Origin of the sequence: Actinoallomurus vinaceus, assembly GCF_039542055.1 — a bacterium.
GTDB lineage: Bacteria > Actinomycetota > Actinomycetes > Streptosporangiales > Streptosporangiaceae > Actinoallomurus > Actinoallomurus vinaceus.
On the sequence record NZ_BAABHK010000018.1, the window covers coordinates 1 to 57,671 of the forward strand.

Annotated in this window: 45 protein-coding genes (1 of these 45 running past the window's edge); 24 read left to right on the plus strand and 21 right to left on the minus strand. The window is 70.8% G+C overall.

The annotated features are described in order from the left end of the window. Window positions 1-177: 177 nt before the first annotated feature. Window positions 178-1,158, minus strand: coding sequence for a hypothetical protein (locus ABEA24_RS43120; protein ID WP_345439641.1), 981 nt, complete (start codon window positions 1,156-1,158; stop codon window positions 178-180). Window positions 1,159-2,013: 855 nt separating this feature from the next. On the opposite strand from ABEA24_RS43120, the gene bglX reads away from it, so the two are divergent. Both bglX and ABEA24_RS43130 read left to right on the plus strand, forming a co-directional pair. After that, window positions 2,014-4,326, plus strand: a complete 2,313-nt coding sequence (bglX, locus tag ABEA24_RS43125) for a beta-glucosidase BglX (RefSeq protein WP_345439643.1) — start codon at window positions 2,014-2,016, stop codon at window positions 4,324-4,326. Between the two features lie 223 nt (window positions 4,327-4,549). Continuing rightward, window positions 4,550-4,750: a hypothetical protein gene (locus tag ABEA24_RS43130; protein ID WP_345439646.1), complete on the plus strand. Its 201-nt coding sequence runs from the start codon at window positions 4,550-4,552 to the stop codon at window positions 4,748-4,750. A gap of 57 nt (window positions 4,751-4,807) precedes the next feature. Here the strand turns inward: ABEA24_RS43130 and ABEA24_RS43135 are convergent, their stop codons facing one another. Beyond that, window positions 4,808-5,866, minus strand: coding sequence for a hypothetical protein (locus ABEA24_RS43135; protein WP_345439648.1), 1,059 nt, complete (start codon window positions 5,864-5,866; stop codon window positions 4,808-4,810). Window positions 5,867-6,364: 498 nt separating this feature from the next. On the opposite strand from ABEA24_RS43135, the gene ABEA24_RS43140 reads away from it, so the two are divergent. The 3 genes from ABEA24_RS43140 to ABEA24_RS43150 all read left to right on the plus strand — a co-directional run bounded on the left by ABEA24_RS43140 (window position 6,365) and on the right by ABEA24_RS43150 (window position 14,203). Further along, entirely contained in the window at window positions 6,365-10,504 is a 4,140-nt protein-coding gene (locus ABEA24_RS43140; RefSeq protein WP_345439650.1) for a beta-galactosidase, read from the plus strand. A 199-nt stretch (window positions 10,505-10,703) separates the two neighbouring features. Further along, entirely contained in the window at window positions 10,704-12,350 is a 1,647-nt protein-coding gene (locus tag ABEA24_RS43145; RefSeq protein WP_345439652.1) for a DUF2201 family putative metallopeptidase, read from the plus strand. A gap of 17 nt (window positions 12,351-12,367) precedes the next feature. After that, window positions 12,368-14,203: an ATP-binding protein gene (locus ABEA24_RS43150; protein ID WP_345439654.1), complete on the plus strand. Its 1,836-nt coding sequence runs from the start codon at window positions 12,368-12,370 to the stop codon at window positions 14,201-14,203. On the opposite strand, the gene ABEA24_RS43155 is transcribed toward ABEA24_RS43150, so the two are convergent. The 3 genes from ABEA24_RS43155 to ABEA24_RS43165 form a co-directional block, all read right to left on the minus strand. Next, window positions 14,204-16,120 (minus strand): hypothetical protein, encoded by a 1,917-nt coding sequence (locus tag ABEA24_RS43155; protein WP_345439657.1) that lies wholly within the window; start codon window positions 16,118-16,120, stop codon window positions 14,204-14,206. It lies immediately after the preceding gene. Continuing rightward, the gene (locus tag ABEA24_RS43160) at window positions 16,117-17,046 is read right to left on the minus strand and encodes a hypothetical protein (protein WP_345439659.1); all 930 of its coding nucleotides are present in this window, start codon (window positions 17,044-17,046) and stop codon (window positions 16,117-16,119) included. Before ABEA24_RS43160 ends, ABEA24_RS43155 begins: the two co-directional genes overlap by 4 nt. A gap of 282 nt (window positions 17,047-17,328) precedes the next feature. Then, window positions 17,329-18,312 carry an arabinan endo-1,5-alpha-L-arabinosidase gene (locus ABEA24_RS43165; RefSeq protein WP_345439661.1) on the minus strand — a complete coding sequence of 328 codons (984 nt, stop codon included), beginning with the start codon at window positions 18,310-18,312 and terminating at the stop codon, window positions 17,329-17,331. Between the two features lie 305 nt (window positions 18,313-18,617). Here ABEA24_RS43165 and ABEA24_RS43170 point away from each other — a divergent pair, with 305 nt between their 5' ends. Both ABEA24_RS43170 and ABEA24_RS43175 read left to right on the plus strand, forming a co-directional pair. Next, a complete protein-coding gene (locus tag ABEA24_RS43170; RefSeq protein WP_345439663.1) occupies window positions 18,618-19,439 on the plus strand; it encodes an SAM-dependent methyltransferase in 822 nt (273 codons plus the stop codon). Between the two features lie 110 nt (window positions 19,440-19,549). Beyond that, window positions 19,550-20,668, plus strand: coding sequence for a PrpF domain-containing protein (locus tag ABEA24_RS43175; RefSeq protein ID WP_345439665.1), 1,119 nt, complete (start codon window positions 19,550-19,552; stop codon window positions 20,666-20,668). 14 nt (window positions 20,669-20,682) lie between these two features. Here the strand turns inward: ABEA24_RS43175 and ABEA24_RS43180 are convergent, their stop codons facing one another. Then, window positions 20,683-21,114, minus strand: a complete 432-nt coding sequence (locus ABEA24_RS43180; RefSeq protein ID WP_345439667.1) for a cupin domain-containing protein — start codon at window positions 21,112-21,114, stop codon at window positions 20,683-20,685. 24 nt (window positions 21,115-21,138) lie between these two features. Beyond that, window positions 21,139-21,894, minus strand: coding sequence for an SDR family oxidoreductase (locus ABEA24_RS43185; RefSeq protein ID WP_345439669.1), 756 nt, complete (start codon window positions 21,892-21,894; stop codon window positions 21,139-21,141). A 179-nt stretch (window positions 21,895-22,073) separates the two neighbouring features. On the opposite strand from ABEA24_RS43185, the gene ABEA24_RS43190 reads away from it, so the two are divergent. Together ABEA24_RS43190 and ABEA24_RS43195 are read left to right on the plus strand one after the other, a co-directional pair. Next, window positions 22,074-22,973 carry an RNA polymerase sigma-70 factor gene (locus tag ABEA24_RS43190; RefSeq protein ID WP_345439671.1) on the plus strand — a complete coding sequence of 300 codons (900 nt, stop codon included), beginning with the start codon at window positions 22,074-22,076 and terminating at the stop codon, window positions 22,971-22,973. Between the two features lie 120 nt (window positions 22,974-23,093). After that, window positions 23,094-24,074, plus strand: coding sequence for an MBL fold metallo-hydrolase (locus tag ABEA24_RS43195; RefSeq protein ID WP_345439673.1), 981 nt, complete (start codon window positions 23,094-23,096; stop codon window positions 24,072-24,074). Window positions 24,075-24,123: 49 nt separating this feature from the next. Here the strand turns inward: ABEA24_RS43195 and ABEA24_RS43200 are convergent, their stop codons facing one another. Genes ABEA24_RS43200 through ABEA24_RS43210 form a run of 3 tightly spaced genes read right to left on the minus strand, consistent with a single transcriptional unit; the run spans window position 24,124 to window position 29,111 of the window. Then, the gene (locus ABEA24_RS43200) at window positions 24,124-26,016 is read right to left on the minus strand and encodes a glycoside hydrolase family 127 protein (protein WP_345439675.1); all 1,893 of its coding nucleotides are present in this window, start codon (window positions 26,014-26,016) and stop codon (window positions 24,124-24,126) included. Next, window positions 26,013-28,094 (minus strand): golvesin C-terminal-like domain-containing protein, encoded by a 2,082-nt coding sequence (locus ABEA24_RS43205; protein WP_345439677.1) that lies wholly within the window; start codon window positions 28,092-28,094, stop codon window positions 26,013-26,015. The genes ABEA24_RS43200 and ABEA24_RS43205 overlap by 4 nt, the downstream gene beginning before the upstream one ends. 24 nt (window positions 28,095-28,118) lie before the next feature. Further along, window positions 28,119-29,111: a dihydrodipicolinate synthase family protein gene (locus tag ABEA24_RS43210; RefSeq protein ID WP_345439679.1), complete on the minus strand. Its 993-nt coding sequence runs from the start codon at window positions 29,109-29,111 to the stop codon at window positions 28,119-28,121. Between the two features lie 188 nt (window positions 29,112-29,299). On the opposite strand from ABEA24_RS43210, the gene ABEA24_RS43215 reads away from it, so the two are divergent. The 8 genes from ABEA24_RS43215 (at window position 29,300) to ABEA24_RS43250 (ending at window position 39,667) form a co-directional block, all read left to right on the plus strand. After that, the gene (locus tag ABEA24_RS43215) at window positions 29,300-30,367 is read left to right on the plus strand and encodes a LacI family DNA-binding transcriptional regulator (protein WP_345439681.1); all 1,068 of its coding nucleotides are present in this window, start codon (window positions 29,300-29,302) and stop codon (window positions 30,365-30,367) included. A gap of 26 nt (window positions 30,368-30,393) precedes the next feature. Beyond that, entirely contained in the window at window positions 30,394-32,586 is a 2,193-nt protein-coding gene (locus tag ABEA24_RS43220; RefSeq protein WP_345439683.1) for an amylo-alpha-1,6-glucosidase, read from the plus strand. After that, window positions 32,583-33,512 (plus strand): ABC transporter permease, encoded by a 930-nt coding sequence (locus ABEA24_RS43225; RefSeq protein ID WP_345439685.1) that lies wholly within the window; start codon window positions 32,583-32,585, stop codon window positions 33,510-33,512. The genes ABEA24_RS43220 and ABEA24_RS43225 overlap by 4 nt, the downstream gene beginning before the upstream one ends. Beyond that, a complete protein-coding gene (locus ABEA24_RS43230) occupies window positions 33,509-34,390 on the plus strand; it encodes an ABC transporter permease (RefSeq protein WP_345439687.1) in 882 nt (293 codons plus the stop codon). The genes ABEA24_RS43225 and ABEA24_RS43230 overlap by 4 nt, the downstream gene beginning before the upstream one ends. 79 nt (window positions 34,391-34,469) lie before the next feature. Beyond that, window positions 34,470-35,993 (plus strand): ABC transporter substrate-binding protein, encoded by a 1,524-nt coding sequence (locus ABEA24_RS43235; RefSeq protein WP_345439689.1) that lies wholly within the window; start codon window positions 34,470-34,472, stop codon window positions 35,991-35,993. Beyond that, a complete protein-coding gene (locus tag ABEA24_RS43240; protein ID WP_345439691.1) occupies window positions 35,990-37,009 on the plus strand; it encodes an ABC transporter ATP-binding protein in 1,020 nt (339 codons plus the stop codon). The genes ABEA24_RS43235 and ABEA24_RS43240 overlap by 4 nt, the downstream gene beginning before the upstream one ends. A 154-nt stretch (window positions 37,010-37,163) precedes the next feature. After that, window positions 37,164-38,009, plus strand: a complete 846-nt coding sequence (locus tag ABEA24_RS43245) for an ABC transporter ATP-binding protein (protein WP_345439693.1) — start codon at window positions 37,164-37,166, stop codon at window positions 38,007-38,009. A 44-nt stretch (window positions 38,010-38,053) separates the two neighbouring features. After that, entirely contained in the window at window positions 38,054-39,667 is a 1,614-nt protein-coding gene (locus tag ABEA24_RS43250; RefSeq protein WP_345439695.1) for an FAD-dependent oxidoreductase, read from the plus strand. Between the two features lie 224 nt (window positions 39,668-39,891). Here the strand turns inward: ABEA24_RS43250 and ABEA24_RS43255 are convergent, their stop codons facing one another. Further along, window positions 39,892-40,542, minus strand: a complete 651-nt coding sequence (locus ABEA24_RS43255; RefSeq protein WP_345439697.1) for a TetR/AcrR family transcriptional regulator — start codon at window positions 40,540-40,542, stop codon at window positions 39,892-39,894. Window positions 40,543-40,678: 136 nt separating this feature from the next. Here ABEA24_RS43255 and ABEA24_RS43260 point away from each other — a divergent pair, with 136 nt between their 5' ends. Genes ABEA24_RS43260 through mhpA form a run of 3 tightly spaced genes read left to right on the plus strand, consistent with a single transcriptional unit; the run spans window position 40,679 to window position 44,261 of the window. Next, window positions 40,679-41,812 (plus strand): VOC family protein, encoded by a 1,134-nt coding sequence (locus ABEA24_RS43260; RefSeq protein ID WP_345439699.1) that lies wholly within the window; start codon window positions 40,679-40,681, stop codon window positions 41,810-41,812. After that, complete coding sequence (locus ABEA24_RS43265) at window positions 41,809-42,744, plus strand: fumarylacetoacetate hydrolase family protein (RefSeq protein WP_345439701.1); 936 nt, start codon at window positions 41,809-41,811, stop codon at window positions 42,742-42,744. Before ABEA24_RS43260 ends, ABEA24_RS43265 begins: the two co-directional genes overlap by 4 nt. Then, on the plus strand, window positions 42,741-44,261 hold the full coding sequence (mhpA, locus tag ABEA24_RS43270) for a bifunctional 3-(3-hydroxy-phenyl)propionate/3-hydroxycinnamic acid hydroxylase MhpA (RefSeq protein WP_345439703.1): 1,521 nt from the start codon (window positions 42,741-42,743) through the stop codon (window positions 44,259-44,261). The genes ABEA24_RS43265 and mhpA overlap by 4 nt, the downstream gene beginning before the upstream one ends. Here the strand turns inward: mhpA and ABEA24_RS43275 are convergent. After that, window positions 44,254-45,045, minus strand: a complete 792-nt coding sequence (locus ABEA24_RS43275) for a TrmB family transcriptional regulator (protein ID WP_345439994.1) — start codon at window positions 45,043-45,045, stop codon at window positions 44,254-44,256. The genes mhpA and ABEA24_RS43275 overlap by 8 nt on opposite strands. Before the next feature lie 216 nt (window positions 45,046-45,261). Here ABEA24_RS43275 and ABEA24_RS43280 point away from each other — a divergent pair, with 216 nt between their 5' ends. Then, a complete protein-coding gene (locus ABEA24_RS43280) occupies window positions 45,262-47,256 on the plus strand; it encodes a putative Ig domain-containing protein (protein WP_345439705.1) in 1,995 nt (664 codons plus the stop codon). A gap of 52 nt (window positions 47,257-47,308) precedes the next feature. Here the strand turns inward: ABEA24_RS43280 and ABEA24_RS43285 are convergent, their stop codons facing one another. Further along, window positions 47,309-48,178, minus strand: coding sequence for a helix-turn-helix transcriptional regulator (locus ABEA24_RS43285; RefSeq protein ID WP_345439707.1), 870 nt, complete (start codon window positions 48,176-48,178; stop codon window positions 47,309-47,311). A gap of 141 nt (window positions 48,179-48,319) precedes the next feature. Here ABEA24_RS43285 and ABEA24_RS43290 point away from each other — a divergent pair, with 141 nt between their 5' ends. Then, a complete protein-coding gene (locus ABEA24_RS43290; protein ID WP_345439709.1) occupies window positions 48,320-49,243 on the plus strand; it encodes an SDR family NAD(P)-dependent oxidoreductase in 924 nt (307 codons plus the stop codon). Between the two features lie 69 nt (window positions 49,244-49,312). Here ABEA24_RS43290 and ABEA24_RS43295 read toward each other — a convergent pair whose 3' ends face one another. The 3 genes from ABEA24_RS43295 to ABEA24_RS43305 all read right to left on the minus strand — a co-directional run bounded on the left by ABEA24_RS43295 (window position 49,313) and on the right by ABEA24_RS43305 (window position 53,423). Then, a complete protein-coding gene (locus ABEA24_RS43295) occupies window positions 49,313-50,182 on the minus strand; it encodes an LLM class F420-dependent oxidoreductase (protein ID WP_345439711.1) in 870 nt (289 codons plus the stop codon). A 287-nt stretch (window positions 50,183-50,469) separates the two neighbouring features. Beyond that, window positions 50,470-52,281 carry an arabinofuranosidase catalytic domain-containing protein gene (locus ABEA24_RS43300; protein WP_345439713.1) on the minus strand — a complete coding sequence of 604 codons (1,812 nt, stop codon included), beginning with the start codon at window positions 52,279-52,281 and terminating at the stop codon, window positions 50,470-50,472. Between the two features lie 290 nt (window positions 52,282-52,571). Further along, window positions 52,572-53,423: a helix-turn-helix transcriptional regulator gene (locus ABEA24_RS43305; protein WP_345439715.1), complete on the minus strand. Its 852-nt coding sequence runs from the start codon at window positions 53,421-53,423 to the stop codon at window positions 52,572-52,574. Between the two features lie 100 nt (window positions 53,424-53,523). Between ABEA24_RS43305 and ABEA24_RS43310 the strand changes: the two genes are divergently transcribed. Both ABEA24_RS43310 and ABEA24_RS43315 read left to right on the plus strand, forming a co-directional pair. Continuing rightward, on the plus strand, window positions 53,524-54,288 hold the full coding sequence (locus ABEA24_RS43310) for an SDR family oxidoreductase (protein WP_345439717.1): 765 nt from the start codon (window positions 53,524-53,526) through the stop codon (window positions 54,286-54,288). Between the two features lie 121 nt (window positions 54,289-54,409). Next, window positions 54,410-55,609 (plus strand): alpha/beta hydrolase, encoded by a 1,200-nt coding sequence (locus tag ABEA24_RS43315; RefSeq protein WP_345439719.1) that lies wholly within the window; start codon window positions 54,410-54,412, stop codon window positions 55,607-55,609. A 22-nt stretch (window positions 55,610-55,631) separates the two neighbouring features. On the opposite strand, the gene ABEA24_RS43320 is transcribed toward ABEA24_RS43315, so the two are convergent. The 5 genes from ABEA24_RS43320 to ABEA24_RS43340 form a co-directional block, all read right to left on the minus strand. After that, window positions 55,632-56,174 (minus strand): GAF domain-containing protein, encoded by a 543-nt coding sequence (locus ABEA24_RS43320; protein ID WP_345439721.1) that lies wholly within the window; start codon window positions 56,172-56,174, stop codon window positions 55,632-55,634. Window positions 56,175-56,240: 66 nt separating this feature from the next. Next, window positions 56,241-56,822 (minus strand): GTP-binding protein, encoded by a 582-nt coding sequence (locus tag ABEA24_RS43325; RefSeq protein WP_345439723.1) that lies wholly within the window; start codon window positions 56,820-56,822, stop codon window positions 56,241-56,243. Next, the gene (locus tag ABEA24_RS43330; protein WP_345439725.1) at window positions 56,803-57,168 is read right to left on the minus strand and encodes a DUF742 domain-containing protein; all 366 of its coding nucleotides are present in this window, start codon (window positions 57,166-57,168) and stop codon (window positions 56,803-56,805) included. The genes ABEA24_RS43325 and ABEA24_RS43330 overlap by 20 nt, the downstream gene beginning before the upstream one ends. 2 nt (window positions 57,169-57,170) lie before the next feature. Then, window positions 57,171-57,599: a roadblock/LC7 domain-containing protein gene (locus tag ABEA24_RS43335; RefSeq protein ID WP_345439727.1), complete on the minus strand. Its 429-nt coding sequence runs from the start codon at window positions 57,597-57,599 to the stop codon at window positions 57,171-57,173. Window positions 57,600-57,629: 30 nt separating this feature from the next. Beyond that, window positions 57,630-57,671, minus strand: the final stretch of a protein-coding gene (locus ABEA24_RS43340; protein WP_345439729.1) for a sensor histidine kinase. Its footprint extends 1,467 nt past the window's final position; the window shows 42 of its 1,509 coding nt (coding positions 1,468-1,509); its start codon lies off the right edge, out of view; it ends in the stop codon at window positions 57,630-57,632.

Consider the following 57,671-nt stretch of genomic DNA (forward strand, 5'->3'; position numbering starts at 1 on the left):
GCTAACGTGACCGGCAAGACCCCGGGGTGGAAGGCGGCGCTGAACGCGCTGTCGCTCTACTACGGCGACCGCATCACCCTCAACTAGAAGCGATCACCGGCCCGCCCACAAAGATCCGGACAGTCCCCTCGTCAGCGCGGCCCTCAGATCCATGAAGATGCCCGTGGCTGTCCGAGGTCAGTCGTGGTCCGTGTCTTCGGCCTTTTCGTGTTCAGGGGTGGCCGTGGAGTCGTGAGCGGATTTGTCGTGTACGGATCCGGGCTGCCGGCGCGTCGTGAGGGTGCCGGCGGTGTGGTGGTCTCCGGTGGGTTCGGCGTGCGCCGACGCGGTGCGGCACTGATCGGTGTCGGTGTCGGTGTCGGTCGCAGGGGCGATGGCCGGCTTGGTGTGGGTCGCGTCGGTGAGGGGCCGACGGATGTGTCGGTTGAGAGGCGCCGGTGCGGTCGCCGTGTGCCGTGCCGGCGGCTGCGTTGTGAATGTGGTGGCCGGCTCGGGCTGGGGATGCCTGGGCAGGATGAGGGGCGCGGACAGGTGCCGTCGCTTGAGTGGGGCGGTGGGGACGACTGGAACGTGGGGATGGGTCGGCAGCCGGAGCTTGCGTGGAAGTCCCGGCTGCATGACAGGAGGCCGATGGGGCGGTGTGCGGGGGGTGGGCGGCGGCTCGGTCGCCGCGGTGATGACGCGGCCGGCGAGGCGGGTGGCCGCTGGTGCGGGGACCGGGAGCGGGAGTTTGAGCGCTTGCCGCAACCCGGAGGACCACGCGCGGACCTGCTGGGCGAGGGCGGACCGCTGCTGGGTGAGTGTGGTGGTCAGCTGCGGCACCTGTGGGTTGGTGCCGGCGGCGGATGGGGAGGTCTGATGCAGGCGGGCCAGTGCGGTGTTGAGGGCTGCGAGCTGACCGCTCGAACTCTGGTAGAGATCATGAACGGTCAGTGCGGTCTGCAGATTGGTCTCCTCGTGCCGCAACATGGTGATCTGCGCGGCCAGGCGGTGCAGTAGCGCCCGTAGTCGCGGTGTGCGGCGTTCCGGTGGTACGGCGCGACCGGCTCGTTGAGCACGGGACAAGACGGTCAGCTGGCGATTGATGGCGCCCAGGCTGGTGGTGGCCTGGTGGAACCAGGTGGCGCTTTCGGCCAGCAGCGGGTTGCCGGCCGGCATCGCCGGCGATGGTGGTGCCTGGCGTGTCGCCATGGCCGTCCGGTGACGTGCCTGGCTGGTTCCCGTGTTGGAGGCGCCGTTGGCCAACAGCGCGGCGGATGCCAGGACGGCGGAGGCGGCCAGGCCGCGAGACAGGAGCCGCTTGCGGCCGCCTGGGGGGCGCGCCGTACGGACGGTGTGACGCCGGGCGGGCGATGCCCCGTGATCGCTGGGGCTGCTGCGATCTGTGGCCGAGGGCGTGTGCGGAGACGCCTTCGGTGGTGTGGCCGACGGCTGCTGCTCTGTTCTCTCCTGGTGGCGGTGGCGGCGGGCTTCGGCTCGGTGGGCCGGGGTGCAGTACTTACGCGGAGGGCCGCCCTGCGGCGGCTGCGTAATGACCTCGTCACACCACGGCAGCGCGCATTTGGTAGGTCGAGGGTCGATCATGGCCCGATTGTCGGGCAGCGCCCGGATGATTCCCCAGATCAGACCATGTGTCTGAACAAAGTCAGATCAATTAATCAACTGATCCCCCGCCCTGGCCGACGGGTTGCGAACCCGATCAGCCGGAGAACCGGTCGATGAGCGGCCGGACCGGGTGGTCGTTGTCCACTTACATCGGCCAATAGATAAAGGCAAATTCACCGCCGCCCCATCTCGACTGGAACGAGCGTGCGGATGGCCATCACGTTCGACGATCATCCTTACTCACAGTAATGCTTCCCTGCTCGTCGCATATACGAGGCTCTTGACGACGCGATATCGCCATGATTCCATTCGCAGCGCGTCCGTGATCTTGCCAGGCCCCGAAATGACTCCAGGAGAGCGGTCGCGGGCACGGTTTCGTCCATCCTCCTCTACGAGCCCCAGGGAGCGATGAAATTGCACCGAGCACGACGGATGGCCGCGATCGCCACGGCGATCGCGGCACTGATCCCCCTCACCTCCGGCGGGTCGCTCGCCGGGACGCGGACCGACGACGCCGCGGCGATGGCCCCCGTACGCTCCGCCACGAACGTCGAGGCGCGCGTGAACGCCCTGCTGTCCCGGATGACGCTCGATGAGAAGCTGCAGCAGATAGAACTGCTGGGCGGCTCGCAGGCGACCGACGAAGACGCCCGGAAGGGCGTGGGCACCGTGTACGGCGTGACCGATCCCAATCAGATCGATCACCTCCAGCACGTGGCGGTCGAGCGGTCGCGGCTGCACATCCCGCTGCTGTTCTCCTTCGACACCATCCACGGATTCCGCACGGTCTTCCCCATCCCGCTGGGCGCGGCGAGCAGCTTCGACCCGAACGTCGCCGCCGCCGACAACCGTTTCAGCGCCCGCGAGACGGCGGCGGTCGGCATCAAGCAGATCTACGGCCCGATGGTGGACATCTCGCGCGAGCTGCGGTGGGGACGGATCGCCGAGGGCGCCGGCGAAGACCCGTACCTCGGCTCGGTGTTCGCCGCCGCTCGGGTCAAGGCGGCCCAGGGCCGCGACTACAGCGCGCCGGACAAGGTCGTCACCAGTCCGAAGCACTTCGTCGCGTACGGTCAGCCGGAGGGCGGCCGGGACTACAACACCACCGACATGTCCGAGCAGCGGCTGCGCAACGTCTACCTGCCGCCGTTCAAGGCGGCCGTCGAGGCCGGCGCGGGCACCGTCATGTGCTCGTTCAACGACCTGGGCGGGTCCCCGGGATGCGCCAACGCGCACACCGAGACCGACATCCTCAAGCACGAGTGGGGATTCGACGGCTTCGTCGAGAGCGACTACACCGCGATCTCCGAACTGCGCGCCTGCCCGCCCAAGACGCCGGACGAGGGCCCCTGCGGCCACGGCGTCGCCGCCGACGGTCCCGACGCCGCCGCGCTGGCCCTGAACGCGGGCACCGACTCGGAGATGGTCAGCACCAACATCCGCGACTACGGCAAGCAGCTCCTGTCCCAGCACCGGATCTCGATGAGCCGGATCGACGACGCCGTACGCCGGATCCTGCGCGTCAAGTTCCGCGCCGGCCTGTTCGACCACCCGTACATCGACCCGTCCAAGGCGGAGGCGGCGCAGTTGCGGCCCGACGCCGTCGCGGCGGCGCGCGACGCGGCCGCCCGGTCGATGGTGCTGCTGAAGAACGACGGCGGCACGCTGCCGCTCGACCCGGCCAAGAGCACCGCCGTGATCGGCCCGCTCGGCGACGACAAGCACGACGTGCTCGGCCCCTGGGCCGGGGCGGGCCGCGACGAGGACGCCGTCTCGGTCTACGAGGGCATCAAGGCCCAGAATCCGAAGACGACCTTCACCCAGGGCTGCCAGATCTTCGACCGCTACCCGCCGGACAACACCCCCGACGACGTGTGCGGATCCGACGCCGACTTCGACAAGGCCGTCACGGCGGCCAAGGCCGCCGACCAGGTCGTCGTGGCCGTCGGAGAGGCCCGCGGCCAGAGCGGGGAGGCCGGCTCCCGCAGCGACCTCGACCTGCCCGGCAGGCAGCAGCAACTCATCGACGCGATCAAGGCGACCGGCAAGCCCTTCGTCGTCGTGCTGTTCAACGGCCGCCCGCTCACGCTGTCCAAGGTCGCGGCCGCCGCCCCGGCGATCCTCGAGGCATGGTTCCCCGGCGTGCAGGCCGGCAACGCCGTCGCCGACGTGCTGTTCGGCAAGGTCGACCCCGGCGGCAAGCTGCCGGTGTCGTTCCCGCGCTCTCTCGGCCAGGTGCCGATCTACTACGACCACGAGCCGACCGGACGTCCCTGCGATCCGAAGGCGATGTGGAACTCCCGCTACCGCGACCTGCCGTACTGCGACCCGCTCTACGCCTTCGGATACGGCCTCAGCTACACCACGTTCGACGTCTCCGCACCGCGTCTCAGCGCCACGACGATGCGGGCAGGCGGCAGCATCAGCGCCACGGTCGAGGTGAGGAACACCGGCAAGGTCCGCGGCGACGACGTCGTCCAGCTCTACCTCCACGACCCGGTCGCGAGCATCTCCCAGCCGGTCCGGCGCCTGCGCGGCTTCCAGCGCGTCACGCTCGCACCCGGCGAGACCAGGACCCTGACGTTCCGGCTCGACAAGCAGGACGTCGGGTTCTACGACAACAGCGGCCGGTTCGTCGTCGAGCCCGGAACCATCGACGTCTACACCGGTGACAGCTCCACCGCCGACCGGTCGGCCTCCTTCCAGGTCACGAAGGGCTGACCACACCGGTCCGCGCCGAGAAAGTGAGCGGAGTGGACATGGGTCCCCATGCTCGTGCTCGTGCCGTGGATCAGGGAATTCCCGTCGTTCCACGTACTGGCAGAACACCCCAGGCCCGTCGAGGCTGCCATGGCCTCGAGGACCGTGCTTTCATGGATGCGTTCGACAGCGCAAATGAGTCCCGGTACCCCGCTCCCCGCCGGAGCCATAGGAGGGCACCGACATGAAGCGAAGAACACTCGTCGTGGTCGCGTCCGCGGCGGTCGCGGCAGGGCTCGCGGCCGCGCTCGCCACCGGGCTCGCCGCGAACGCCGCTCAGCGCTCGCCCGGCGACGCCGGAACCGGAGTGCGCTCCACTCAGAACCCGGACGACGTCGCGCGCTACTGGACCGAGGAACGCAAGGAGCGCGCCACCGGCGGCTGACAGAACGGAACCGGTGCGGGTGGCGTATGCCGCCCGCACCGGTCGTCGGGTCAGGGATCAGTGCGTGGAGACGTCGTTGTAGACGTTGATCGCGCCGTCGCCGTGGTTGGCGGAGCGGGCTTCGATGTTGGTCGGAACGCCGCTGGAGTTGACGTCACGGTGACTGTAGGCGCCGATGATGTAGCCGCCGCCCCACGAGGCCAGGTCCGTCAGCCATGGTCCGCCGCTGGCGCCGTGGTGCATGTCGCAGCTCAGACCGATCAGATCGTTGCTGCTGCTCTTCCGGTAGGTCTGCCCCGTGCAGTAGTACAGCTTGCTGCCGTTGGCCGGGAAGTCGGTGCGGTTGTAGCCGGACTGCGGGTAGCCGAAGGTGGTCACCGAGAACGACTGTCCGTAGTTGAAGCGGTAGCCCTGGGCGCCGAGCCGGCTCTGCAGATTGGTGCCGTTCAGCGGATAGAAGGCGATCGCGGCGACGTCGTAATGCAGATCTCCGCTGTTCGCCCACCCGTTCGTGGTGTTGGTGTACTTCCACGACCAGCTGCCCCATGGGGCGCTTCCATTGTCGGTGTCCGGAACGAAGAGGAAGTTGGAGAACCAACCGCCGCCGTTGCCGGCGTTGACGCAGTGCCCGGCCGTCCAGACCGTGTTGAGGTTCGACGCGGTGATGACGCTGCCGGTGCAGTATCCGCCGCTGCCGTCCGTGCGGGTGAAGTAGATCTTGCCGGTCGTGATCGCGGGCATCTGCCCGTGCGGGCTCCACAGCGCCGCCGTCGATCCGATCAGCGGGTGCACGTCGCCGCCCGCGCTGGGGCTGACGGCGTTCTGCGGACGTGCCGGCGCCGCCGACTTGGCGGGCAGCCGGTCCGGAACCGGCGTCGCCTTGGCCGCGGCGGCGGTGAGCCTCGGAGCCGGCTCCGGCGTCGCGGCGGCCATCCGCGCCTTCGTCCAGTACGTCGCCGCCGACCGCGCGCCGGCGGTCGTGTTGGCGATGCCCGTGGTCGCTCGTGGCGCGGCGTCGGCCGGTGAGACCGGCTTGGCGGCGGCCGCGTTCACGCCGGCGAAGATCAGCGAAATCGCCGTCCCCGTGATCGCCAGCGCTTTGGTGAATTGCCTCATGAAATGAAACCCCCGGTCTTCTCGGTCCCCTTTACCGAGAAGTCGACAACGAGGACAACTCAGTCAGAGCGCAGCCTCTCGGTCAACGAAAAACAACTGGCCTGATACGGCCAGTCCGGATGCGGACAGATGATCAGAAGATTGTGCTGACCGAATTGCGAAAAAGCGCCACCTTGACCGTGATCGATAAATGTCATTCGCCACCGCGGTCAGGATGGCGAGGCGGGGAACGAGGCGATCTCGGCGATCCGTCGCCGCACCGACCGCAGCCACGCCCGAGGCGGAGCGCAACCACTCCAGAACAAACATTTTCCAACATCTCAAGGTGTCGGTTTTGCGGCTGGCTCGGGGTACGACATGCCTGGTCGCGCACGAGCGCTCGCGAAGGTTACGCAAACACACCCTTGACGGTCCCTTTTGGAAGGCCTCACACTGCACGCACGAAACATCGCGTTTACACAAGCTCAAACGCGTCCCGCCTGTAAGCGAGGCCCCATCATGCCCCCCAGCATCCTGAGACCCCTGCCCCGCTCGCGCGCGGCCCTGACCGCGATCCTGATCCTGGCGATGCTGGCGTTCGGCGCCGGCATCGGGTCAGCGGCGAGCGCCGCGCCCGTCCCGTCGGCGGCCCCCGCCTCCGCCGACGGGACGGCACACTCCGTGACGTACGACGACTACTCGTTCAAGATCGACGGCAAGCGCACGTACCTGTGGTCCGGCGAGTTCCACTACTTCCGGCTGCCCAACCAGGACCTGTGGCGCGACGTGCTGCAGAAAATGAAGGCCGCCGGGTTCAACGCGGTCTCCCTCTACTTCGACTGGGGCTACCACTCCCCCGCGCCCGGCGTGTACGACTTCACCGGCGTGCGCGACGTGGACAAACTGCTCGACATCGCCGACCAGGTGGGGCTGTACGTGATCGCGCGCCCCGGCCCGTACATCAACGCCGAGGTCGACGGCGGCGGCTTCCCCGGCTGGCTCTCCACCAAGGCCGGCAACACCCGTACCGGCGACCCGAAGTACCTGAAGTACAGCGACGAGTGGCAGGCGCAGATCGACCGCATCCTGGCCCGTCACCAGTTCACCGACGGCAGGGGATCGGTGATCGAGTACCAGGTGGAGAACGAGTACTACAACGGCAGCGCGGCCGGCCGGACGTACATGAAGCACCTGGAGAACCAGGCGACGGCCGACGGCATCACGGTCCCGCTGGTCGGCAACAACAACGGCACGTTCAACGCCGGTGACGGCGCTCTCGACGTGGACGCCGCGGATTCCTACCCGCAGGGCTTCAACTGCTCCAACCCCACCAAGTGGCGCGGCGTGCCGGACATCGGCTACGACCATGTGGCGGGCAAGCCGCTGGCGACCGCCGAGTTCCAGGGCGGCGCCTTCGACCCGTGGGGCGGCCCCGGCTACGACAAGTGCGCCCAGCTGATCAACGACCAGTTCGCCGACGTGTTCTACAAGCAGAACATCGCGGTCGGCGCGACCTCGCAGAGCTTCTACATGACCTACGGCGGCACCAACTGGGGCTGGCTGGGCATGCCGCAGAACTACACCTCCTACGACTACGGCGCCGCGATCCGCGAGAACCGTCAGCTCGATCCCAAGTACGACCAGGACAAGCTGATCGGCTACTTCACCCAGGCCGTCGCCCCCCTCACCAAGACCGACGCGATCGCCTCGACCACCGACAACGCCAAGGTCACCGACACCGCCCGGCTGAACCCCGACACCGGGACCCAGTTCCACGTCCTGCGGCACTCCGACTCCACCGCCACCACCAAAGACTCCGCGCACGTGACGATCGACTTCGGCGCCCACCCCGGATACACCTACGACGACCCCGACGCGGCCCTCCACTACACCGGTACGTGGTCGCACGTCGGCGCCGAGCAGAACTACACCGGCGGCGACTACCGGCACACCGAGTCCTTCTCCAACACCAAGGACGACGGCGCCTCGGTCGACTTCACCGGCACCGGTGTGAAGTGGATCAGCAACCTCGACGGCAACCACGGCATCGCCGACGTCTACCTCGACGGCACCAAGGTCAAGACCGTCGACCTGTACGGGGCCGCCAAGCAGAACCAGTACGTCGCCTTCCAGGCCACCGGCCTCACTTACGGGCCGCACAGCCTCAAGATCGTCGTGACCGGCGACAAGAACGCGGCGGCGTCCGGCACGTTCGTGACGGTCGACGCGATCGACGTGCTCACCGGCTCAGCCTCGACGGCGCCGGTGTACACGATCCCGCAGCAGTCGGGTACCGCCATCGCCCTCGACGGCCGGGAGTCCTCGATCATCGTCGCGGGCTACGACCTGGGCGGGAACCAGCTGCGGTACTCCACCTCGCAGATCATGACCAACGCCACCATCGGCGGGCGGGACGTCGCCGTGCTCTACGGCGACCACGGCTCGGACGGCGAGACCGTCCTGCACTACCCGGCCAAGCCCACCGTCACGGCCACCGGCGGCACCGTCAACTCCACCTGGGACCCGGCAACCGGTGACCTGCGGCTGAACTACCAGCACACCGGCCTGACCCGGGTGAGCATCACCGGCGGCGCCCACCCGCTGCTCCTGCTGCTCGCCGACACCGGCACCGCCAAGACCTTCTGGCGGCAGGACACCACGGCCGGCCCGGTGCTGGTCCGCGGCACCCACCTCCTGCGCGGCGCGGTCTCCGACAGCACGGCCCTCGCCCTGACCGGCGACACCGGCACCGACGGCGCCGTCGAAGTGTTCTCCACCGCCGACTCCCTGACCTGGAACGGCCGGAGCGTGAGGACCCAGCGCGGCGCCGACGGCGGCCTCACCGGCACCCTGCCCACCGCCGCCCCCATCACCCTGCCCGCGCTGACCGACTGGCGGCACGTGCAGGAATCCCCCGAGTCCCAGCTCGGGTTCGACGACTCCGGCTGGCAGACCGCCGACAAGACCACCACGAACAGCACCACCTCCCCGGGCACGCTCCCGGTGCTGTTCGCCGACGACTACGGCTTCCACACCGGAAGCACCTGGTACCGCGGCCGGTTCACCGGCACCGGCAAGGAGACCGGCATCACCCTGAGCGCCCAAAGCGGCGGCGGGGCCGCGGCCTCCTCGGTGTGGCTCAACGGCACCTTCCTCGGCAGCTCCACCTCCGACGGGCAGAAGACGTACACCTTCCCGGCCGGGACGGTGCACACCGGCGGCGACAACGTCGCCTCCGTGCTCACCGTGAACATGGGCCACGAGGAGGACTACAACGCCGCCAACGGCAACAAGGCCGCCCGCGGCCTGACCGGCGCCACCCTCACCGGCGACCCGCTGAACACCGTCACCTGGCGGCTCCAGGGCGTACGCGGCGGCGAGACCCCCGTCGACACCGTACGCGGCCCGCTGGCCACCGGCGGCCTGTACGGCGAACGGGCCGGCTGGATGCTGCCCGGCTACCCGACCGACAGCTGGTCGCCCGTGCGGCTTCCCGCCACCGACACCACGCCCGGCGTCTCCTGGTACGCCACCGACGTCGACCTGAACCTGCCCAAGGGACAGGACACCTCGCTCGGCCTGACCTTCACCGACAACCCGTCCCGCAAGTACCGAGCCGAGATCTACGTCAACGGCTGGCACATGGGCAACTACGTCAACTACCTGGGGCCACAGCACAGCTTCCCGGTTCCGGGCGGCGTACTGAACCCGCGTGGGACGAACCGCATCGCCATCGCCGTGTGGAACCTCGACGGCTCCACCGGCGGCCTCGGCACGGTCGCCCTCACCAACTACGGCAGCTACGCCTCCTCGCTGACCGTCGCGCAGAACGACAGCCCCCGGTACCGCAGGGCGCGCTACGCCGTGCCCGCCGCGCCGGGTGCGGGGGTCGCCCTGCGGGTGCCCGGATCGGCCGAAGCCGGGCAGCGCTTCACCGCGACCACGACGGTCTCCGTACCGGCCGACCGGCCCACCGCCTTCGGCGTGACGGCCAAGCTCGCCGCGCCGGACGGCTGGGCGGTCAGCCCACGGCCCGCTCCGCCCGGCGCCGCGCGGATCGAACCCGGCACGTCGACGACGTTCAGCTGGGACGTCACCGCGCCCGCGACCATGGACAAGGTCAGCGCCCTCAAGGCCACCGCGACCATGGTCCAGCGCGGCCGGTCCGCCACCGTCACCGACGAACGGGTCATCGCCGCCGTCCCGCCCGCCCCGCCGGCAGGGAAGGACCAGGTGAGCGACCTGCCGTTCATGTCGGCCACCAACGGCTGGGGGCCGGTCGAACGCGACCAGAGCGTCGGCAACACCGCGGCGGGCGACGGCACCCCGCTCAAGCTCGGCGGCACGGTGTACGCCAAGGGCCTGGGTACCAACTCACCCAGCGACGTCCAGGTGTACCTCGCCGGCCGGTGCAGCCGGTTCACCGCCACCGTGGGTGTGGACAACGGCGACCCGGGCACGGTCACCTTCTCCGTCATCGTCGACGGCAAGGTGCTCACCACGACGCCGGTGCTGGGCGGGAAGTCGACGCCCGTCGACATCGACGTCCCCGTCACCGGGGGCCAGGTCCTCGACCTGTCCGTCGGCGACGGCGGCGACGGGAACGGCAACGACCACGGGGACTGGGTGAACCCGGTACTGACCTGCGGCGGCGCCTGACGGTCAGGGGTGATCCGTCCCCCTCGTGCCCTGGAGTGCCCCGCTCTGTCGACTTCGGCGACAGAGCGGGGCACTCCGCTTTGGCGCTTGCCGGCACCCCTGAGCTCGAGGTTGACCGACGGCGTCTTTGTCGCATCAGCCCGCTATCGTGCCTGCGGGCGGTACAAGATTGATCATTCCATCATCGAAGGACGCTCCGATGCGCCGTGGCACTGCCGGAAACCTCGGTCATGCCGATCATCATCCGGTCGGCGCCGGCCGCACCCGGCCGGACGATCGGCGCCGGGTCGAGCCCCGCCTGTCGGACCTGCGTCGGCTGATGGCGGACGAGCCGGGCGACCCGGAGGTGGTCGAGGAGGCCCGGCGACGCAAGGAGTCCGCGCTGCTGGACTTCGGGGTCGGGCAGAGCGTGGTGGCGTCCTGGCTGTACGCCAAGTGCCACCACCACATTCCCACCACCGCGATCCCCACCGCCGCGGTCGTGGCCACCGGCGACGGCGGCTGCGCCCTGCTCTACAACCCGTACTTCTTCCTGGAGCTGGACCACGACGGGGTCAAGTTCGTGCTGTTCCACGAGGCCCGGCACCTGATGCACCGGCACCTCTACGTGGACGAGGATCTGCGCACCGACCCGGCGTTCACGCTGGCCGCCGAGGTCGCCATCAACCACGTCGCCCTGCTCCGGTTGGAACGGGCCGGCCTGCCCACGATTCCGGCACGCGGACGGTCCGGTGAGGGGGACGCCGATCCGGCCGGCGGCGGAAACGGCAACGGGTCGCGAGAGCAGGTCGGCGTCGACCCGGGACTGGTCTACCGGGCGTACCAGGAGGATCTGCGGCGGCAAGGGCTGTCCCCCCTGCCGTACGACGAGTTCAGTTACACCGACCTCACGGTGTACGGCGAGTTGCGCCGGATGAAGGCGCTCAGCGAGCCCGCGCCGGCGTACTGCATCCACCTGCAGGGTGACCCGGGCGAAGGTGTCCACGGCTCGGGCGACGACACCGGCGGAGACGGCGACCAAGGCGGCCGCCTCGCGCGGGACGGCGACCAGAGCAGCGGCCTCGGGCGGGGCGGCGGACGGGGCGGTCGGTGGGGTGTCCCGAGGGACGACGAGACCGTGGAGCACCTCGGGAACGAGGTGCTCCACGAGGTGATGCAGGCCGCGCTGCGCGGTAATCCCGCGGCGCGCGGCGAGCTGCTCGACCTGGCCGACCGTACGGCCGACGGCGGCGAACGGCTGGAGCGGCTGTGGGGCGGCCTGGGCCTGGACAAACTGCGCGGCACCACCCCGAAGACCCGCCGGATCGACTGGTGGCAGCGGTGGTTGACCGACGTGCTCGCCTCGAAGCTGGAGGAGAGCGACCGGCTGGTCTACCCGAAGAAGCAGGGCGCGATCATGCTGGCGCTGGGCCACGACCCGATGCTGGCCCGACGCGGACCGGAGCGGCTGAAGGTCGTGCTCATCGCGTTCGACACGTCGGGATCCATGCCCGACTCCGTGGTCGAGTGGCTGACCACCCTGGTCGGGCAGACCGACGGGGTGGAGAGCCACTGGCTCAGCTTCGACGGCGTCGTGGTGCCGTTCGTCCCCGGGGAACGGGTGTCGGGCGGAGGCGGGACCGACTTCCAGAACGTCGTCGACTACGCCGAGGGACGGCTCGCGGTGAACGGCAAGCGGTTCGAGGCCGAACCCGACGCGATCATCATGGTGACCGATGGGTACGCGCCCCACGTCACCCCCGCCGACCCCGACAAGTGGATCTGGCTGATCACCGACAACGGAGACGACTGGCCTGAACGGCACCATCCCCCGATGGCCTGCCACCGGGTCACACCCGGACGATGACCGAGGAGAGTTCAGTAGTGCCCGCTGGGAGAGCCACCGCCACGTATCCGGACCCGCCGAAGGACGGCCCCACCGCGAAGCTCGAGAAGTTCATCGACGCGATGATCGCCATGGGCCAGACCGGGCAGATCTTCGGCGAGCACGGCATCGGCAAGACGTCCACGTTCGTGACGTACATTCCGAAGCGTTTTCCCGGCACCACCCTCGTGGTCCTGCCCGCGGCCAACCTCGCCCCGGACGACCTGCTGGTCAACGCCCCGGTACGCGACGACCGCAGCGGAGAGTTGGTGCTCCGCCAGCTCATCATGCGGCAGCTCGTCCCGGGCAGGCCGTTCGTCCTGCTCATCGACGACGCGTTGCAGGCCGGCAACACCGTGCAGTCGCAGCTTATGCAGCTCGCCTGCAACTGGACCCTGGGCGAGTACGACCTGCGCGGGCTGGGCTGCGTCGGGGTGTTCCTCACCGACAACGAGTCACTGGCCGAGACCAGCGTACGCCGGTCGGACCTGGCGATTCTCGACCGGATGGTCACCATCCGGCTGACCGCGAACGACACCGCGTGGCGGCAGGCGCTGGCCGAGCGGTATCCCGACTGGGATCTGCGTGAGGTGTTCCGGCAGTGGGCGGCCCTCAGCCCGCACCTGCGCCATCTGCTCTCGCCGCGCACCCTGCAGCACGTCCTCGACTGCGCCCGCGCCGGGTTCCCGCTGTCCTGGGGACTGCCGCTGCTGAACGGCGCCCGGCTGGCGCTGACCGAGGAGACGAAGGACGGTAAGCCGAGCCGGGACCGCACCACGGAAGTGCTCGACGGCATCGCCGCGGTGGTCGGGGCGCGCAACCCGGCCACCGTGGCCGACCCGGTGCGCCGCATCCTCCGGGCCGCGATGACCCACCGCTGGGCGGTTCTGCTGCAAGGGCCGCCGGGGTGCGGGAAGACGGAGATCACCAAGCAGATCGCCCGGGAGGAGACCGGCGACGAACCGGTCTACTTCTCCCTGCCGGTGACCAACGTCGAGGACCTGTGCGTGCCCGTGCCCACCCCGGACGGGTCGCTGGACGCCATGCTCGCCCGGTCGCTGCTCGACCCGAAGCCCAAGGTCCTGGTCTGGGACGAGTACAACCGGCCGAAGGACAAGGCGACCTTCGCCAAGCTGATGGAGATCACCCAGGAGTGGACGCTCGCCGGACGCCCGATCCCGAACCTGCGGGCGCAGGTGGCGTTGCAGAACCCGCCCTACCACCTGGGCCGCAAGTTGCTGGTGACGAGCAACAACGTGGCCCAGGCCAGCCGGTTCACCATCAGCTACGAGGTGCTCCCGGAGGACATCCCGGCCAACGAGTGGCTGATCTCGACGTACGGTGAGACGGCCGAGACGGTCCTGGAGTGGTGGAAGAACGACATCGACGACGAGGGCCGGGGCTGGATCACCAAGCGCACCCTGGAGCGGCTGATCAAACTGCACCAGGCGGACATGCCGTTGCAGTCGGGGCTGATCTACCTCGGTGACGGCGAGTACGCCCCGGTGCCGCTGTCGGGGCTGGAGGCCCGCCTGGCCGACCGACCGCACATCGGCCTGGCAGAGCTCGCCGAGAACCGCACACGCTGGGAGGCCCGGCTGTCGGCCGCGACGGAGATGAGCGAGGAGGGCACCGACGACACCGACCTGGTCCACCAGGTGTTCTCCAACGCCGAGGTGTCCCAGTTGGAGAGGCATCTCGACGTGGTGGCCCGGCTGCTGCCGTACCTGCCGCCGAAGCTGCGGGCCACCTACCTGGTCGGGCAGACCCCGGAACGACAACGCTTCTGGATAACCGCCCTGGCCCGGATGGGCGAGCTGTCCGCGTCCAGGTAGTCAGTTCGCCTGGGCCGTCGACGTTTCCGAGACGGTGGAGTCCTCGTCGTCCTCGTCCTCGTCCTCGTCCTCCCAGTCCTCGTCTTCGTCGTCGTAGTCCTCCCAGTACTCGTTGATGTCGTCGTCCTCGAACGGGCGGATCATCGGGACGGACACGGTGGACTGCTCGTGGTTCACCATCCACGAGTTACGGAAGAAGTCGAACGTCAGGTGATAGCAGTCGGCGGACTCGGCGAACAGGATCGGCGGGACGAGGAAGTGCGCCACGTCGACGGTGGCCGCGGTGGTGACGAAGTCCTCGGCCGGGGGAACGGGCGGACCGCCCTGGCAGGAGGCGAAGTTCACCGGCGTCAGCGACTCCTTGCCGAGAACGTGGATGCGGTTGCCCTCAACGACGAACATGTCCGGATCAAGAAGGACGTCCTCGCCGAGCATCAGAATCGGCGCCGGCATGATGTCCGCCTTCGCGGAGTCCTGCGCTCGCGTGTAGTGCTCGATGATGTCGGCGTTGCGCGTGGTGTCGAGATTGAGGCTGAGCATGCCTCCGCTGCAGATCCCACAAGCACAGTCGGGCAGCTCCCGGGTGTTGGGCTTCTCCGGCTCGGGGAACAGCATGGACTTGTCGAACGGCACGATCGGCGACTCGCCGCGCTTGTCCTCGAGGAAGGCCGGGATCCAGTCCGTGCCGTCGGCCTCGATCACCTCCGACTCGCACAGGGCGCGGAACGCGGCGTCGCCGACCTTGCAGTTGAAGTAGTCGAGCAGCGTGATCGCGGCGCACTGGGCGGGCGAGAGTTCGTCGCTCTTGGCGAACCAGAAGTCATAGCCGTTCGCGACGAACTGCACGCCGCGGAACCGCTTGTGAACGAAGGGCTCGCGGGTGGCACCGGAAGCGAGACCGCTCCAGTGCGCCGCGGCGACCTGGTTGTAGTAGGCGTCGGCGTGGCGGGCGAGTTCGGGGGCGAAGACACTCTCGCCGGTCAGGTAGCAGGCCTTGCTGAACAGCGCGGCGATCTCGGGGTCGTGCGCGACGTCCGGATCGGTGAAGACGAGTTCGGTCCGCAGGAAGACCTTGCGGCCGTCGCGGTAGGGCGCGCCCTCGTGCTCGTACCGCTGGTCGAAGATCACAAAGGTGAAGGGCTCGATCTCCTCGAGCGCGCCGCCGTCGGTGAGGTCGAGGACGGGCGCGCCGGACCCGCCGGTGAGGTAGAGCAGGACCGTGTAGCGGGAGACGTGCTTACGAGCGGCGTCGTAGTACGGCGTGTCGCGGTGGCGGTGGAAGTTGGCGTCGCCCGGCTCGAAGCGGTTGCAGCGGAACACGGGGTTCACGTGCGAGAAGCCCTCGAGCGACGACTGCGGCATCGCCTTGGCCACCGCCGCGGTGAGCGCCTCGGCGAGCAGTGCCGAGTGGAAGATGAAGCGGTCGCCGCCCCGCGAGGCGGCGTTGAGCGGCGGGACGTAGAGGTCGAGCGAGTCAAGGTGCTCAAGACGGGCGCGGGCGGCGGCCGGAAGCCGCAGTGCGAACGAGTACGCGTCCTTCGCGAACTCCGCGCGCTCGGTGAGTTCGATGAGCTTCAGGTCCGGCCCGGCGTCCGCGAACAGGCGGTCGAGCGGAAGGATGTTCTCGAACGTGCGGAACGACAGCTCGCGCGGATCGACGAAGACGGCGGCCAGGTACGGCGCGGTCTCACTGGGCCGGGCGAACAGGTCGCGTACGTCGGCGTCGAGGCGCTCGGCGTCGACGAAGCGCACCGCCTTGAACCGTGCCGTCGGGTGCCAGCAGACCGCCAGCCCGTCGAGCGCCGTGGTGGGCCCGGTGTCGGTCGCGTCCACCTGGGCGCGGTACCGGGCGACCTCGTCGGCGGGGGCCCGACCGGTCGACAGGGCGAAGAACCGATCGCGGAGCTCGGTGCTCACACGCTCCTCCAATAGCTGCGCAGCGCGGGTGGGAGTTCCTGGGCGGACGCGAGCATCTTCGCGCCGTCGTCACCGACGTCGGCGCGGTACAGCTGCAGCCGCCTGAGCGAGCCGATGAACGGCGCCTCGAGCAGGGCCTGCGCCCCCTCCGCGCCGATGTCGTTGTAGCGCAGGTCGAGCTCGGCCAGCCCCTCGAAACGATGCAGCGCGCGCATGCCCTCCGCGGTCAGCAGGTTTCGCTGGAGGTGCAGGCGGCGGACGCCGCTGAAGAACGGGGGCGCCGCGAGGGCCGCCAGGCCGGCGTCGCCGATGCGGGCGTACCGCAGGTCGAGCGCCTCAAGCCGCCGCGTCGCCGTCGAGGCGGTGTCGGACGCCTCCAGGCGGAAGTACGTCGAGACGGCGAGGGCCTCGGCGCCGATCGCGCCGATGCGGAGGTAGGAGAGATCGAGTTCGACGAGTCGGCCGATGTTGAGCGTCGCGAGGGCGCCGGTGTCGAGGTCCGGGGCCGGGGTCGGCTCAGGTTCCTCGTCGACGTCCTCCTCCCAGTACTCCTCTGACTCATCGGCGGCCGGTGCGATCCGCAGCGCGGTCACGAAGGGGGCCCGCATGACCTGCTCGATCAGCACGGGCGCGCTGTCGGACCATTCGACGGCGACCTTCGTGGCGAATCCGTGCCGGCGTGCCAGGACGGTCGCCCCCGGCGGCAGCGCCGCGTCCCAGCTCCGCCGATGCTCCTTCACGAGCGCGCCCATCTCGTGTTCCAGGGCATCGCGATCGGCGGGGCGGGCCTGCGCGTGGCGCTGCGCAAGCTTGATCAGCTCACCGCGGGCGTCGCCCTGTTCGAGGAACCCGTCGGCATAGGCGCGCCACGAGGCGAGATCGTCGGGGTGATCGCGCAGCGTCTGTTCGAGAGCCGCAGCCTTCATCCGGGGGATGGTAGCAAGATCACCCTCTGCGCTACAGCTTGGCGGCGATGATCGGGGCCAGGTCGTTGGCGACCTTGAGGTGACCGGCGTCGTTGGGGTGGCCGTTGCCGTCGGCGTAGTCGACGTTGTCCGTTGGCGTCGCCCGGACCACCGTCGCCGAGCGCCGCGACCGCGGCCGGGGTGACGGCCGCCGTCGTCGTGCCCCATCCCAGTGCGATGGCCGCCGCCATTCCGGCCGTCCGCCTGCGTATCGTCCCCATGGAACCTCCTCAGGACTCGAGGTCAGTAGGCGTACGGCCAGCCGGCGGAGTCGAAGCCGAGGTAGTTGATGCCGAGCTTTGAAGCGCCGTTCGCGTTGGCGTCGTAGTAGTGGTAGACGAGCAGGTCGTGGTCGGCGTCGTGGTAGACCGTCTGGCCGCCCGGGCCGATGTAGCTCCCGTGCGAGGCGAGCACCGTGGTGCCGCCACCGCTCATCAGCGACGTCCCGTTCCGGTCGTAGTACGGGCCGGTGATGCCGGTCGAACGGCCGACCGCGATCCAGTACGTGCTGTCCACGCCGCGGCAGCACAGGCCGCGCGAGGTGAACAGGTAGTAGTAGCCGCCGTGGTAGAAGATGGTGGAACCCTCGATGCCGCCGGACGCGCCGGCCAGGTTGTAGCGGGTGGTGTTCCAGGACGCCTGCTTGCCGGTGCTCGGGTCGATCTGGATGAGCTTGATCCCCGTCCACCAGGAGCCGAACGCCAGCCACCAGTTGCCGGAGGCGTCCACCGTGAGGTTCGGGTCGATGGCGTTGTAGTCGTTGCCGCTGGAGGAGGCGTAGACCTTCCCGTAGTCGGTGTACGTACCTGGGGCACCCGACGTGCTCGCAGCCAGGCCGATCGCCGAGGTGTTGGAGCCGAACGTGGAGGCGGCGTAGTACAGCAGATACTTGCCGCCGTGGTAGGAGACGTCGGGCGCCCACAGCGCGGCCGGGTCGCCGCCGGTGTAGGCGGCGGCCCAGGAGGCGCCGCCGGGCAGCGCCTGCCCGGCGCTGGAGAAGGCGATCCGGTCGGTCGAGGTGGTCATCGGCAGCCCGGTGCCGGTGGAGAACACGTAGTACCGGCCGGCCGAGGTCCTGGTCAGCGACGGATCGTGCACGCCGGTCGCGCCGGTGACCGTACCCGGGTTCGGATAGGCGAGCGCGGTTCCGGTCATGGCGGTGAAGGCGGCGACGGCGGCCGCCACGGCCAGCCCGGCGCGCCGCAGGCGTGTGGTGCCTCTGTGCATCGTCGCCTCCTCAGCAGGGGCCGGCGCACGGCATTCCTCGTTCGATATCTCGAACAAGCTCCGAGACGCCGCATCCGCGAAGCTAAGTCGGCTCCTGGGCCCGGTCAACGGCGCTTTCATCGGCTTTCACGCTCGACTTCGTTTCGACGCCGCTCGACACGATCGGTTAACTCAATCGGAAAAAGGTGTCATATCCGTACGAAGTGGCGCGGCATGGCGATATGAGGGCAGGAGGGCACTCGCCCGACCCAGTAGGGTGTTCGGTCAGGGGACGTATCAGACTGATACTGATAGAAGAGGCGTCAATGGGAGAAGCGGATTTCGGCCACGGCCGGAAGCTGTCGGCCAACATCGACGTCAGCGTCCCGCACCCGTCGCGAGTCTGGAACTACCTGCTGGGCGGCAAGGACAACTTCGCCGTCGACCGCGAGGTGGCCGACCAGATTCGCGTGCTTCTCCCTGGTGTCATCGCGATGGCACAAGCCGACGAGGCGTTCCGCGGCAGGGCCGTCCAGTACCTCGTCGGCGAGGCCGGCATGCGTCAGTTCGTCGACATCGGCAGCGGCCTGCCCGCTTCCAACAACACGCACCGAGTCGCGCAGGCCGTCGCCCCGGAGTCACGCATCGTCTACGGGGACAACGATCACATGGTGCTGACCCACGCTCGCGCCCTGATGACCGGTGATGCCCCCGGTGTCACCGACTACATCTACGCCGACCTCCACGAACCGGATGAGATCCTGCGTTCCATCGACGGCACGCTCGACCTCAGCCGGCCTGTCGCGCTCATGCTGATGGGCAGATCCCTGATCTTCCTGGACGACGATGCGGCGTTCACCGCGGTCAAGCGGCTGCTGGACGCGGTTCCCGCCGGCAGCCATCTGATGCTCACCCACTCCACCAACGAGGGCAGCGGCGAGGCGATGGACGACGCCGTACGCCACTGGAACGAGTCCGCCCCGAGTCAGGTCACGATGCGCTCCCCGCAGCGGCTCGCCGAGTTCTTCGACGGTCTGGACCTCGTGCCGCCGGGTGTCGTGGCGTGCAGCCGCTGGCGTCCTGTTCTCGGCGAGGTCTCTTCGTCGAGCGACGGTGACCAGTTCTGTGGGATCGGTCGTAAGCCCTGACCAGCTAGAACCTTTTAACACCCCCGCAGATTTCCAGGACCTCACAGCAGGTAACCCACTGTGGAACGCACCCCCCGACGGAGGCCGCCGGGTTCCACGAGGAGTCAGCTGTGTTGCGTCTGCAGGGGGAGATGGTCCGCGGAGGAACCAGCAAGTGCTGGATTTTTGATCATCAGGATGTCGTGGCGACCGGTGTGGACATCGACACCCTGCTACTCGCCGCCTTCAACGCCGCCGATCCCCGTCAGATCGACGGCGTCGGCGGCGCCTCCTCCACCACGTCCAAGGCCGCGATCGTACGGGCGTCCGCCGAGCCCGGTGTCGATGTCGAGTACACGTTCGCCCAGGTCGGCGTGGGCGACGAGCGGGTCGAGTGGACCAGTAACTGCGGTAACTGCGCGACCGCGGTGGCGCTCTACGCCCTCCACCGCGGCCTCGTGCCGATCACCTCGGAGACCACCACAGTCCGCATGATCAACGCCAACACCGGGGCCCGGCTCACCGGCACGATCCCCACTCCGGGCCTCGTGCCTCCGGACGAGGGCACGGCCGTGGTTCCCGGTACCTCGGCGCTCGGCGTGCCGGTCCTGCTCGGGTTCCAGGACCCGGCGGGCTCGACCACCGGCCGTGCCCTGCCCACCGGCCGCCCCCTGGACACCCTGGCCGGACGGGACGGTCCCGTCGAGGCGTCCCTTGTCGACTCGGGCGCTCCCGTCGCGCTCTTCGACGCCAAGGCGTTCGGTCTCGACGGCAACGAATCCGTCGCCGAGTTCGCCGCCGTGGTCCCCGTGCTCACCGCGCTGCGCCGTCAGGCCGCCCTCGCGATGGGTCTGGCCGGGCCGGACGACCCGGTCGGCCACGCCGTGCCGAAGGTCGGCATCGTCGGCCCTCCCGCCGGGTACCGCACCACACACGGCATGCCGGTCGACCAGGACGAGTACGACCTGGCCGTTCGCATGGTCTCCATGCACGCACCGCACCCGGCGATCGGCCTCACCTCCGCCATCGCCCTGGCCACCGCCGTCGCCATGCCCGGCACCCTCGCCCACCGCGTCGCCCGGCCGACCGCCGACGGCACGCTGCGTCTGGGCACTCCCGCAGGTGTGATCAGCGCTCGAGCCGTCCCCGCGCCGGATGGCGCATCCCCCACGGTGCTGTTGCACCGCGCCGCCCGGCGCATCGCACGGGCCGAACTCCTCGTTCCGGCTCCGGAAGGACATCCCGAATGAGCCGCAACGTCACCTCATGAGCGTCCTGCCGGACGGGGGGCGCGGCGGTCCGCGCGCTGGGCGAGTTCGTCCTCATCCACCAGGGTGAGCATCGGCTTGCCCGGTTCGCACAGCATCGTGACGGTGAAGCGGAGCGGGATGTCGTCGCGGTTGTTGCCGTCCTGGTAGTGGATGACGTCGCCGCCCTGCTCCCAGAACGCCTCACCCGCGCGTACGACCCGCTCCGGCTCGCCTTCGAGCTCGAACAGCATCTCGCCCTCCACCACGTACCCGAAGGCCGGGCCGGAGTGGCGGTGCGGCGGCGTTCCGGGATCACCGGGCGGGTACTCGATGACCACGGTCATCGCGTGCGCTCCGGCGGGGATGAAGGGCGGCTCCGCCTCCTGCAGCGTGGTGAGCGCCGTCTGCCACGCGGTCGATCTCGTCTTCTGTGCTCTGTCCGACATGACAAGTGCCTCCGTACGTGATCGTTACTCGCCGGTGGGGATGCGGCCGGGCCAGTCGCTGTAGTGGATCTTGCCGAGAATCGCCTCATCGCCCGGCACCAGGGACCGGTCGCTCAGCTCGGTGCCGAAGTAGCGCGCGTGCGGGTCGGTGACCACGACCCGCGGATCGTTCCAGGCGGCCAGGGCGTCCCGGAAGAAGTGATCCATCCGGAACCGGTCCGGCCCGCCGATCTCCATCGTGCGGTTCGCCGGCGCCCCCACCGCGACCTCGGCGACCACCCGGGCCACGTCCTCGCCCGCGATCGGCTGGAAGGACACCGGCGCCATCCGGACCTCATTGCCCTCGGTGCCACCGTCGGCGATGCCGCGTACGAACTCGAAGAACTGCGTCGCGTGCACGATCGAGAACGGGATCGAGGAGTCCGCGATCAGCTTCTCCTGCGCGAGCTTCGCCCGCAGGTAGCCGCTGTCGGGCAGCCGCTCGGTCCCCACCACCGACAGCGCGACGTGGTGCCCGACGCCCGCCGCCGCCTCGGCGGCCAGCAGGTTACGGGTGGAGGTCGTGAAGAACTCCAGTACGGCCGCGTCCTCCCACACGGGGGCGTTCGACACGTCGATCACCACGGACGCTCCGGCCAGGGCCTCGGCGAGCCCCTCACCGGTGAGGGTGTTGACGCCGGTGCTCGGCGCCGCCGCCACCGCCTCATGGCCCCGCTCGCTCAGATCCGCGACGACCTTGGACCCGATGAAGCCGGTACCGCCGATGACCACGATCTTCATGACATGCCTTCCTGTACGCCGGGGCATCGTTGGGCACCCGGTCGCCAGCTAAGACCGGACAGCCCCGCCGCCTGTGACAGCCCCCATGGAAGTCCTTCCCCGGCCCGGCTCGAATCCGACCAGGTGAGGTGGCCTAGGCTGAGGACGAAAAGGACGAGCGGTACTCAGGCAGGCGGTGTATGCGCGCGGAACAGCCGGGAGCGGACGACGGTCTCGACCAGGCCGCCTGTGCCTTCCTGGAATTGCGCCCACGCCTGTTCGGCATCGCCTACCGCATGCTCGGGAGCGTGGCGGAGGCCGAGGACATCCTCCAGGAGGTCTGGCTACGCTGGCAGCGGACCGACCGCACCGTCGTGCTCGATCCGCCGGCGTTCCTCGCGCAGACCACCACCCGCCTGGCGATCAACGTCGCCCAGTCCGCCCGGGCACGGCGCGAGGCGTACGTCGGCCCCTGGCTTCCCGAACCCGTCGACACCAGCGCCGACCCGGCGGTGGGGGCCGAACGCGGAGAGGCCGTGGAGTTGGCCGTCCTGCTCCTGCTGGAGAAGCTCAGCCCCACCGAACGCGCGGCGTACGTCCTGCGGGAGGCCTTCGACTACCCGTACGGCCAGATCGCCGACATCCTGCAGCTCAGTGCCGTCAACACCCGCCAGATCGTCAGCCGCGCCCGCAAACGCCTGTCCGCCGAGCGGCGCGAACGCGTCGACGCGGCCGAGCACCGGCGGCTCGTGGAAGTGTTCCTCGCCGCCGCCCGCGCAGGCGACGTCTCCGCTCTCGAAGAGCTCTTCGCCGCGAACGTCGTCAGCTACACCGACGGCAACGGCATGAGGGGTGCCGCCAGGATCCCCGTCGTCGGCCAAACCCGGGTGGCGAAGTTCATCGTCGCCTTCGGACCACGCTTCTGGCCGGGCGCGGACCTGGAATGGGTGGAGGCGAACGGACGCCCCGGTGTTCTCATCTCCCACAACGGCACCGATACCGCGCTGCTGAACATCGAGGCCATGCCCCAGGGCATCCACACGCTCATGTGGGTGATGAACCCGGTGAAGCTCGAGGCGTTCGCACGCTCCCGGGAGTGACGGAAAGAGGACTCCTTCGGTAAACCGAGGATGATCTTGGAGCGTCAACCACTGACCGGTCCACTTGATCGCGGCGGCAGGGAAGCGCCGCCCACGACCGCTCACGGAAAGGCGCTCCCGATGACGCGGGTTACGGAACAACGGCCCGACCACCCCGAACTGCTGGAGCAGGGGCATCCCTTCCGGCAGTGGAAGACGTGGCGGATTCCCGGTGCCGAGCTGACCCTCACCGGCTATTCCCGCGCGAACGACAAGACCTTCTTTCACATCCCCGAGCTACGGTGCAGCCTCGACGCGGGACTGTGCGAAGGGCGGCAGGTGGACACGGTCTTCCTGACCCACACCCACCACGACCATTCCAAGGACCTCGACTACCTGGCGTCCAAGGCCTCCGGCACGGATATCTACCTGCCCGCCGAGGCCGTGCCGTACGTGGAGTCCTACCTGCGCGCGTCCGCCGAGCTGAACCACGGAGCGGGATTCGATCCGGCCCTGGCGGGCGGCCACCGCCTGCACGGCGTGCGCCGAGGCGACGAATTCGTTTTCGGGCGCCGCGGACACCACGTACGGGTGGTGGAGTGCGAACACAAGGTGCCCTGCGTGGGATATGCCTTCTCGGAGCGGCGCAAGGCGCTGCGGCCGGAGTTCGAGGAACTGCGGCGGTCCCTGGTGAAGGAGGGCCGGGGCGGGGAATTCGGCCGGATCATGGCCCAGCGGCGCAAGGACGGAGCCGAGGTCGACACCGAGGTCGACCGGCCGCTGTTCGCCTTTCTCGGCGACACGCATGTGAACGTGTTCGAGCGGAACCCATGGCTTTTCGAGTATCCGGTCGTCATCACGGAGTGCACCTTCATCGACGACGCCGAGATGGACCGCGCGAATCGGGTCGGGCACACGGTGTGGAGCCGGCTCCGGCCCGTGGTCGAGGCTCACCCGGAGACCTTGTTCGTCCTGACCCACTTCAGCCTGCGCTACTCGGACCGGGAGATCCTCGCGTTCTTCCGGCGGGAGTGGGCGAAGGACTCGCGGCCGGACAACGTCCTGTTGTGGGTGCACCCGGACAGCCGCCTGCCCGAGCAGCACCAGCACAGCGGATCCTGAGCGACCGCGACGCCGCGTCTCCGAGATCGGCCTGCCGGAAGGTCTCCTGTCACGGTGTCGGGATCCATACCCGCATTGCGTGCGGGCCGCGGTTGGCCCAGGCGTAGTACGGGATGAGGGTGATCGGGACAGGCCGCGTCGGCGCGGCCGGGCCGCCGTACGGCCGGTAGGGCGCGCCGGCCGGTCCTGCCGCCACCGCCCCCGTCGCGCGCAGCACGGTCACCCCGTCGAGCAGGTCCGGCCGGTGCTCGGGTCGCAGCGGTGCCACCGGGTCGATGCGGAGGTCCTCCAGAGTGACGCCGGCCGGCTGGTCGGGCTGCTCGATCGCGTAGACCAGCGGGCCGCGGGCGGCCGCGACGCAGCCACGGGTGGCGTCCAGCCTCTCGTCGGCCACCAGCAGGCGCGCCGGCATGGGCAGCTCCAGCACCACCCGATCGCCGGCCTGGAACATCCGCCGCAGCCGGGCGTACCCGCCGGCCGCCACCGGCCTCCCGTCCACCGTGGCCCCGTCGGCCCACTCCGGTACCCGCAGCGCCAGCTCCACGTCCCGCGACGGCGCCTCCCGTACGGAAACGGTCACTCGGCCGTCCCACGGGTAGTCCGTCTCGACGTCCACGGTGAGATCGCCGGTGCGCAGCGTGCTCGGGGCGTACAGGTGCACCTGCAGGCCGTTGTCGGTCCCGGTCGCCAGGTACGCGGGGAGGCTCGCGAGGGTGCGCATCACGTTGGGCGGGCAGCAGGCACAGTTGAACCAGGGACGCCGGCCGTGCGCCGGGGATCGCTGGACGTCGGCCCGCGCGCCGGTACGCCGGTGCAGCGTGTTCACGTAGAAGTAGTCCGCGCCGTCCAGTGACACCCCGGGCAGCACCGCGTTGTACAGCAGCAGCTCCACCTGGTCGGCGTATCCGGCGTCGCCGGTGGCCAGCAGCAGCCGCCATGCCCACTGCAGCGTCCCGATCGCGGCGCACGTCTCCGCGTACGCCCGGTCGGGCGGCAGCTCGTGCGCGTCGCCGAACGCCTCGCCGTCCCACCGGGAGCCGACGGCACCGGTGACGTGCTGCTTCTGCCGGCGCAACGCCTCGTACTGCCGGCGTACCGCGGCGAGCAGGTCGGCGTCGCCGGTCTCGATGGCGACGTCGGTGGCGCCCGCGGCGAAGTAGACGGCGCGTACCGCGTGCCCCTCCGGCGCCACCGCCTCGCGTACCGGCACCCGGTCGGCGTAGTGGGCCGGGTCGGCGTAGTGGGACGGATCGAAGCCGGGTTTGGTCGCGTTCCCGTGCCCGCGCGCGTCCACGAAGTGCCGGGCCAGGTCCAGGTACCGCCGCGCACCGGTCTGCCGGTACAGCTCGACGAGGCCCATCTCGACCACCGGGTGCCCGTCCAGCTCGCCGCGCCTGCCGGGTCCGAACGTCTCGGCGAGGTGGTCGGCGAACCGGACGGCGACCTCCAGCAACCCGGTCTCGCCGGTCGCGCGGGCCGCCGCCACGGCCGCCTGGAACAGGTGGCCGGCGCAGTAGTGCTCGTGGCTCATCCAGAGCCGCGCGTACCGTTCCTCGCCGCGCACCTGGATGCCGGAGTTGAGGTAGCCGTCCGCGCACTGCGCGGCGGCGACCGTACGGGTGAGCTCGGCCGGCAGCCCGCCGTCCGGGCTGCGCGCGTGCTCCCAGGCCACCGCCTCCAGCCACTTGTACACGTCGGAGTCACGGAAGGTGCCGCCCAGCGCGTCGCCCGTCTCCTCTCCGGCCGCGATCCGCAGGTTGCCGATGTTGCCGGCGGTGACGAGACGCTCATGGCCGAGCGGGATCGCGGCCCGGTTGGCGGCGACCCGCCGCGCCCAGAACCCACCGGTCAGGCGGCTCGCGGAGAGCGGCAGCGGGCGCAGTGCGACCGTCGCCGTCGCGCTGGGAACGACGGGGCCGCCGTCCGCCGGGGTCGACGTCATCGCGGGGCCTGGCGGCGGAACCGGACGGCGTCGGCGATCACCGCGCCGTCGGCCTTGTCGCTGAGCTCGACGTATCCGTCGATGCCTCCGCGGAACGGGAAGACGCCGAGCGACACCCATTCACCGGTCCGGACATCCGGTACGCCGTGCGCCTTCTGGTCGACGGCGACCGAGGTGGTGCCGTCGGCGTGGTGCACGACGTACGTGGCGTTGGTCGCCCGGTTCTTGTCGGCCGAATAGGAGGCCAGGACCTCGTAGCGGTCGTCGCCGGGGATCGCCGGCCGGAACCGCGCGACGCTGGTGCCGTCGCCGGGATCGTGCGCCAGGTAGTTGTAGCCGTAGTACCCGGCGCTCCCCCTGCTGCTCTTCCACGTCCCGGTGGTGTCGAAGCCGAGTCCGCCGTTGTCGACCGTGACCTCCTCGCGGACGTCCGCCGGATGGGGCGCCTCGATGAGGCCGAGCTCGTCGAGCGATATCGCCGTACCGCCGCCCCGGCCGGGGCCGGCCAGCGTGAAGCGGATGGTGTGCCGGCCGGGTCGCAGGCGCAGCCGGTCCAGCAGGACGACGTCGTAGCCGTCGCCCCGGAACGCCGTGAGGTCGATCGCGTGGGTGCGCGGCGTCTTCCCGTCCACGGTCACCGCGACGACGCCGCCGTCCGCCGACCGGTAGTGGCGCAGCCAGAGCTCGTACTCGCCGGCCCGGCCGCAGACGAACGGGTACTCGATGAAGTCGCCCGCCTTGCCGGGGGTGAAGGCGGCGCGGGCGCCGCCGTGGGCGGACGGGTCCCGGACCACGGTCACCGTGCCGCCGGAGCGCCGGGCGCGGGCCGCGGTGTGGCCGAGGTCGTGGGTCTTCGCGGTGAGCCGGGGACCGGTGGCGAGACTGTCCCGGCCCTGCGTGAGCCACTCCAGGTTGAACAGGGCGACGGCCACCCGCTGCGGGCTGCCGTCGAGGTCGCCGTCGCAGCCGTACAGCAGCACGATGGTGCCGTCGGACAGGCGTGCGAGGTCGGAGTAGAAGGCCCGCAGCGGGCTGATGGAGCGGCTGTACCGGAACGAGTCGCCGTCGTCGTAGCTCACCGAGACGGTCATGTTCCACCGCATCGGCGCGTCGGGTCGGCTGAACAGCAGCCGGTTCACTCCCCGGCTGTGCGGGCCGCCGGTGTACCGGGTGAGGCTCTGGTCGACGCCGTTGAAGAGCCCCGCGCTGAAGTCCATCGTCGGCGGTGACCAGGTCAGGCCGCCGTCCGCGCTGACCGCGATGCCGCGCGGCCAGTCGTTCCCCGAACCCGGCCGGCTGTTGATGAGGACCGTTCCGTCCGCGCGCTGGACCAGCCTGGCCTCCCCCAGCGTGGGGTAGCCCGGGTCGTCCATCGGCACCTCGCCGCCGGCGTGCCAGGTGCGGCCGTGGTCGTCGCTGTAGATGGTGGAGACGCCGTAATGGCGGTCGGTCGTGGGAACGCCGGTGATGACGGTCCGGTGCGAACAGCTGAGCAGCAGCCGCCCCGAGTCGAGCTGGATGCCGTGGCCCGGCCCCGGCCCGTGCATCTTCCAGTTGTACGGGAAGTGGTCGAAGAGCCCGTCCAGGCTGCGCCGCTCGCTCCAGGTGGCGCCGCCGTCCTTGCTGGAGATGACGTACACCGTGCTCGAGTCGGCGGAGCAGCTGGTGTTCCCCGGCAGCTGTGCACAGAGGTTGTGGAACAGGAACACCTCTCCGGTGACGCGGTCGACGACGAACGTCGGGTTGGCCCAGATCTGGCCGTCCGTCGAGACCTCCACGGCCTGCGAGGGGTTCCAGGTCCGTCCGCGGTCGGTGCTGCGGCGGATGAGCAGGTCGTGCGGGCCGGCGTCGCACACCTCGTGGCGGCCTTCGGTGCAGGCGATGACGGTGTCGTCGGGCAGCACGGCCAGGGCGTGCACGTGGTAGCTGGCCAGCGGCCCGACGGCCGAGTCCCACAGCGTGGTCTCGGTGAAGAACGGCGCGGCTGCCCGGCCCTTGTCGGCGGCCCGCGCGGGGGTGGGCAGGGCGAGCGCGGCGGCACCGGCCGCGAGCCCGAAGGTGAACTGCCGTCGCTTCATACGACTCTCCTTGCCGGGGGTGGGTCAGCTCGACTGCGGGACGGGTCGGTGCACCAGGTCGTCGACGCCGGCCAGCGCGGTGCGCAGCGCGGTCAGCTCGGTCTCGGTACAGGGCAGGAACGGCTCCCCCGCGTGCGGCGGGCACAGGCCCAGCAGGTGCAGCGCGGTCTTCATCACGACGATGCCGCTGGCCCCCGGACGGACCGAGAAGAGATCGGCGAGCCGGCCGACGTCGTGCTGCAGCCGGTCCGCTTCGGCGTGGTCGACGTCGCGCTGGAGCCGGTCCGCCTCGGTGTGGTCGCCGGCGCGGGCCAGCCGGAACAGGTCGGTGCAGAGGGCCGGCGCGAGCATGCCGACGCCCGGCACCAGCCCGGCGGCGCCCTGCCGCAGGCCTTCGGCCAGCCGCCGTTCCGCGCCCTGGGCCACGCCGAAGTCGGCCCTCTCCCGGGTCAGGTCGCAGAACCCGCCGAACAGCGCGGGGTCCCCGGAGCTGTCCTTCAGCCCGACGATCTCCGGCTGGTCGAGGAGCCGGCGGACCAGGGGCACGGTGAGCGGGTTCCCGGTGTAGCCAGGGCTGTTGTAGATGACGACCGGCCGGCCGTGGGCGGCGGCCGCGCGGAAGTGGGCGAGCAGCTCCCGCTCGGTATGCCGGAAGTAGAACGGAGCGAGCACGACCACGGCGTCCAGGTCGAGGCCGGCGAGCACTTCGATGCGCCGCAGCGTCTCTCGCGTTCCCGTCCCGGCCGCGGTGACCATGATCCGGGCGGACGCCCCGCCGATCTCGCCCCACATCGCCGCCACCTCCGCCGCGTACGACCGGACGGCGTCCGCGGGCAGCAGCGGGCCCTCGCCGTTGGTGCCGGCCAGCATCAGGGTGGTGACACCGCCGGCCGCGAGGTGCGCCAGCAGCGGCCGGACGGCCGGTGCGTCGGGTCGCCCGCGCTCGTCCAGCGCGGTGACGAGCGGGATGGTCACCCCGGAGACCGGGTGACCGGTGTGGTCGGCGACGTCGGGCATGGCACCCACCCCTCGGGCGAAAGTTGCCCGGACGCTACCCCGCATCCGGGCGGGGGCGCCAGGTGCTAATCGGTATTAATTGATCGAAGCGCTTCCGCCGCGATTCATCTGTAGTCAGGCATTGACAAGCTCTGATGCCGGATCAAAGCTATGCGTCCAGTGCTAGGGCGCATTAGCAGGAGGCAGCGATGAGCCGCGGATCCGCGAGAAGGCCGACCCAGGCCGACATCGCGCGCCTCGCCGGCGTGAGCCAGGCGACCGTCTCGCTGGTGCTCAACGAGCGCGACACGGAGGTCCGGATCAGCCCGGCGACCCGCGAGCGGGTCCTGGCGGTCATGCGCGAGTGGGGTTACGTCGCCAACGCCTCGGCACGGTCGCTCGCCGGCGGCAGTAACAAGATCATCGGCGTCCACACGTTCGAGCCGGTCTTCCCGACCACCAGCGTCGACTTCTACTTCCCGTTCCTGCTCGGCATGGAGCAGGAGGCCGCCGAGCTCGGGTTCGACCTGCTGCTGTTCACCAGCGTCGGCGGCGAGCGCCAGATCTTCCGGGACGGGGCGACCCGCCTGGCGCTGGCGGACGGCGCGCTGCTGCTCGGCCGGGACCCGAACGTCGCGGAGATCGAACGGCTGCGCGACTCCGGTTTCCCGTTCGTCTACGTCGGGCACCGGGAGGTCTCCGGCGCACCGATTTCCTACGTCGCGGCCGACTACGCCAGCGCGACCCGGCAGCTCACCGAGCGGCTGTTCGAGCTGGGGCACGAGCGCGTGGCGTACGCGCGGCTCGGCGACGGCGACGCGCAGCCGAGCCGGGACCGGGAGAAGGGATACCGGCGGGCGATGCCGGCCGGCGCGGCCCGGCGGCTCGCGGGTCCGGTGTGGGGGCTGGAGTCGGTGGACGAGGTGGAGGGTCTGCTCACGGAGATCCTGCAGGGCCGCGTCACGGGCGTCGTGGCGGAGCAGCATCTGCTCGCCGAGGAGCTCCTGGCGTGCGCCGAGCGGCGCGGCCTGTCCGTCCCGGAGGACCTGAGCATCGTCGTGCTCGGCGACTCCACCGGCACACGTGGCACCGACGTGTCCTGGACGGGCCTCGAGGTCCCCCGCGAGCAGATGGGCCGGCAGGCGACCCGCCTGCTGGTGCGGCTGCTGGAGGAACCCGAGACCGCCGACCTCAGCGAGAGCGTCGAGTGCCCGCTCCTCCCGGGCACGACCGCGGGCCCGCCCCCCGCGGATCCGAACCGACGGCAGGCCCGCTGAAGGCCCCGAGAGACCGGAGTGTCGCCATGTCCAAGCCCGTGCCCGCCGACTGGAACACCTGGGACGTCCAGTACCACACCGCGGCGGCTCACCTGCCGTCCGGGATCCGGGTCCGCGTCGGGATCGGGACCCCCGACGGCCGGATCGTCGACGACTTCACCTGGCGGCGCGGCCTGGAACGGCTCGGCCACCACACCGTCGACGGCGAGTACGCCGAGGTGACCGTACGGTCCGGCGAGGCGCTGCTGCGGCTGGTGTTCACCAACCCGCGCCCGGACGTGCTGTGCGGCCTCGCCGAGCTGCTCGAGCCGGTGCCCGCGGGCCACTCCGTGCACCTCATCGTCGACCGTCTGCCGGGGGCGCCCGGCGCTCGCCCGGACGTGCCCACGGGCGGCGACCGGCTGGACGTCGCGGTGGGGCAGCGGCAGTGGAAGGTCGCGCTGTCCGCCCCGGTCACCGTCGAGTCCGGCGACGACGCCGTACGGCTGAGCCTCCCCCAGGGCGCGACCGCGTGCCGGTTCGTCTGGGCCCTGTCCGGCGACCCCGGCGCCGACCTGGCGCACGACTTCGACGCCGCGCGGGAGCGGGCCGAGCGCGTGGCGATCGGCGGTTCGGGCTGGCTCGGCAGGTCCGCCGAGGGCTACCAGCGAGCGCTGACCTGGAACACCATCATCCGGACCGACCTGGCCCGGGTCATCGTGCCCACCTCCCGCGACTTCGTCAGCCAGGCCAGGGGCGGCTTCTACGGCACGTGGGCCCTGCACTGCTGGGACACCTTCTTCTGCGGCCTGACCGCGACGTGGATCGACCACGACTACGCGCGCGGAATCTACGACCAGATGTTCGAGCAGGTCACCGCGGACGGTTTCCTGCCCAACCGGGTGTCCGACGAGCGAGGGCGCACGGACGACCGGTCGCAGCCGCCGGTCGGCGCGTACACGGTCCTCAAGTCGTACCTGAGCACCGGGCTGTCCGACGAGACCCGCGACCGGAGGCTGCTGACCGACGCCTACCCCACGCTGCTGGGCTGGCACGACTGGTGGCCGCGCGCCCGCCGCGGCCCGCACGGCGTGCTCGCCTGGGGATCCGACCCGACGGACGACCCCAAGTCGGCCACCGTGGACAGCACGCGCCGGGAGTCCGGCCTGGACGACTCGCCGATGTACGACGACATCCAGTACGACCCGGTCACCCACACCATGGACCTGGCCGACGTGGGGCTCAACGCGCTGCACGCGGCGGACGGCGCGGCGCTGGCGCTGATCGCGGACCGGCTGGGCGACGCGGAGACCGCCGCGCGGCTGCGCGCCGAGGTCGCCGAGACGGCCCGACGGCTCGACGAGGTCTTCTGGGACGAGTCCGCCGGTCACTACCGCAACCGCCGCGCCGACGGCACCTTCGACGTGCACCTCGCGCCGACCATGCTGTACCCGCTGCTGGCCGAGGTCCCCGACGCGGACCGGGCGCGGCGGATGGTGGAGACGCTGCTGGCACCCGACCTGCTCGGCGGGTCGCCGCCGCTGCCCAGCGTCTCGCGCTCCGACCCCGGCTACAACCGGTTCTACTGCCGCGGCCGGATCTGGGGCCCGCACGCGTTCCTCGTCGTCGAGGGGCTGCGCAGGTACGACCTCGACGCCGAGGTCGACCGGATCGTCGACGAGCTGCTGGCCATCTTCCGCCTGGAGTGGGAAGAGCACAGCCACGTTCATGAGAACTACTTCTCCAGCCCGGACGAGGACATCCACCCGTTCGAGGCCCGCTCGGACTACCTGCTGAGCTGGGGGAACCTCCTGGCGTACCTGGCGATGCAGCAGCTGGCCGATCCCAGACCGGGCGGCTGGCGGTTCGCCCATCCGGGCCGGACGGCCGAGCTGACCAACCTCAACCTCCGCGAGGGCCGGCTCAGCGTCGCCGCCGGCGACCGGCTGCGGGTCACCCTGGACGACGCGGTCCTGGTGGACGCGCCGGCCGGCACCGTCGTCGAGGACTACGAGCGCACGGCGGAGACCGTACGCGCGACGGTCCGCCGCACCGGCTCGGACCCGGTCGTCTTCGGTGTGCCGGCCGCCGCGGAGGGCTCGGTCACCGTCCGGGTCGACGGCGCGGACGCGGCGCCCTCCCCCGTGACCGGCGGTACGGTCACCGTCGCGCTCCCCGACGGTGCCGGCCGGCGAGCGGTGACCATCACGGCGGATCCGGCAGCGCGGAGGCCGTCGTGATCCGCGTCATCGTCAAGCGGCTGCTCATCGGCGTGCTGGTGATGTGGGGCGCGTCCTCGCTCATCTTCCTCATCGTGCGCGTCGCCCCGGGCGACCCGGCATCGATCATGGCGGGGCCGGACGCAAGCCATGAGCAGACGGTCGCGATGACCGCGAAGCTCGGCCTCGACCGGTCGCTGTTCGCGCAGTACGTCGACTACCTCGGCGACGTACTGCGGCTGCACTTCGGCGACTCGTACCGGTTCGGCCGGCCGGCGATGGCGGAGGTGTTCGAGCGCCTGCCGGCGACCGCCGAGCTGATGCTCGCCTCCACCCTCATCGCCGTCGTCGTCGGAATCACCCTGGGGCTGCTCGCCGGCGGCCGGCAGGGCGGCGTCGTCGACCGGACGATCTCCGCGTTCACGATCGCGCTGCAGTCCTTCCCGACGTTCTGGGTCGGCATCATGCTCATCCTGCTTCTCGCGCTGACGCTGCGCCTGCTGCCCAGCGCGGGTTCCGGCACCCCCGCCCACCTCGTCCTGCCGGCGGTCACGCTGGCGCTGCCGTTCACCGCCACCGTCGCGCGCCTAACGCGGACCAGCGTCGCGGAGGCGATGCGCGAGCCGTACATCCAGACGGCCCGCTCCAAGGGCCTGACCGAAGGGCAGGTGCTGGTCGGCCATGCGCTGCGCAACTCGCTCATCCCGGTGGTCACGATCGTCGGGCTGCACATGGGCGGCCTGATGGGCGGCGCGGTCGTGGTGGAGAACGTCTTCGCCTGGCCCGGCCTGGGCACGCTGGTGGTGGACGCGGTCTCCAACCGCGACTACCAGGTGGTGCAGGCGGCCACCTTCCTGATCGCCGGCATCGTCATGGTGTTCAACCTCGCCGCCGACCTCCTCTACTCCCAGCTCGATCCGCGGATCCGGCTGGAGGGCACGTCATGACGGCGGCCGTCGAGCTCCGGCCGCGCGCCGAACTGCGGACCCGGCGGAGGACGGCCGGGCGGTGGCTGCGCCGCGTCCCGTACGCCGTGGTCGCGCTGTACGCCCTGGTCGCCGTGGTCGGCCCGGAGCTGATCGACTACAACCCGGTGCACGCCTCTCTCGACGATCGCCTGCTCGGCCCGGGATCGCATCTCTCCTCGGGCGGGACGGCCTGGTTCGGCACCGACGGTCTCGGCCGCGACGTCCTCGCCCAAGTCGTCTACGGCGCCCGCACCTCAATGATCATCGGTGTCTGCACGGTCGCCGTCTCCTGCGTCATCGGCGTCGCCGTCGGCACCGTCGCCGGCTACTTCCGCGGCCGGCTCGACACGTTCCTCGCCCGTGGCATCGACATCGTGGCCGCCTTCCCGGCGATCCTGCTGACGATCGTGATCGCGGGCGCGTTCGAGCGCAGCGTCACGGTGGTGGTGATCGCGCTCTCCGCCACCCCCTGGATCTCCTTCGCGCGCGTCACCCGCAGCGTCGCGCTCTCCCTGCGGGAACGGGCCTGGGTCGACGCGGCCCGTGTCCTCGGCGTACGGCGGACGTCCATCCTCCTGCGGCACATCGTCCCGTTCACGGCCGGCCCGGTCATCGCCATGGCGACGCTGGAGTTCGCGCTCGTCGTCCTGGCCGAGGCCGGCCTCAGCTTCCTCGGCATCGGCCTGCCCAACTCCACGGTGTCGTGGGGGCAGACCATCGCCGACGGAAAGCAGTACCTCGCCACCGCCTGGTGGATCTCCGCGCTCCCCGGCATCGCCCTGTCGCTGCTGATCATCAACATCGGGATCCTCGGCGACCAGCTCACCGCCCGGCACGGGCGCGGACACCTCAGGTGACACGCCCACGTCAGTCCCCCGCCCCCGTCACTCAGCCGTCCCTCAGAAGACCTTCTTCGCGGAAGACAGGAAGACGCCGATGACCAGATCACCAGCCTCTGGCACGACCGCGGTGGCCGTGCTCGCCACCGTCACCGTGGCGCTCACCGGATGTTCCGCCGCGACGGGCGGCGGCTCTTCGGGCTCCGGTTCCGGCGAGATCGTCGTCGCCGGCACGTACCCGATCGAGAGCCTGGACCCGAACGGCGCCGTGGGCGGCGGCACCGGGACCCAGCTGGCCGCCAAGGCGATCTACAGCCGGCTGGTGCGGCCGCGCGCGGACGGCACGCTCGAAGGTGACCTCGCCACCGCGTGGAAGCCGGACACGACCGCCTCGACGTGGACGTTCACCTTGCGCCAGGGCGCGAAGTTCAGCGACGGCAAGGACGTGACGGCCGACGCCGTCGTCGCCTCCTTCAAGCGGCTCCTCGAGATCAAGGGCACGAACGCGGCCAACTTCACCGGTGACACGATGACCGCCGCCTCGCCGAACGAGGTGGTCCTGAAGACGGCGAAGCCGGACGCCGCGGTCCCGTACAAGCTCGCCGTCTTCTACGTGCTGCCGGCGAGCGTCACGGGCGCGGACACGGCGTTCTTCCAGCACCCGGTCGGCTCCGGGCCGTTCAAGGTCGAGAAGTTCGACTCGGCCGGGACGCTCACCCTCGTGCCCAACGCGGGCTACTACGGCGGCGCTCCGAAGGCCAAGCGGGTCACCGTCCGCAAGATGCCCGAGCTCGCGGCCCGGCTGACCGCCCTGCGCACCGGCGAGGCGGACCTCGTGTGGGGCATCCCCGACGACCAGCTGCCGCAGCTGGAGAGCGACACCAACCTCAAGATCCAGACGGTGCCGAGCACCGCCGTCTTCACCATGTGGTTCAACTCGTCCGCGCCCGCGCTGCGGAACGCCGCGGTACGGCGGGCGCTGTGGCAGGCGGTCGACTTCAACACGATCATCAAGCGGCTGTACCCGAAGACGGGCACCCCGGCCGACGCCCCGGTGTCACCCGTGACCCTCGGCTATGCGCCCCAGACGCCGGTGAAGTACGACCCGGCCGCGGCGAAGGCGGCGCTGAGCGCGGCGGGGTTCGACTTCTCCACCAAGCTCCGGCTCCAGTTCGCCAACGCCGAGTTCCGCCAGTTCAACCAGGCGGTCGTCTCCGACCTGCAGAAGATCGGCGTCAAGGTCGACCTGCTGGAGAAGGAGCAGGCGGTCTTCACCAAGGACCTACTGGCGCTGAACTGGGACATCAACTTCCAGCAGCTGTCGAACCCCACCTTCGACGCGGCGAACACGCTCGGCCGGCTCTACACCTGCGCGGCCAAGCGCAACGGCTACTGCAACCCGAAGCTCGACAAGCTGCTCGCCGATGCCGGGGCGACCCCGGACAAGAACGAGCGCGTCCGGCTGTACGGCGAGGCCAGCAAGATCATTTGGGGGGACGCGGTCGGCATGTACCCGATGGCGGTCAAGTTCGCCTACGCCTGGAACCACCGCGTCTCGGGCGTCACGCCGGACCCGAACGGGCTGCCCGACTTCTCCCACATGCAGGTCAGCGGCTCGTGATCAGGACACGAGTCCCGGCGGCCGGGACGACGCCCGCGCCATCGAGCGAGCAGCTCCTGCGGGTGGACGGGCTGGCCGTCGACCTTCCCGCACACGGCGGTACGGTCCGCGTCGTCGACGGGGTGTCCTTCGACGTCCCGCCGGCGACGACGGTCGGGCTCATCGGTGAGTCGGGCAGCGGCAAGACGATGACCGCGAACGCGATCATCGGCCTGCTCCCCGAGGGCGCGACGACCGGCGGGGAACTCCGGTGGCGGGGCGACGACCTGCTCCGGCTGGACCGCGCCCGGCGCCGCCGGCTGCGCGGCCACGAGATCGCGATGATCTTCCAGGACCCGCTGGCGGCCCTGAACCCGACGCAGACGATCGGCCGGCAGGTGGGCGAGATCCTGCGCCGGGCCGGGCAGCGCCGCGACGAGGTCCGCCGGCGGGTCGTCGAACTGCTCGACCGCGCGGGGGTGCCGGAGCCGGCCCAGAGGATCGGCGCCTACCCGCACGAGTTCTCCGGCGGCATGCGGCAGCGCGCCATGATCGCCCTGGCTCTCGCGGGCAGCCCGGCGCTGCTGCTCGCCGACGAGCCCACCACCGCGCTGGACGTGACCGTGCAGGCGCGCATCCTGCGCCTGCTGCGCTCCATCCAGCAGGACGAGGGCCTGGCGATGCTGCTCGTCAGCCACGACCTGCGGGTCGTGGCGCACACCGCCCACCAGGTCGTCGTCATGTACGCCGGGCGGGTCGCCGAACGCGGGCCGACCGCCTCCGTCCTGGCCCGGCCCGCCCATCCGTACACCCGCGCGCTGGTCCAGAGCGTGCCCGCGGTACGGACCCGGACCGCGCTGGCGCACCCGCTCCCGGGCACCCCGGCGACGCCGGCGAACCGGCCCGCGGGATGCGCCTTCCACCCCCGTTGCCCGCTGGCGCGCGACCGCTGCCGCACCGAGCAGCCCGTACCGCGGCCGATCGCGCCCGACCGGTGGACGGCGTGCCACTTCGCCGAGGAGGTGCCGGAAACATGAGCGAGCGGAGCGAGCGAATCGAAAGCACAGCGCGCCCGGTCACTCCTCCGACGCCGGGAGGTCGGCCGGGGCCGGGAGGTCGGTCGGGGCCGGGAGGTCGGTCGGGGCCGGTTGGTCGGGAAGAACAGGTTGGTCGGGCGAGGAAGGAGGCCGTATGAGCGAGCCGACTTTGCTCGAGGTGCGCGACCTGCGCGTCAGCTTCGGCCGGCGCGCACGGCTGCGGGCGTGGGCCGGCAAGGCGCCCGGAGAGGTGGTCGCGGTCGGGGGCGTGAGCCTCACCGTGGCGGCCGACGAGATCGTGGGCCTGGTCGGCGAGTCCGGGTCGGGGAAGACCACCGTGGCGCGTACCGTCGTCGGCCTCGTCCGTCCCGACGCCGGAGCCGTCCTGCTCGACGGGAGGCCGCTGGGGCCGGTCGGCCGGCGGACCGCGGCGCAGCAGCGCGCCGTTCAGATGGTGTTCCAGGACCCCCGGTCGTCCCTCAACCCCCGGATGACCGTGGCGGCGATCATCGGCGAGGCGTGGCGTGCCCACCCGGATGCCGCGCCGTCCGGCGACCGGGCGGACGCGCTGAACCGCCTGCTCGACGACGTGGGACTGGACGCGGGCATCGCCCGGCACCGGGCCGGCGAACTGTCCGGAGGGCAGTGCCAGCGCGTCAGCATCGCCCGCGCGCTCGCCGTCGAGCCCCGGCTGCTCGTCTGCGACGAGGCCGTCTCCGCGCTCGACGTGTCCGTCCAGGCGCAGATCCTCCGCCTCCTGGTCGACCTGCGCCGGCGCCGTCACCTGTCGATGCTGTTCATCTCCCACGACCTCGGCGTCGTCCACCAGATCGCGGACCGGATCGCGGTCATGCGCCGCGGCGTCCTGGTGGAGGAAGGGCCGGCCACCGACGTCCTCGGCGACCCGCAGCACGAGTACACCCGGAGCCTGCTCGACGCGGCCCTCGAGCTGAACACCTCGCACGACGACAGCGCGGAGGCGACCGTGAGCGGCTCATGACGGCCTCCCCCGTCCGAGGTACAGCGCATACAGAGAGGCGACAAGTGAATCCTGAGCCGGCGACATCGGCCGAGGTGCTCATCGTGGGCGGCGGACTGGGCGGCGTCGCGGCGGCGCTCGCGGCGCTGCGGCGCGGCCGGTCCGTCCTGATGACCGAGGAGACGGAGTGGGTCGGTGGCCAGCTGACCAGCCAGGGGGTTCCGCCCGACGAACACCCGTGGATCGAGCAGTTCGGCTGCACGCGCAGCTATCGCGCGCTGCGGGAGGCGATCCGCGCCTACTACCGCACGTGGTATCCGCTCACCGAGGAGGCACTGAGCCGGCCGGACCTCAACCCGGGCGAGGGCCGGGTGAGCCGGCTCTGCCACGAGCCCCGGGTCGCCGCGGCCGTCCTGGACGCCATGCTCGCGCCGTACATCGCCACCGAGCGGCTGCGGGTGCTCTACGGCCACCGGCCGGTCGCCGCCGCCGTGGACGGGGACCGGATCACCGGTGTCACCGTCGCCGATCCGTCGGGGCGCACCCGTGAGCTCACGGCCCCGTTCGTCATCGACGCGACCGAACTCGGCGACCTGCTCCCGCTCGCCGGCGCCGAGCACGTGACCGGCTTCGAGTCCCGGCGGCGGACCGGCGAGCCCAGCGCGCCGGAGGAGGACCAGCCCGCGAACATGCAGGCGTTCTCGTGGGTCTTCGCCGTCGACCACCGGCCCGGCGAGGACCACACGATCGACCGGCCCGCCGGCTACTCCGCATGGGCCCGCTACCAGCCGCCCGGGTGGCCGAACCCGCTGATCAGCCTGACCGCCCCCGACCCCCGCACGCTGGAGACCGTCCCGCGCACCTTCGTCCCCAACGTCGATTCCGGACCGGTCGTCGCCGACCAGAGCAAGGACCCCGGTGACAAGGACCTGTGGGTGTTCCGGCGGATCCTCTCCCGCCGGGTGCTGCGCCCGGGGTTCGCCGAGAGCGACGTCACCGTGGTGAACTGGCCGATGATCGACTACATGGTGGGTCCGATCATCGGGACCAGCGAGGAGGAGCGGGCCAAGCACCTGGACGGTGCCCGGGAACTCAGCCTCAGCATGCTCTACTGGCTGCAGACCGAGGCGCCGCGCCCCGACGGCGGCACCGGGTGGCCGGGGCTCCGGCCGCACGGGGGCGCGATGGGGACCGGCGACGGCCTGGCGAAGGCGCCGTACATCCGCGAGTCCCGCAGGATCGAGGCCAGGCGCACGGTCGTCGAGCAGGACCTGTCCCTCGCCGTCCGTGGAGCGCACGGCGCCGTGCGGTACCCGGACTCGGTCGGCATCGGCATGTACCGCATCGACCTGCACCCGTCGACCGGCGGCGACACCTACATCGACGTCGCCAGCTGTCCCTTCCAGATCCCGCTGGGCGCGCTCATCCCGGTACGGCTGCGCAACCTGCTGTCGGCCTCGAAGAACATCGGGACGACGCACATCACGAACGGCTGCTATCGGCTGCACCCGGTCGAGTGGAACGTCGGCGAGGTCGCGGGCGCACTCGCCGCGCACTGCCTGGCGAACCACCTCGAGCCGGAACAGGTGCACGCGACCGAACGCCTGCTCCAGGACTTCCAGGACGACCTGGTACGCGACGGAGTCGAGCTCGCCTGGCCGGAGATCAAGGGCTACTAGGGGGTGTCCGGTGGATCTTGTTCGTAGCGAGCGGTGTCCAGAGTGTGCCTCGCAAGGCGGAGGAGGGAGGCAGCCTGGTGTTGGCTGCCGACTCCTCCCGGGGTCCCCGCGGAAACGCGGGGTCGGCGAAGCCGTCTCCTCGCGTTTTCGTGGGGTGGGGGCGACAACGTGGCGAGGCGCGCTCTGGGCGCCGCGCAGCCGGACGAAGATCCACCGGACACCCCCTAGGCGAGGCCGTCGAGGTCGGGAAGCGGGCGGCGGCAGATCTCGCGGGCCTCGTCGGCGGGGACGCCGAACATGCGCAGCAGGTCCTCGGTGACCTGGTCGGCGGCCTCGGCGTCGTCGCGTTCGGGCTCGTCGTGCAGCAGCCGGCCGAGGCACAGCGTGGTGCCCGCCGCGACGGTCAGGGCCAGCTCGGGGTCGCGGACGCCGGAGAAGCGGCCGGCGCGCATCCCGGCCTCGATGTCGCGGCGGGCCCGGGGGGCGAGCCCCTTGTCCGAGCCGGCCAGGGCCGGCCCGTTGTTCAGCAGGACCTTGCTCAGCTCGGGGTTCCGTCGGTGGAAACGCCCGGTCAGCCGGAAGCTTCGCGCGAAGACCTCGGCCGGGTCGTCCAGGCCTGCGGTCAGGTCGTCGAGCAGGGCGCCGTGGTGGTCGAGGGCCTCCTCGACGGCGGCCTGGAACAGCTCCTCCTTGCTCGTGAAGTGGTTGTAGAACGACCCCATCCCCACGTCCGCGGCCTGGGTGATCTCCAGGATCGGGGCGTTGAGCCGCCCCGTCGCGATGAAGGACTGGGCCGCGCGAACGAGCGCGGCACGGGTGCGCGCCTTGCGCCGGTCCAGCCGGTTGGGCGCCGCGTCGGTCCGCTCGGCCGCCATGCCGCTCCCCCTCCGTTCGCCTGATCCGAGCCCTCACCTTAGCGCGCTCGTCAGTAGTGACGAAATCCTCAGACACACTTGACTGAGGGTACGTTCATAACTGAGGATTTCGTCAACTCAAGGAAGGAGGCGGGCGATGACCAGTCGTCACGACCCGCACACCGGTCTGCACAGCGAGCAGGGCGCCCGGCCCGGCGAGCACCCGGGAAGAGCGAGCGACCCGGTCGTGAAGGTCCACGACCTGGCGTGGCTGGAGTTCCGCAAGCCCGACCTCGAACGGGCCGAGCGGTTCGCCGGCGCCTTCGGGTTCACCTCGGTGCTGCGCACCGCCGACGAGCTGCACCTGCGGTGTACGGACCCGGGGTCGCCCTGCGTCCTCATCCGCCGGGGCCCTCGGTCGCGGTTCGTCGGCCCCGCCTTCAGAGCGGCCGACCGGCAGGACCTGCTGCGGCTCGCGGACGCGACCGACCGGCAGGTGACACCGCTGCCGGAGAGCCTGGGTGGGGTCACGGTCGACCTCACCGACCCGAGCGGGGCGCGGGTGCGCGTCGTGTCGGACACCCACGAACTCCCCGCGCTGGCGGCGCAGGAGCCCCAGACGCTGAACTTCGGCCGCGACGCCGCCCGGGTCAACGCCGTCCAGCGGCCGCCGCGCGAGCCGGCCGGAGTCCAGCGCCTCGGTCACGTCGTGCTGCAGACGACGAAGTACCTCGAGACGCTCAACTGGTACCTGAAGAATCTGGGCCTGGTCGTCAGCGACTTCCTCTACTACCCCGGGCAGCGTGACCGCGGGCCGGTGATGAGCTTCATCCGCTGCGACCGCGGGAGGACGCCCGCGGATCACCACACGCTCGCGCTGGTCCTCGGCCCGGCCGACCGCTACGTGCACTCGGCGTACCAGGTCGCCGACCTCGACGCGTTGGCGGCCGGCGGTGAGCACCTGCTCGACCAGGGCTACCGGCGGTCCTGGGGGATCGGCCGGCACATTCAGGGCAGTCAGATCTTCGACTACTGGCGCGACCCGGACGGGTTCCTGGTCGAGCACTTCAGCGACGGTGACCTGTTCGACTGCACGCTCGAGCCCGGCTGGGCGCCGCTGACCACATCGGGCCTGGCCCAGTGGGGCCCGCCCGCCACGAAGGACTTCCTCGGCATCAGCCCCGGCCGGGAGTCGCTGCGCGAGCTGCGCGCGGTCATCGGCGCACTGCGCGCCGACAACGAGTTCGACGTGCGCCGCCTTCGCGGCCTGCTGAAAGCGGGTACCTCATGAGCACCACCGTCCTCCGTACGGCCGACGCCTGGTGGGTGGTCACCCCCACCGGCGCCGCCGAGGTGCGGACCACGGCCACGACCACCGGCGAACTGCTGGCCGACCGGCAGGCGATCGCCGCGGCCGCGGCCGGTGGCGGCACGGTCCCGGTCGGCGAACTGGCGCTCGTCTCGCCGGTGACGGCGCCCTGCCGCGTCGTCGCGCAGATGACGAACTTCGTCTCGCACGTCACGGACACGGGCGGGGATCCCGCGACCGTCCCGTTGACGTTCTTCCGCAAGTCGTCCGGCTCGATCAGCGGCCCGTACGACGACGTGGTCCGCCCCGCGCATGTGCGGCTGCTGGACTACGAGGTGGAGATCGGGCTCGTCATCGGGCGGGATACGCCCGTCGGCGCGACCGTCACCGAGGACACCCTCGCCGACCACGTCGCGGGCCTGGTGGTCACCAACGACGTCTCGGCGCGCGACGTCCAGCTACCCCAGACCCAGTTCTACGAGGCCAAGTCGTACCCGACGTTCACCCCCGCCGGTCCCGCGCTGGTGCTGCTGGACGCCGGCGAGCTCGCACGGTTCACCGACCTGCGGCTGAGGCTCCGGGTCAACGGCGAGCTCCGCCAGGACATGACGGCCGCCGACATGATCTACCCGCCCGTCCAGGCGCTGCGGGCGCTGACCCGCTTCCAGCGGCTCGATCCCGGCGACCTCGTGCTGACCGGCACCCCTGTCGGCACGGCGCTGAGCGCGCCGCCGAAGGCGGTTCAGAAGATCGCCTCGCTCCTGCCGGAGGCGGTCAAGTGGAGGCTGTTCTTCCGCGGACAGGCCCGCAACCCCGCCTACCTGCGGAACGGCGATGTCGTCGAGGCCACCGTGGCCACCGACGACGGCGCGATCGACCTGGGCACCCAGCGGACGAAGGTGCGATACGCGTGAATCGACGGCAGAACGTTCCCGTGGTCGTCGTCGGCGCCGGCCCCACCGGGCTCACGGCGGCGACGCTGCTCGCGCAGTACGGCGTCGAGTGCCTGGTGCTCGACCGGTGGGAGTCGATCTACCCTCAGCCCCGCGCCGTGGCCCTCGACGACGAGATCTACCGCATTCTCGCCCGTCTGGGGGTAGGCGAGGAGTTCGCCGCGATCTCCTGGCCGTGTCTGGGGTTGCGGCTCGTCGACCGGTCCCTGCGCGTGCTGGCGGAGTTCCGGCGCGACGCCGCGAACGGCAGGCACGGCTACCCCGAGGCGAGCCTGTTCGACCAGCCCGAACTGGAGGCGATCCTCCGGGCCAACCTCCAGCGGTACCCCGCCGCCACGGTCCGCGGCGGCGTGGAGGTCACCGCCCTGACCCAGGACGCCGACGGCGTACGGATCGACGTCACCGACCGGGCCACCGGAGAGCGCGACTCGGTCGCCGCGGAGTACGTCCTGGGATGCGACGGAGCCAACAGCCTGACCAGGACCTCGATCGGCGCGACCATGCGGGACCTGAGATTCGCGCAACGCTGGCTCGTCGTCGACGTCGCCACCGCCGCCGACCTCGGCGAGTGGGAAGGCGTGCACCAGATCTGCGATCCGGCAAAGGCCGCCACGTACATGCGCGTCGGTGCGACCCGCTACCGCTGGGAGTTCCGGCTGGCGCCCGGCGAGAGCGCCGGCGACTACGACCGCATGGACCGGCTGCATCCGTTGATCGCGCCGTGGACCAAGGACGTCCCGGCCGAGGAGCTGGAGATCGTCCGCGTGGCCGAGTACACCTTCCGGGCGCGGGTCGCCGACCGGTGGCGGGACCGCCGGATCTTCCTGCTGGGCGACGCCGCCCACCTCACCCCGCCGTTCATCGGCCAGGGCATGGGAGCGGGGATACGCGACGCGATGAACCTCGCCTGGAAACTCGCCGGCGTGCTCGGGGGCGGCCTGCCCGAGACCGTGCTCGACACCTACGCGACCGAACGCGAACCCCACGCCCGGACCCTGATCCGGCTGGCGAAGCTGCTCGGCCTCGCGATGACGGAGGGCGGCGAGCTCGGCGACCTCCTCCGCCGCGCGGTGGCCCCGCGCCTGCGCCTCGTACCCGGTCTCAAGGAACGGATCCTCCACAGCGAGACCGCGGCCCTGCACCGGTCCGACCTGGTCGTACGGCCGCGTCTGCGCCGTACCCTCGCGGGCCGGCTGTGCCCGAACGCGCTCCTGGACGGCGGCGGCCGTCTCGACGACGTGACCTCGGGCCGGTTCGCCCTCGTCACCACGGTCGCGCCGTCCGCCGGGCAGCGAGCCGAGATCGACCGGCGCGGAGCGGTCCTCGTCCATGCCCGGCCGGGCAGCGCGCTCCACCGCTGGCTGCGGCACGGCCACGCGGACGCCGCCATCGTCCGTCCCGACGGCACGGTCCTGCGGGCGGGCCGCCACCTGTCCGCGCTCCACACCGCTCTGCCGCACGGGGTGGGGCTCACGTGACCGGGTCGGCGCCGGTCCAGATCGTCTCGAAGGCGTACGTGAGGCACTGCGCCAGGGAGGCGTGCTCGATCACGATGTTGGTGGTGGAATCGGAACCCGCCACCGGGTCGCGCAGCGACATCACCACCCGGACGCCGTCCACGATCCACATGCGCATGGGCAGGTGGGCGGCCACCCGCGCCTCCTCCCCCGCGGCGGTGTACCGCCGGATGTCGGCGAGGAGAGCCGGGTCGTCGAGGGCGGCGCGTTCGTAGACGCACCGCACGCGTCCGCCTGACCGCGTCAGTCGCCGGATCGTGCCGGCGCCGGCGGTGTTGTCGTCGATCAGGTACGGGAGTTTGGCGACCGCGAGGATCTCCTGTCGCGCGTCGGCCTGGATCTCCCCGATTCGTTCGGCCAGCACCTCGCGGCCGCGCAGCACCTCGACGTAGTCCAGGGGATCGCTCTCCTGCCTGCCGCGGGACCAGACGGGCGCCAGCGACTCGACGAGCCGTGCCGTGGCCTGCTCCAGGCGGTCGATCTCCGCCCGGCGAGCGGCCATGAGACGTTCGACCGCCGAGGCGGGCTCGACCGCGGTGTATCGGGTGGTGCCTCCCGGCAGCACCCGGACCAGTCCGCGCTCGGTCAACGCCGCCAACACGTCGTAGATGCGCTGGCGGGGCACTCCCGATTCGCGCGCGAGTTGCGCCGCCGTGTAGCGGTCTCGGGCGAGAAGCGCGAGGTAGGCACGCGCTTCATATCCGGTCAGCCCCAAGTCGATGAATTGCTGGGACAGATCTCCCATCTCCGCCACGCCTCCACGCTACCGAGCGTGTCCGCGCCACCCCGTTCAGTTCGAGCGAGTCCAGAACCGGACACTCTAGGTCAAAAGAGAGTAAAGGAACATTGACCGCCTTATATCAGGATCCTACGTTGCGCGGAACACCACTGGCCGTGGTGTCACCGGCCGGAGAACGGTCGACCCCGCCGTATCCGGCCTCCCGCCAGAAAGGGAGCAAGGATGTCACCCCCATCAACCCGCACTCGTCTGCGGCGCATCGGCCTCACCCTCATGGCCGCGCTCGCCCTGCCCGCCGCCCTCCTGACCACCACCGCACCGGCGCACGCTTCCACGGCCCCCTCCGCCGCCCGGCCTGCCGCCGCCGCACCGCACCTGTCCGCACCCGTCAAGCGGGCGTGCGCGGCCCCCACCCGCGCCGGCCGGATGGCCTGCCTCTCGCTCGTCCGTACCGACGTGACCGCGCGCAAGGGAATCCAGCCGAACCTCGCACCCTCCGGGTTCGGCCCCTCCGACCTGCAGAGCGCGTACGCCCTGTCGTCCTCATCCGCCGGATCGGGGCAGACCGTCGCCATCGTCGACGCCTACGACGACCCCAACGCCGAGTCCGACCTGGGGACCTACCGCTCCCAGTACGGCCTGTCCGCCTGCACGACCGCGAACGGCTGCTTCAAGAAGGTCAACGAGAACGGCGGCAGCAGCCTGCCGACCGCCGACTCCGGCTGGGCCGAAGAGGAGTCGCTCGACCTCGACATGGTCTCCGCCGTCTGCCCGAACTGCCACATCCTGCTCGTCGAGGCCAGCCAGCCGTCCACCGACGACCTCGGCACGGCGGTCAACACCGCGGTCTCCCTGGGCGCCAAGTACGTGTCGAACAGCTACGGCGGCTCGGAGGACTCCAGCGACACGAGCACCGACACCACGTACTTCAACCACCCGGGCGTCGCGATCACGGTGTCCTCGGGCGACAGCGGGTACGGGGTCGAGTACCCGGCGGCGTCGCAGTACGTCACCGCGGTCGGCGGGACCTCGCTGTCCCGGGCCTCGAACACGCGCGGCTGGAGCGAGTCGGCCTGGTCCGGCGCGGGATCCGGCTGCTCTTCCTACGACCCGAAGCCGTCCTGGCAGAAGGACTCGGGCTGCTCCCGGCGGTCGGTGGCCGACGTCTCCGCCGTCGCCGACCCGAACACCGGCCTCGCGGTCTACGACACCTACGGGACGGGCGGATGGCTGGTCGTCGGCGGCACCAGCGCGTCGTCGCCGATCATCGCCGGCGTGTACGCCCTGGCGGGCCCGCCCGCGTCCGGGGCCTACCCGGCGTCCTATCCGTACGCCCACACCGGCAACCTCAACGACGTCACCTCCGGCAGCAACGGGTCGTGCAGCCCCTCGTACCTGTGCACGGCCGGTTCCGGGTACGACGGCCCGACCGGGCTCGGCACCCCGAACGGAACGACGGCGTTCGGCAGCGGCTCCACCGGCGGCAACACCGTCACGGTGACCAACCCGGGCAGCCAGACCGGTACGGTCGGCACGGCGGTCAGCCTGCAGATCCAGGCGACGGACTCCGCCTCGGGCCAGACGCTGACCTACAGCGCGACGGGCCTGCCCGCCGGGCTGTCGATCAACGCCTCGACCGGCCTGATCTCCGGCACGCCTACCACCGCGGGCACCTCGAACGTCACCGTCACCGCGAAGGACTCCACAAGCGCCTCCGGGTCGGCCTCGTTCACCTGGACCGTCAATGCGGTCGGCGGAGGATGCTCCTCGCCGGGTAACAAGGTGAGCAACGGTGGCTTCGAGTCCGGCACCACGCCCTGGACGACGACCTCCGGCGTCGTCTCGGCCAACGGCAGCGGTGAGACCGCCCACTCCGGCACCTACTTCGCCTGGCTCGACGGATACGGCACCACCCACACCGACAGCGCGACCCAGTCGGTGACCATCCCGTCCGGCTGCAAGGCCTCGCTCAGCTTCTACCTGCACATCGACACCAGCGAGTCCGGCAGCACCGTCTACGACAAGCTGACCGTCAAGATCGGCAGCACCACCCTGGCGACCTACAGCAACGCCAACGCCGCCTCCGGATACGTCAACAAGACCTTCGACGTGTCGTCCTACGCCGGGCAGACGGTGACGCTATCGTTCAGCGGCACCGAGGACTCGGCACTGCAGACCAGCTTCGTGCTCGACGACGTCGCCATCAACGCATCCTGACCGTGATCCATCGGGGCCCCGCGCGTTCTCACGCGCGGGGCCCTCTCAATGCTCACCGAGCAGAAGGCTCGGTGGCGGTACGGCCGCCGGTGACGCGAAGAAGGTCGAGCTTCCCCGCGTCGCTGCTTCCGGTCGCCGCCGTGTAGGTGACCATGCGCAGGTCCGCGCCCGGAACGATGAGGACGTCGCAGTCGAGCTCGATCTCGCCGATCTCCGGATGCAGGATCGTCTTCCGGTCGGTCGTGTGCTGGGCCGCCGTCGCCGTGGCCCAGTGATGAGCGAAGGCGCCGGATGCTCCTCGGAGGTCCCGCACGAGGTCATCGAGCCGGGCGTCCTCGGGATAGCGGGACACGGCGTCCTTGAGATCGGCGACGATCGACGCCGCGAAGGCGTCCTCGTCGCGTTCGGACCGGACGGGACGCATCGCGGCGTGAGCCGCGCCGTTGCCGAAAATGGCGCGCGCGAGGTTCCGCTCGCCGGCCGGGACCATGGTGGGGTCGCCGATCAGGGCGCTCCACAGAGGGTTCCACCACACGAGGGTCCAGTCGGCGGCGAACACGCCGATCGGGACGTCTCCGAGGCGCGCGACGAGCCGTTGGACGCCCGGGGGCACGTGGGTGTTGATCGTCCCGTCCTGTGGCGGCAGGAGCCCGGCGCTCCGGTACAGCCGGTCGCGCTCGGCCCGGGAGAGCTGAAGGGCCCGGGCGAGGGCGCCGACGACCTGGGCCGAGGGATTCTTCGCACGCCCCTGCTCCAGCCGCAGGACGTAGTCGACCGAGAGCCCGGCCAGCTGCGCGAGCTCCTCGCGGCGCAGTCCCGGGGCACGACGGCCGGCCGCCACGGTGAAGCCGGCGTCGGCGGGAGAGAGGCGGTCACGCCAGGCGTGCAGGAGTGCGCCGAAGCCGGAGCGGGGGACGGTCATGGGTCCATTCTCGCGGCTCGGCGCGGAACGAGCCTGGGTACTGCCGGTCCTAGTGACGGGCAGAGTACTGGCCAGCGGCGGCGAGGGCGGCGAACGTTGAGGGATGCGCCCGAACCGGCGGCTGACGAGTGAAGGAGCCCCATGCGGTCCACCATCGTCATGACGGGCGCCGGCCGCGGCATCGGCCGTGCCGGTGCGGAGTGCATCCTGCGCGAGTCGCCGGACGTGCACCTGCTCGTCGTCGCCCGAGGCTCCTCCGGCGCGCGGCTGTCCGCGGAGCTCGGCGCCGGCGGACGCGCGGTCTCGTACGTCACGGCGGACCTCGGCTCGCTCGAGAGCGTCCGGTCGGCCGCCACCGAGATCCGAGACCGGCTCGACCGTGGTGACCTGCCGCCGCTGCGCGGCTTCGTGGGCAACGCGGGCGTGCAGTACACGAACGCGCTCACCGAGGGACCCGACGGATTCGAGTCCACCTTCGCGATCAACGTGCTCGCCAACCACCTGTTCGTCCGCCTGCTCGAGGACCGCTTCGCCGCTTCCGCCCGGATTGTGATCACCGTCAGCGACACCCATTTCGGCGATTTCAAGCACAACCTGGGTATCGTTCCCGGCCCGGTGTGGCGGTCGCCGGACGTCCTCGCCCGTACGGGTGCGTTCTCCAAGCCGGCCACCACGGCGGCCGGGCGCACCGCGTACTCGACGAGCAAACTGGCCGCCATCCACCTCGTGCACGAGTACGCGCGCCGCCTGCCGGGCGGGATCGACGTCGTCGCCTACAACCCGGGGCTCGTCCCCGGCACGGGCCTCGCCCGCAACGCCGGTCCCCTCTCCCGGTTCGCGATGCGCCGCATCCTGCCGGTGATGGTGCTCACCCCGTTCGCGACCGGCCGCGGCGCCGCGGGGCGATACCTCGCCGACGTCGTCCTGGGCACGACCAAGGCGCCGACCGGGTCCTACGTCGACCGCGGCCGGGTGGTCCGGTCGTCGGAGGAGTCGTACGACCCGCGGCGCGAACGCGAGCTGTGGGACGCCGTCGAACGGCTCACCGCAGCGTACGTCGCCTGATCCACAGCCCGTCCGCACCGACGGCCGGGGCGACGGTCCCGGGCCGCTGCCGCAGAACGGCGGCCCTGCTCAGCGACCGGGAGTGATCCAGCGGTCGGCGAGGTCGGCGACCCATCGGGTGGCCGCTTCCGGTGTCGCCGGCGGTGCCTCGACCACGACCAGCTCGGTCACGCCGATCTCGGCCAGGTCGGACAGCAGGTCGGGGCTGCCGTCGCTCAGCGCGACCGCGACGGTCGGCTCCGCCGGCGAGCGGCCCTGACGCGCGCATTCCGCCGCGAGGGCGGTGACGCGCTCGGCGACGGCCGCGGCGGGGAGGTTGAACCCGTACCAGCCATCGCCGAGGGTGGCGACCCGGCGCAGTGCCGCGTCGCTGTTCCCACCGACCACGACCGGGATCCGCCGGCCGCGCGCCGGCTTGGGATTGACCCGGATCGCGTCGAAGCGAACGAACTCCCCGTCGAACGACGCTACATCGTTCGCCCACAGAGTGCGCATCGCGGCGACGTACTCCGCTGTGCGCCGGCCGCGATGGGCGAAGGGGACGCCGAGCGCGGCGAACTCTTCGGCCGACCAGCCGACACCGATCCCGAGCGTGAGCCTCCCGCCGGAGAGCACGTCCAGCGTCGCGGCCTGCTTGGCGACCACGACCGGGTTGTGCTCGGGCAGCAGCAGCACGCCCGTGGCCAGCCCGATCGTGGTCGTCACGGCCGCGGCGAAACTCAGAGTGAGGAACGGGTCCAGCCAGTCCGCGTCGACGGGGACGGCGATCCGTCCGTCGGCGGAGTAGGGGTAGCGGGACGCCGGCGCGTCGACCAGGACCACGTGCTCGCCCGACCACAGCCTCGCGAAGCCGTGCGCCTCGGCGGCCTCCGCCACGGCGCGTACGATCTCCGGGCGGGCGCCGTCCCCGATGCCCAGCGCGTGCAACCCCACCTGCATGGACGAGACGCTCGCCGACGGCCGGGCGAAACTCAAGCACCCTGCCGTCGGCGCGCCCCGGGGGTCGACTCATCCGCTGGATCGGCCTGGACCGTCTGGCAAGCCGGGGCGGCTCATCGGCTGGATCAGCGTGCGCCGTCGAGCGCGCCGAGGCCACTGGCCTGGGCGCGCCAGTCGAACTGGTTAGGATCACCGCCTGCCCAGAGGCGTGCTGCTCTGATCTCCAGGGCGAGCGGTCCCGGTGGCGAGGCCCGCCGGATCGGCGGGCCTCGCCCGGGGTGGGTCGCCTAACTCAGGGTGAATTTCTGCGCCGGGGAGCCGTTGCAGTCGTAGATCTGCAGTCGCGTGCCGTTGTCGGTCGCTCCGCTCGGCGAGTCCAGGCAGCGCCCGGACTGGGGGTTGCGCAGCGAGCCGTCGGACTGCTGCTGCCAGACCTGGGCGCCCCCGCCGTTGCAGTCCCACAACTGCACCTGCGTGTTGTTCGCCGTGCCGTTGCCGGTGACGTCGAGACAGCGGCCGAGGGTGCGCAGAGCGCCGTTGGACTGGTGCACCCAGTGCTGGTCCACGGCGTAGGACTGGCAGTCCCAGAGGTTGATGGCAGTGCTGTTGCCGCCCGTGTCATCGCCGAGAACGTCGACGCATTTGCCGCCGGGGCCGAGAGCCACGCCACCGCCGTTGACCGCGAACTTCTGCGCGGCGGCGCCGTTGCAGTCGTAGATCTGCAGCCGCGTGCCGTTGTCGGTGGCTCCGCTCGGCGAGTCCAGGCAGCGCCCGGACTGGGGGTTGCGCAGCGAGCCGTCGGCCTGTTGCAGCCAGACCTGGGCGCCGCCCCCGTTGCAGTTCGCCAACTGGACCTGCGTCTTGTTCGCGGTGCCGCCGCCGGCGACGTCGAGACAGCGGCCGAGGGTGCGCAGCGAATTGTCGGCGAAGTGCTCCCAGTGCTGGTCCTCGGCGTAGGACTGGCAGTCCCAGAGATTGACGGCGGTGCCGTCGGCGCCGGTGTCGTCGCCGATGACGTCGACGCATTTGCCGCCCGGTCCGGTGACCGTGCCCTGCGGGCCGTTCGGCACGTTGGTCTGCCCGGAGTAGCCGACCGAGACGATGTTGGCCTGCACGGCGTTGTCGGCGGCGTCTGTCGGGTAGCCGGAGGTCATCACGCCTTCGAAGAAGGTGCCCATGTTCCAGTTGCTGTTGTCCCCGCCCGTGCCCAGGATGATCGAGCCTTCCTGGTGCATCGGGATGTAGCCGCCGCGGTTCGGCAGCGCGCCGTTCCACCACGTCGTCAGGCCGCCGGATTGCGCGTCGCCGCCTTTGAGGGCGTACGTGGTCTGGCCGTTGTTCTTCAACAGCGCCGTGACGTAGGTGCTGTTGTTGCCCAGGTTGGCGGTGTTGGAGCCGTTGGCCCCCTGGAACATGCCGTTCTCCAGGTCGGCCTCCACCCACGGCCCCGAGCCCGTACACGGCGCGAAATAGCAGGTGGTCGCGATGCTCACGGCGTCCATGTGGCCGTTGCCGGTGTCGGCCGGGACCGCCTCGGCGTTGCCGTAGTCGAAGCAGCACGCGGACCCGACGTGCGTGCCGCTCGCGACCATGTACATGCCCTCGGGCTGGCCGTTCTGCGCGACGCCGGATCCGACGGCGTGCCGGTAGCCGTGCTGCGGGGAGATCCACACGCCGTACGCCTTGTGCCCGCCGGCGGTGACGGCGATCTCGCTCGCGTCCGCCGGGGAGTCGGCGCCGGTGCCGGCCGTGCCCGCCGGGGACGGGGTCAGATCGTTGTGCCGGGACGACTGGTCGTAGATCTTCGTGATGCCGCACGTCGTGCCGTTGCAGAACGCGTCGTGGTCGGCCACGTCGGCATAGCCGCCCGCCGAGAGCACGCCCACGTCATGGGTGGCGTGGTCGGACGCGCGGGTCAACTGGTAGAGCGGGCCCGCGTACGAGCCGAACAGGGCCCGTACGGTGCTGTGCGCGGCGACGCAGGGCGTGCCCGCGGCGCCGTAGATGTCGCACGGCAGGGAGGCGGCGGCCTGCGCCGTACCGGACAGGCCTGACATACCGAGGATGAGGGCCGCGATCGCACCGATGAAGGACACCACGCACCGGATGGACCGGCCCCTGGCGGTGGGGCGGGTGCGGTGTGCGTACGGTTCATCCTCGATCGGTGCGGCGGCTCGGCGGGCGGCGGCAGTCACGCGTGGGGCAGGGCGATGTCTGCGCATGGCGAGGGCTCCAGGGGGCGGAGGAACGCTGAATCGTCTGCGCTGGCCGGCGCGGGCAGACTCGATGGCAGGGTGACATCGCGATGTTGAATTGACAGTAAACAGTCTTAACGGTTAGGTCAATACGCTCGCGAACTTGTTGGAATCGGCGAGCATCGATGTTCGTTTCAGTTGATTTCGGCGTCGGTGAAGCGCTGTCGCCCCAGCACCGCGAGCAGCCGCAGCTTCTCGTAGCCCTCGGTATGCGGAGCGGCGGTGAGCACGAGCAGCGCCTGCGACTGGTCCTCGGTGAACAGCACCTGGCAGTCCACCTCGATCGCGCCGAGCTCGGGATGGATAAGCGTCTTGTGGTCCTCGAAGCGCTTTGCCACCTCGTGCCGCTCCCACAGCTCGGCGAACTCCGCGCTCGCCTTCCGCAGCGCCCGTACGAGCTCGCCCGCGCGCGACTGCGGGCCCATCGACCCGTAGGCGGCACGCAGGTTCGCGACCTGGGCGCGGCTCTGCCGGTCGCGGTCGCCCTCGGGATAGCGCAGCCGCTCGGAGGGGTCGGTGAACCACCGGTAGATCCCGCTGCGGGCGAGGCCCGTGTAGCCCGTCTCGTCGCCGAACAGGGCCGCGGCCATCTGGTTCTGCACGAGCGTCTCGCCCAGATCGGACAGGATGAGCGCCGGGGTGTCGTCCAGGCGGTCCAGCACCCGCAGCAGCGCCGGGGCGACATGCGTCGCGGTCGACACCGATGCCGGAGTGCCCCGCCCGGCCACCCGGAACAGGTAGGCGCGCTCGTCGCCGGTCAGCCGCAGCGCCCGGGCGAGCGACGCGAGCATCTGCTCGCTCGGCTGCGGGCCGCGCTGCTGCTCGAGCCGCGTGTAATAGTCGGTCGACATCACGGCGAGGGCCGCGACCTCCTCACGCCTCAGGCCCGGGGCGCGGCGGCGCGCGCCCGGGGGCAGCCCGACGTCCTCGGGCCGCAGCGCCTCCCGGCGGCGGCGCAGGAAGTCCGCCAGTGATGCACGATCCATATGTCCATTATCGGGCGGCGCCCCGGGCGAGCCAGGGATCGCCGATCCCCCGATAACGGGTCTCTGTACCTCCCAGCGGCCGACCGGCCAGACTCGAAGTATGAACATCTCCGGAAACACCGTCTTCATCCCCGGCGCCACCAGCGGCATCGGTCTCGCCCTCGCCCTCGAACTGCAGGCCAGGGGGAACACCGTCATCGTCGGCGGCCGACGCGTCGAACTGCTCGAGCGGATCGCCGCGGAGCACCCCGGCATCGACACGGTGCGGATCGACACGGCGGACGCCGCGAGCATCGACTCCGCCGCGAAAGAGGTGCTGGCGAAGCATCCCGGCCTCAATGTCCTGGTCACGATGGCCGGCATCATGCGCATCGAGGACTGGCACAGGCCTGAGTCGTTCCTGGCCTCCGCCGAGTCCATCGTGACGACCAACGTGCTCGGCCCGATCCGGCTCATCGCCGCGTTCGTCGAGCACCTGCAGGCGCAGCCGGACGCCACGATCATGACCGTCTCCTCGGGTCTCGCGTTCGCGCCGCTCAAGGTGACCCCGAGCTACAACGCCTCGAAGGCCGCCATCCACATGCTCAGTGAGTCGATCCGGCTGCAGCTCGCCGACACGACCGTGAAGATCGTGGAACTCGAGCCGCCGGCCGTCCGCACCGCGCTGCTGCCCGGCCAGGAGGAGAGCGAGTTCGCGGTCCCGCTCGAGGAGTACGTGGCGGAGGTCATCGCGCTGATCGAGGCCCAGCCCGACGCGAAGGAGATCCAGGTCGAACGCGTGAAGTTCCTGCGCTACGCCGAGGCCCGCGGCGACTACGACCAGGTCGTCCAGACGCTCAACGCCTCCGACCCGCACGGCGAATAACCGGACCCGCACCACCGACGCCGGACGTTCACGTCGTCGTTCCATTGCCCTCGCCTGCCGTTGGCGATGGGACGGTAAAACGTTACGTTCACCCGAGACACACCGAGGCACCGAGACGGCAGTGAGAGTCAGCGGCATATTCGATCGTTCCGTCACCATCCTCTCCTGCTCGGGGCTGCTGGTCTTCGCCGGGCTGGCGGCGCGCACGGCCGACCATTACGCGCGCGGCGCCGTGATGTCCACCGTCCGCGTCGCACACCTGTCCGGCGCGGAGACCACCGCCATCCTGACGAAGGCGAAGATCGCCTCGCCGGTTCAAAACGGCGTCGACGCGTACCGGGTGCTCTACCGGACGGTCAACACGCGAGGCGGTTCGACGCCCGCGAGCGGGCTCCTCGTCCTGCCCGGCGACAGCGCCCGCCGACTGCGGCTGGTCGCGTACGAGCACGGCAGGCTGACGGCCCGGCGAACCGCCCCGTCCGTGGACGCCACACAGCCGGATCGCGCACGGGCGATCATGTTCGCCGCCGCCGGCTACGCCGTGGTGGCGCCCGACTATCTGGGCCTCGGCAAGGGCGTCGGCCGTCATCCGTACGAGCACGTGTCCTCCGAGCTCAACGCGTCGGTGGACCTGCTGCGCGCGGCGCGTACGGTCGCGCGCCGACAGCATCGCACGCTCGATCCGAAGGTGCTGGTCACCGGCTTCTCGCAGGGCGGGCCGGCCGCGATGGCGCTCGGCGAGAAGCTCCAGGCCGGCAAGGTGCCGCACTTCGGGCCGGCCGCGGTGGCGCCGGTGAGCGGGCCGTTCGACCTCGAGCACGTCCAGGTGCCGGCCGAGCTGGACGGGCGGCTCGCCCAGCGCCAGGCGGTCTTCGACCTCGCCTACTGGCTGGCGTCGACGCGCCGGATCTACCACCTGTACCGCCGGCCGGCCGAGGCTTTCCAGGAGCCGTACGCCTCTTCGGTGAAGCAGCTCTTCGACGGCCACCACGACGAGGCGACGGTCGTCGGGTCCCTGCCGTCAACGCCGGAGCGGCTACTGACACCGGCGTTCGCCGACCGGCTCCGGCATCCGGCCGGGGGCCTGCTGCGCGCGATGCGATCGAGCGACGACACCTGCGCGTGGAAGCCTCGGGTGCCGGTACGGATCTACGCCGCGACCGGCGACCGGAGCGTACCCATCGCCAACGCCAAGGCCTGCCAGGCTGCGTCGGGCGGCGGTCTCGTCGACCTCGGGGCGCGGACCGACCACGACGGCTCCGCCCGGCTGGCCCTGCCGCAGATCCTCACCTGGTTCCGGCAGCTCGCCCCGCCGAGCTGAGCCCATCTCGTGATCGAAGTCGCTACGCTCCCGCCCGCCGGTGGATTCTCTCGAGGATCTCGGCGGCCCGCGCCTTGATGTACTCGACCCCCTCCGCGCCCCATTCCCGGGGCCTGGTGTCCACGACGGCGACGGTGCCCAGGGCCAAGGTCCCGTCCATCAGCGGGGCGCCCAGGTAGGAGCGGGCCCCGATCAACTCCACCGCCGGATTGCCGGCGAAGACGTGGTAGTCCAGCACTTCGTCCAGCGCCATCGCATGCTTCCGCGCCCGCACGTAGATACAGAACCCCTGGTCACAGCCCATCGCCCGGAACGGGTCGGTCATCGGGTCGACGCCCCGGTCCCGCGATGAGGGGTACAACCCGGCGAAATACTGCCGCGTCGGGCCGATGATGTTGACGAACCCGAATGGCACGTCCAGCTCCTGGGCCAGGCGCCGGGCGAACTCGTCGAACTCGGGGTCGGGCACCTCCTGGAGCAGGCCCAGTTCCCGTAGCCGGGCGGCGCGGCGATGCGCCTCCTCGTCTACGGGAGTCACGAGACGGTGGGCGAGGGATTGACTCATCACAGACTCCTCGTCTGAATGCCCGGCGGTTCAACGGGGGATCGCGGTGGGCGGTTCATCGATGGATCAGGCGGAAGGGGCGGGGAGGGCGGCGAGGAGATGCCGGATCAGGGACCGGAGGGCCGACGTCGCGGAGAGGGTGTCCCTCGCGTCGCAGAGCACGATCGGCACGCCCGGGCCGAGTTCGAGCGCGGCTCGCACCTCTTCGGGGTCGTAACGGAAGGCGTCGTCGAACTCGTTGACCGCGATGAGGAACGGGATGCCCCGGTTCTCGAAGAAGTCGATGGCGGCGAAGGACTCCTGCAGGCGGCGGGTGTCGGCCAGGATGACGGCGCCCAGCGCCCCGGCGGACAACTCGTCCCACATGAACCAGAAGCGCTCCTGCCCCGGTGTTCCGAAGAGGTAGAGCACGATGCCGTGCCGGTCCATGGTGATGCGGCCGAAGTCCATGGCCACGGTGGTCGTCGTCTTCTCCTCCGTCCCGCTGAGGTTGTCGACGCCCAGGCTGGCCGTGGTGATGAGCTCCTCGGTGTTCAGCGGCTCGATCTCGCTCGTCGCGCCGACGAAGGTCGTCTTTCCGACGCCGAAGCCACCCGCGACCAGGATCTTGACCTGGGTGGGGAAGACGTCAGATTCGCTGTAGGCCATCGAGCAGCTTCTCCAGGAGGGCTCGGTCGGGGACGGCTGACGGGAGGCTCGGGGCCCGGGTGGTGATGGCGCCGCAGTCCACCAGATCGGCGAGGAGGACCTTGGTGACCGCGACGGGAAGGCGCATCCGCGCCGCCACCTCGGCGACCGAGACCGGCGTGTGGCACAGTCCGAGCGCCTTGATGCGCTCCGGGTCCGGTTCCGGGGTGGCCCGGCCGGTGCTGATCACCAATGAGAGCAGGTCCAGGTCCACAGTGGGGCGGGTGCGGCCTCCGTTCACCGTGTACGGGCGGATCAGCGGACCGGCCGCGTCATCGACCCAGACCTCGTCGTCATCGGCTGCCACGGTCACCGGCTCCGATCACCGGAGGCAGCCGGTGGGCGGGCCGCCGTGTCCAGGAACGGCCGGACGGCCTTGATCAAGCGAGCCATCTCGTACCCGACGACGGCGGGGTCGGCGTTCCCCTCCGCCAGCACCGCGAGGACCGAATTGAAACCGGCCCACGAGATGAACAGCTGGCTGGAGCCGAGTTCGGCCACGACCTGGCGGACGTCGGCGCTGCCGTCGAATTTCGTACTGGCGCTCCGAGCCATGGAGAAGAGCCCGGAGGCGAGTGCGGCGAGGTACTCCGAGTTGGCGCGATCCAGTCCGTGGGCGGCTTTCATCATTCCGTCCGCGGACAGCAGCACACTGCCACGAATGACAGGGACCTCCTGGGCCAGCCCCTTCAGCAGCCAGGCAAGATCCGAAGACTGGTTCGGAGAGACGGCGCTCAATGGACGCTCCTTCTACGTATGGGATGTGTGCTATCGACCGGTGCCACCGGTTCCGTCCGTCGGGTCTTCCTC

Coding starts and splice junctions, on each gene's coding strand:
- bglX (WP_345439643.1), top strand. CDS start 2,014: ATGAAATTGCACCGAGCACGACGGATGGCCGCGATCGCCACGGCGATC.
- ABEA24_RS43165 (WP_345439661.1), bottom strand. CDS start 18,312: ATGCACAGAGGCACCACACGCCTGCGGCGCGCCGGGCTGGCCGTGGCG.
- ABEA24_RS43215 (WP_345439681.1), top strand. CDS start 29,300: ATGAGCCGCGGATCCGCGAGAAGGCCGACCCAGGCCGACATCGCGCGC.
- ABEA24_RS43195 (WP_345439673.1), top strand. CDS start 23,094: ATGACGCGGGTTACGGAACAACGGCCCGACCACCCCGAACTGCTGGAG.
- ABEA24_RS43210 (WP_345439679.1), bottom strand. CDS start 29,111: ATGCCCGACGTCGCCGACCACACCGGTCACCCGGTCTCCGGGGTGACC.
- ABEA24_RS43280 (WP_345439705.1), top strand. CDS start 45,262: ATGTCACCCCCATCAACCCGCACTCGTCTGCGGCGCATCGGCCTCACC.
- ABEA24_RS43260 (WP_345439699.1), top strand. CDS start 40,679: ATGACCAGTCGTCACGACCCGCACACCGGTCTGCACAGCGAGCAGGGC.
- ABEA24_RS43230 (WP_345439687.1), top strand. CDS start 33,509: ATGACGGCGGCCGTCGAGCTCCGGCCGCGCGCCGAACTGCGGACCCGG.
- ABEA24_RS43295 (WP_345439711.1), bottom strand. CDS start 50,182: ATGCAGGTGGGGTTGCACGCGCTGGGCATCGGGGACGGCGCCCGCCCG.
- ABEA24_RS43325 (WP_345439723.1), bottom strand. CDS start 56,822: ATGGCCTACAGCGAATCTGACGTCTTCCCCACCCAGGTCAAGATCCTG.
- ABEA24_RS43265 (WP_345439701.1), top strand. CDS start 41,809: ATGAGCACCACCGTCCTCCGTACGGCCGACGCCTGGTGGGTGGTCACC.
- ABEA24_RS43160 (WP_345439659.1), bottom strand. CDS start 17,046: ATGAAGGCTGCGGCTCTCGAACAGACGCTGCGCGATCACCCCGACGAT.
- ABEA24_RS43305 (WP_345439715.1), bottom strand. CDS start 53,423: ATGGATCGTGCATCACTGGCGGACTTCCTGCGCCGCCGCCGGGAGGCG.
- ABEA24_RS43205 (WP_345439677.1), bottom strand. CDS start 28,094: ATGAAGCGACGGCAGTTCACCTTCGGGCTCGCGGCCGGTGCCGCCGCG.
- ABEA24_RS43320 (WP_345439721.1), bottom strand. CDS start 56,174: ATGAGTCAATCCCTCGCCCACCGTCTCGTGACTCCCGTAGACGAGGAG.
- ABEA24_RS43290 (WP_345439709.1), top strand. CDS start 48,320: ATGCGGTCCACCATCGTCATGACGGGCGCCGGCCGCGGCATCGGCCGT.
- ABEA24_RS43145 (WP_345439652.1), top strand. CDS start 10,704: ATGCGCCGTGGCACTGCCGGAAACCTCGGTCATGCCGATCATCATCCG.
- ABEA24_RS43130 (WP_345439646.1), top strand. CDS start 4,550: ATGAAGCGAAGAACACTCGTCGTGGTCGCGTCCGCGGCGGTCGCGGCA.
- ABEA24_RS43200 (WP_345439675.1), bottom strand. CDS start 26,016: ATGACGTCGACCCCGGCGGACGGCGGCCCCGTCGTTCCCAGCGCGACG.
- ABEA24_RS43220 (WP_345439683.1), top strand. CDS start 30,394: ATGTCCAAGCCCGTGCCCGCCGACTGGAACACCTGGGACGTCCAGTAC.
- ABEA24_RS43135 (WP_345439648.1), bottom strand. CDS start 5,866: ATGAGGCAATTCACCAAAGCGCTGGCGATCACGGGGACGGCGATTTCG.
- ABEA24_RS43140 (WP_345439650.1), top strand. CDS start 6,365: ATGCCCCCCAGCATCCTGAGACCCCTGCCCCGCTCGCGCGCGGCCCTG.
- ABEA24_RS43310 (WP_345439717.1), top strand. CDS start 53,524: ATGAACATCTCCGGAAACACCGTCTTCATCCCCGGCGCCACCAGCGGC.
- ABEA24_RS43275 (WP_345439994.1), bottom strand. CDS start 45,045: ATGGGAGATCTGTCCCAGCAATTCATCGACTTGGGGCTGACCGGATAT.
- ABEA24_RS43120 (WP_345439641.1), bottom strand. CDS start 1,158: ATGCCGGCCGGCAACCCGCTGCTGGCCGAAAGCGCCACCTGGTTCCAC.
- ABEA24_RS43190 (WP_345439671.1), top strand. CDS start 22,074: ATGCGCGCGGAACAGCCGGGAGCGGACGACGGTCTCGACCAGGCCGCC.
- ABEA24_RS43170 (WP_345439663.1), top strand. CDS start 18,618: ATGGGAGAAGCGGATTTCGGCCACGGCCGGAAGCTGTCGGCCAACATC.
- ABEA24_RS43255 (WP_345439697.1), bottom strand. CDS start 40,542: ATGGCGGCCGAGCGGACCGACGCGGCGCCCAACCGGCTGGACCGGCGC.
- ABEA24_RS43285 (WP_345439707.1), bottom strand. CDS start 48,178: ATGACCGTCCCCCGCTCCGGCTTCGGCGCACTCCTGCACGCCTGGCGT.
- ABEA24_RS43185 (WP_345439669.1), bottom strand. CDS start 21,894: ATGAAGATCGTGGTCATCGGCGGTACCGGCTTCATCGGGTCCAAGGTC.
- ABEA24_RS43180 (WP_345439667.1), bottom strand. CDS start 21,114: ATGTCGGACAGAGCACAGAAGACGAGATCGACCGCGTGGCAGACGGCG.
- ABEA24_RS43245 (WP_345439693.1), top strand. CDS start 37,164: ATGAGCGAGCCGACTTTGCTCGAGGTGCGCGACCTGCGCGTCAGCTTC.
- ABEA24_RS43235 (WP_345439689.1), top strand. CDS start 34,470: ATGACCAGATCACCAGCCTCTGGCACGACCGCGGTGGCCGTGCTCGCC.